Raw genomic sequence first — 51,591 nt, 5'->3', positions numbered from 1 at the left:
CGATGACCTGGCCGTTGCGATCGGCGAGGAAGGCGTGGCCGATGCCGCCGAAGTCTACCGAGTTGATGATCTTCACCAAGGTATCCAGGGTCAGGTCACCACCGACCACCCCGAGCAGGGCGCCGTCGGCGCGGCTTTTGACGGGCGAGGCAATGGTGACCATCAGGCCACCGACAGCGCCTTGGTAGGGGGCTGTGATCACCGTATGGCCGGCGCTGGTTGCCGCGTTGTACCACGGCCGTTGGCGCGGGTCGTAGCCGTCGGGCATCTGCGTGTCCGGACGCTGGGTGAACACGCCAGTGGCATGGCCCAGGTAGGTGAAGAGGAAGTTGCTGGTGTAGGACGGTTGTTCGATCAACCCGACCAGGTTCTCGCCGGCGCCCTGCTGGGCGATGTCCTGGGCCAGGTTTTCCAGGATCAGGATGCGTCCGGACATCCAGTTCTGCACGCTGCTGGCGGTCAGGTCGCCCGCCTGTTGCACGGACGACTCGATGTTCTGGCGGATGATGTTGCGCTGCAGGTAGTCGTTGTAGAGGGTAAACAAGGCAAACGCCAATACCACGATGCCACAGGCACTGAGCAGAATCTTATGGCGGAATTTCAGGTTCATGTTCAGAGACCTTGGTGATTTTTCTTTTTTTGAAGGTTGCACGCTCACCCCGCCGTCGCGGGGTTCTACTTATTAGCTATCGGCTGCCCGCGCTCGGTTCTTGAGTACCCCCTGGCGGATTTCCGACCTGCGGCACGCTATGCCTTCGCTCGTCCCCCTGCCTGGCAGATTTCACCCGCTTGCCTGCATCGTCGGGCCTGATCCACAAGATGCCGCACATCGGCCCGCTGGGCGCGGGGCGGTGGTCTTGTGCATCGTTTGGAGGCCATATCGTCATGGAAACCAAGTTCAGTCGGCGGTTGATGCTGTAGCCATCGGCTGGGGCCGATATCGCGCTCATTCAGGTCCAACGCACTGTATGGCCGGTTTCCTGCGGATCTGTCACTAACGCCCGGGATGGACCGGCACTAGCATCAGTCACTCCATCGGAGGGCAGCGCATGAATGAATTCCCCGGCGATATCGATTTCTCGGGCCTGACACCTCGCAGGCTGGAATTGGATGACCACGCGATGATCTGTGAACACCGCGAGCGGATGTTCCTGGAGGCCGGTGGCGATCCTTCGCAACTGCGTGTGATGACCGAACACTTTCGGCCCTGGTTGCTCCCGCGCCTGACCGATGGGCGCTACTACGGATTCGCCTTGATGGACGGGGCAATCAATGCAGCGGCGATCGGCCTGATGAGCATCGAGTGGCCGCCCCACCCTGCCCATCCGAACCAGGATCAACGCGGTTATGTGCTCAATGTATTCGTCGAACCTGCCTACCGGCGGCGGGGGTTGGCGTCGGCCTTGATGCAACTGGCCGAGGCTGAGTTCGTCGCGCGGGGGATCGGCTTTGGGGTATTGCACGCCACGGAAGTGGGTCGGCCGGTATATGAGGCACAGGGGTGGAAGGCCACTGCCGAGATGGCCAAGTCCCTGGCTTAGATAAGGGTACTTTTAGTTTCAGTGACCTGACCGCAATTAATATCATAACGCCATTACTTGTTAGGCTCGGGCAATAAAAAACCCCCTGCTCCATTAAGAGAGGGGGTTCTGATTACACCCAATCGAGGTGTAATCCGTACACCCAAAATTACTGCTGTTGTGGCAGCTTGTCGATCGGGCCGCAACCGCCGATAACTTTGGAAATGGAAACCGATGGGTGGAACAGGTAGTCGTACGAGCAGTTCTTTGGCTGGTTGTAGACTTGGCCGGTGCAGCCGGAGAGCAGGGCGACGCCCGAGATGACAGCAACAGCGGCGGTAGCTTTGATCAGCTTTTTCATTACTAAATCCTTTAATTTATAATTCACCATCGTACTGATGGCGGCGCGATATTAACCACTTCGTCAAAAAAAATAAACGCCGTTTTCATTACGTCAAAGCAAGAAGCGGGAACTTCCGCAGTGCGCCTCGCGCACAGTTATCCAATTGGATTGTTTTCAAATAGCGGACCATGCAAACAGCCACGCAAGTGACGCTCGATTAAAACAAATGTTCGAACGTTACTTGCGCATTGCAACCAGAGCCTCATTGCATTCACGTAAAGCGTGAGACCCACTTCACAACAAGCGACGAATATCCTCAACGACCTGTCGGTTCACCCAGACACCTTCGACCAATGAGCGCTTGCGGGCACTGAAGCGCCGCTGGGAAGGCAAGCGTGCGCCCTGGTCTGTGATGGCGGCGAACAGATGCTCTGCCCGCTGCAACCCGGCCTCGATGTCCTCGCCGAGAAACGCCTTGGGGTCAAACGCCAGCAGCAGTTCGCCATGGCACGGTGTGGCACCGGCGCCGCCATCGAAGGTCATGGACTCAAGGCTGGTCATGTCGCCAATCAGTGCGCCGGCCAGCAGCTCGATCATGGCCGCCAGGGCCGATCCCTTGTGTCCACCGAAAGTCTGCATCGCACCGGCCAGCGCAGCGCTGGCGTCGTTGGTCGGCTGGCCCTCGCTGTCCAGCGCCCAGCCATCGGGGATCGCCTTGCCCTCCCGGGCATGCAGCTCGATATCCCCCCGGGCGATGGCACTGGTGGCAAAGTCGAAGACGAACGGCTCGCCATTCGGACGTGGCCAGGCGAACGCCAACGGGTTGGTGCCGAACACGCCCCGCTTGCCCCCCGCCGGCGCTACCCAACTGTGGCTCGGAGTCATCGCCATGCCGACCAGGCCATGGGCGGCGATGGCCTCGACCTCCGGCCACAATGCAGAGAAGTGGAAGCAGTTGCGAATCACCAGGGCAGCAATGCCCTGCCGGCGGGCCTTTTCCACCAGCACGGGAAGGCCGGTCTGAAAGGCCAGCAATGAGTAGCCCTGGTGGGCATCGACCTTGACGATCGAAGGCCCGTCGTCATGCACCGTCGGCAGCACCGATGGATCGACCTTGCCGGATCGCAGCGAGCGCACGCACACCAGCACCCGGTAAAGGCCATGGGAATGGCACTCGTCGCGTTGACCTTGGGTGATCACCTCGGCTATGGCCTGGGCATGGGCGGTGGACATGCCGTTGGCCAACAGCGCGCTGACGGCCAGTGCGTGGACCTCTTCGAGCGTCATGTGGACCCTGTCATTCATTTGCGGTTACTCCCTGAATGCGACCGCGGCAGCCCTAGGCTGCCGCGGTGCGTGCGTGAAAATGCCAGGCGTGGCGGAGTCAACCTGCGACTCAGCGTGCGTGGGCGGTGGTGAATCCTTTGGCGCTTGGCTGGACGTTCGGTTGTTCTTCCTCTTCATCGGCATCCAGACGCAGCAGGTGTGCCGGCACGCCGGTGCGTGCGCCCCAGTAGTAGATGCCCAGGGAGCACAGGCCAACGACGACGTTGTCCAGCGGATGGGCGAGCACGCCGATGCCACCGAAACTGCCGAGTTTGGAGAACACGATGATCATCGCGTAGAAGCCCACCAGCCACAGCGACGAGTGCACTTGCTGCTTGAGCGACAGGTGTTCGGTGGGCACGAAACGGCCGGCCAACAGATAGACGACGAACATCAGGATCTGCAGGCTCAGCAGCCAGGACACCGTGCTCCAGCCCGACCAGTAGACGATCAACGAAGCGATGATGAACGACACCGGCCCCAGCACGCCCATGGCTTTGACGCGGAACGGGCGCTCCAGGTCGGGTGCGCTGCGGCGCAAGGCGGCGACCGAGACCGGGGCGACCGCGTAGCTCAGCACCAGGGCTGCCGATACCACGTTGATCAGCGCTTCCCAGGATGGGAACGGCAGGGTCCAGAAGATCGACAGGCCGAAGGTCAGCCACAGCGCCGGGCGCGGGATACCGGATTTCTCGTCGATGCGGGTGAACACCTTGAAGAAGGTGCCGGTCCGCGCCCAGCCGTAGATGACCCGTGGCGTGGCGTTCATGTAGATGTTGCCGCAGCCGCTCGGCGAGATCACCGCGTCGGCGACCACCAGATACGCCAGCCAGCCCACGCCCAAGGCGACGGCGATGTCGCGGTAAGGCAGCGAGAATTCCTTGTTGATCAGGCCCCAGCCATTGACCAGCATCTCGGTCGGCACACTGCCCAGGAACGCCACTTGCAACAGCACATAGATGGCCGTGGACAACAGCACCGAGAGAATCAGCGCGATAGGAATGGTCCGTTGCGGATTACGCACTTCGCTGGCCACCGAGATGATTGGCGTCAACCCCAGGTACGCGAAGATGATGCCACCGCCGGAGACGGCCATTTCGATGCCGGACATGCCGAACGGCGCGAAGCCTTGGACCTCGAGGTTTTCCGGACGGAAGAAGCTGTAGAGCACCACGATGACCAGCAGCGGCACGATGAACTTGAACGTGCTGATCAGGTTGTTGGCCTTGGCGAAGGTCTTGACGCTGCGATAGTTGACCACGAAGAACAGGCACAAAAGGGCGAACTGCACCAGCCAGCCGGCCAGGGTCGCGTCATTGGTGCCCGGATGGGTCAGTTGCGGAAACCAGGCTGCGGCGTACTGACGCGAGGCGACCACTTCGATCGCCACCAGGCTCGAGAACGCGATGATGGTGATGAAACCCATCAGATAGCCCAGCAAGGGCCCGTGGGAAAACACCGGGTAGCGCACCACGCCACCGGCGCGCGGCAAGGCGGCGCCCAGTTCGCAGTAGACGATGCCCAGCAGCAGCACGGCGAAACCGCCGATCAACCAGGAGATGATGCCTGCCGGGCCTGCGATGGCCGACACATGGCTGGCGGCGAACAGCCAACCGGAGCCGAAAATGGCCCCCAGGCCGATGAACGTCAAGTCCATCAGCGACAGTTGTTTCTTGAATTTACCTTGGCCTGACATAGCTAAGCCCTTTTTTGTGGATTATTGAAATAGGCAGAAACTGTGTTGCAGATCAGTGTGCTTGGGCGGTGAAGTTGCGGCCTCTCGATTCGAGAATGCGCGCTCAGCGGGTGTCCGGTGAGTGGCGCTCTGTTTTCAGCGATGGGTGACCGAACCCCGTCCCAGAGAGGCGGGTGGTCTATGGCCGCCTGTGGATCGAAGGGTCCGACGAGGTGCCTGGCACGCTCTGTCTTTTTTAGGTTGAACTCATCGCGGCAACGATTGCTTGATGGTTTTCACCAGCCCTGATGACGAATTCTGCACAATTTGCATTCCCGACTTGACGCGGGGGCCAGGCACCGCGGCATCCTGAATGGCAATCACAGCCCCTGTCGAAAGCGCCCCAGGCCGCCTTCGCCCACCCAGGACATGCACCATGCCCGAGCAGCATTTCTCCACCTTCAGCGAAGGCCTCACCGCCCACCGGCCGAAAAACATGAAGGAGCTGATGGCCTGCATCTCGCTGATGCAGCCCATGCTCGACGCCATTCCCAATGCGGTGATCTTCGTCAAAGACGCCCAGGCCCGTTACCTGATGGCCAACCGCACGCTGGTCGAGCGCTGTGGCCTCAAGTCCCTCGCCCCCCTGCTCGGACGCACCAGCGCGCAAGTCTTTCCCGCGCAGCTCGGACCGGGCTACACGGAGCAGGATCGGCGGGTGCTGGAGGGCGCACTGGTGCTGCAGGACCAACTGGAGGTGCACCTGTACGGCAGCCAGGAGCCGGGTTGGTGCCTGACCCACAAGCGGCCGATTCTCAACCGCCGCGGCGAGGTGATGGGGCTGATCGGCATTTCCGTCGACCTGCAGTCGGCGGCCCAGGCTCACCCGGCCTACCAGCGGCTGTCGGCGGTGGACACCTACATCCGCGAGCACTATCACCGCCCGATCACCCTCGACGACCTGACCGAAGTCGCCGGCCTCTCGGTGGCGCAACTGGAGCGGTACTGCAAGCGCATCTTCCACCTCACGCCCCGGCAGATGATCCACAAGGCACGCCTCGAGCAAGCGCACCTGCTGCTGCGCACCGACCTGCCGATCACCGAGATCGCCCTGCGTTGCGGCTACACCGACCACAGCGCGTTCTCCCGCCAGTTCAAGACCATGACTGGCTTCACCCCACGCCAGTACCGCCAGGCAACCCATAGCTGATCATCTCGCAAGACACCTGACAGCACGTCTCTGCGAGAGCCGGTTCACCCCACGAATACGGGGCTGAACCCACCGCCGCACTCACGGGCGAACCCGCTTCCACAGGTATCGATAACCGCCAGGGGAATGCATGAGGGGGTTGATTGTATAAAATCTACATTGTATAAAATCTGCAATCCGCCCATCCCAGCCCTCCGGCTGATGCGTTCAGAGGATTTACAATTTCAATGAAAAGCATCCACGTCATCGACTCCCACACCGGCGGCGAACCCACCCGCCTGGTCATGAGCGGCTTCCCAGCCGTCGCCGGCCAGACCATGAGCCAGAAACGCGACGCGCTGCGTAACGAACATGACCAATGGCGCCGGGCAACCCTGCTCGAACCACGCGGCAATGATGTGCTGGTCGGCGCCCTTTACTGCGAACCCGTCTCGCCGGACGCCACCTGCGGTGTGATCTTCTTCAACAACACCGGCTATCTGGGCATGTGTGGCCACGGCACCATCGGCCTGGTCGCCTCGCTGCATCACCTGGGGATGATCGAACCAGGCGAGCACAAGATCGACACCCCCGTCGGCCCGGTCAACGCCACCCTGCACGCCGATGGCGCCGTCACCGTGCGCAACGTGCCTGCCTACCGCTACCGCCATGATGTGCCGGTCCAGGTGCCTGGCTATGGCGAAGTGCGCGGCGACATCGCCTGGGGCGGCAACTGGTTCTTCCTGGTGTCCGACCACGGCCAGGTACTGGAACTGGCCAACGTCGAAGCGCTGACCGCCTACACCTGGGCGATCCTCCAGGCACTGGAGGCCAGCGGCATCTTCGGCGAGGACGGTGGCGTGATCGATCACGTCGAACTGTTTGCCGCCGACCCGCAGGCCGACAGCCGCAACTTCGTCATGTGCCCCGGCAAGGCCTATGACCGTTCTCCCTGCGGCACCGGCACCAGCGCCAAGCTCGCGTGCCTGGCCGCCGACGGCAAGCTCGCCCCCGGCCAGACCTGGGTCCAGGCCAGCATTACCGGCAGCCGATTCGAAGGCCGTTATGAACAGGAAGGCGAGCGCATCCGCCCTTCCATCACCGGCCGCGCCCATGTCACCGCCGACAGCCAACTGCTGATCGACGAGCAGGACCCCTTCGCCTGGGGTATCTGCCAGTAACCCGCACGCGCGTCGCCTGCGATGCGCGCCTCCTTCACGACCGACCTGAATGAATGCTTCAAGGAGCCCACAATGACTGACAACATCTTCACTGGCTGCATTCCTGCCCTGATGACCCCCTGCACCCCGGACCGCAAGCCAGACTTCGACGCGCTGGTGAAAAAGGGCCGCGAGCTGATCGATATCGGCATGAGCGCCGTGGTGTACTGCGGCTCGATGGGTGACTGGCCGCTGCTGACCGAAGCCGAGCGCCAGGAAGGCGTGGCCCGCCTGGTCGCCGCCGGTATCCCGACCATCGTCGGCACCGGCGCGGTCAACTCCCGTGAAGCCGTCTCCCATGCCGCTCACGCCGCCAAGGTCGGCGCCCACGGCCTGATGGTCATCCCACGCGTGCTGTCCCGTGGCTCGTCCATCCCGGCCCAGAAGGAACACTTCAAGGCCATCCTGAACGCGGCGCCGAACCTGCCGGCGGTGATCTACAACAGCCCCCACTACGGCTTCGCCACCCGCGCCGACCTGTTCTTCGAACTGCGCCGCGAACACCCGAACCTGATCGGCTTCAAAGAGTTCGGTGGCGCGGCCGCCATGAGCTATGCCGCCGAATTCATCACCTCCAAGGATGAAGAAGTCACCCTGATGGCAGGCGTCGACACCCAGGTCTTCCACGGCTTCGTCAAGTGCAACGCCACCGGCGCCATCACCGGCATCGGCAACGCCCTGCCACGTGAAGTACTGCTGCTGATCAAGCTGTGCAAGGAAGCGGCCATCGGTGATGCCAAGGCTCGTCGCCTGGCCCTGGAGCTCGAAGGCGCGCTGGCGATCCTGTCGTCCTTCGACGAAGGCGTCGACCTGGTGCTGTACTACAAGCACCTGATGGTCCTGAACGGCGACAAGGAATACACCCTGCACTTCAACGCCACCGATGTGCTGAGCGACAGCCAGCGCCGCTACGCGGAAAACCAGTACGCCCAGTTCCGCCGCTGGTACGCCAGCTGGTCGGTCGAAAACAACCTGGTCTGATCCCGCCCCGCTTGACCTCCCCGAGGCGGCGCGACCCTTTGGCGCGCCGTCCTCTTCTTCCCGCCCGGCGCGGGAATCCGTCTTTCCCGACCTCAGGAGAGCCCCATGAGTCTTTCAGGTAACCTGCTGATCGGCCAACGCGCCATCGCCGGTACGCAAGCCCCGGTCTTCGCCATCAACCCCGCCACCAACGCGCAGCTCGAACCAGCCTATCCAGGCGGCAGCCGTGAGCATGTCGAGCTCGCGTGCAGCCTGGCCTGGGAAGCCTTCGACCGTTATCGCGAAACCTCGCTGCAGGCGCGTGCCGCCTTCCTCGAGCGCATCGCCCAGAACATCGAAGCCCTCGGCGACACGCTGGTCCAGCGCGCCGTGGCTGAAAGCGGGCTGCCGCAAGCACGCATCCAGGGCGAAATCGGTCGCACCTGCTTCCAACTGCGTACCTTCGCCCGCACCGTCCGTGCCGGCGAATGGCTCGACGTGCGTGTGGACGAAGCGCTGCCTGAGCGCCAGCCACTGCCGCGTCCGGACTTGCGCCAGCGTCATGTCGCCCTAGGCCCTGTGGCGGTGTTCGGCGCCAGCAACTTCCCCCTGGCCTTCTCGGTGGCCGGTGGTGATACCGCCTCGGCCTTCGCCGCCGGCTGCCCGGTGATCGTCAAGGCCCACAGTGCCCACCCGGGCACCAGCGAACTGGTTGGCCGCGCCATCCAGCAGGCCGTTCAGGATTGCGAACTGCCCGAAGGGGTGTTCTCGCTGCTGTATGGCTCCGGTACCGAAATCGGCATTGGCCTGGTCAATGACCCACGCATCAAGGCCGTCGGCTTCACCGGCTCGCGCAGCGGTGGCGTTGCCCTGACACTGGCCGCCCAGGCACGCCGCGAGCCCATCCCGGTGTATGCCGAAATGAGCTCGATCAACCCGGTGTTCCTGTTCGAGTCGGCACTGGTCAACCGTGGCACCGCGCTGGCCGAAGGCTTCGTCGCCTCCCTCAACCAGGGCGCCGGCCAGTTCTGCACCAATCCGGGCCTGGTGATCGCGGTGAAGAGTCCTGCCCTGGACGACTTCATCGCCACCGCCAGCACTGCCATCGCCAAGAGCCCAACCCAGACCATGCTCACGCCCGGCATCTACAAGGCCTACAGCACAGGCGTCCAAGCCCTGGCAGCCAATGCCAATGCACGCCTGCAAGCCAAAGGCGCCGAGAGCGAAGGCCACAACCAGTGCCAATCGCACCTGTTCGTGACCACTGCCCACGACTTCATGCGTGACCACACGCTGCAGGCCGAGGTGTTCGGCTCGTCTTCGCTGATCGTCGAGTGCGACGAGCTGGCCCAAGCCAAGCAAGTGGCCGAGCAACTCGAAGGCCAGCTTACGGCCACCGTGCACATGGACGATGCCGATACCGACGCGGTTGCCACGCTACTGCCAACCCTGGAGCGCAAGGCCGGACGCATCCTGATCAATGGCTGGCCGACGGGTGTTGAAGTGTGCGATGCGATGGTCCACGGCGGCCCGTTCCCGGCCACCTCCGATGCCCGCAGCACCTCGGTGGGCACCGCGGCGATCCTGCGTTTCCTGCGTCCGGTGTGCTACCAGAACTTCCCCGACAGCCTTCTGCCAACGGCGATCAAGCAGGGTAACCCGCTGAACCTCAGCCGCTTGGTCAACGGCCAGCGGGTAAGCTGACCGGCAATGGCGCATCCACCTACAGCACGTCGGTGGATGCGGTTTTGCCCTTTGCATACAATATGCAAATTCCAATCGGGTTCTCGAACAGTACTATGGCTAGCTTCAAGACACGTGCCCAGCACGTTGCGGACGATCTTCGCAAACGCATCCTCAGCGGTGAGTTCAAAGGCGCCACCCAATTGCGCCAGGACGCGCTCGCACGGGACTACGACGTCAGCCGGATCCCCGTGCGCGAGGCGCTGTTGACCCTCGAGGCCGAAGGGCTGGTGCAGTTCCATCCGCATCGGGGTGCATTCACCACCGAACTCTCCACCGCCACCATCCGCGAACTCTTCGACCTGCGCGTATTGCTCGAATGCCGGGCCCTGGCGCAGGCCATCCCGAAACTGACTCCAAGCGAACTCGACCGGGCCGAGCGCCTGCTGGACCAATACGACGCCGCACTGGATTCAGGCAGCGACATCGACAACTGGAGCGAGCTGAACTTCGCCTTCCACACCGCCTTGTACTCGCCAGCCCAGCTGCCGGAAACCCTGGCGATGATTACGCACCTCAATACCAAGTGCGATCGCTATATCCGCATGCAATTGCTCTACACGCGGGAAATCCAGAAAGCCGAAAAAGAACACCGCGAACTGCTGGAACATGCCCGCAACAAAGACATCGAGGCGGCCTGCCGCCTGTTGGACCGCCACATCCGCGAAGCCTGCGAGGGCATCGTCGCGGTCCTGGAAAACAGCCTGAATCACTGACCCCCTGCCCTGAGCTTCTTCGCCAGGGCGCGGTCTGAATACAACAATTGTATAAAATCTACGATCACCGAGGTTTGAGCAGATGCTTCCAGACGAACTTCACCGCAACGGTCACGAGGTCTATGACATCGCCGTGGTCGGCGCCGGCATCGTAGGCGTGGCCTGCGCCCTGGCCTTGTCACGCCAGGGCCATCGGGTGCTGGTGCTCGACCGGGATGAGCCGGGCCAGGGGGCATCCTTTGGCAATGCCGGTCATCTGGCCACCGAACAGGTCTTCCCCATCGCTGACGTGTCCATCCTCAAGCGCTTGCCGGCCATGCTGCTGGACCCGATGGGCCCGCTGCGCCTGGACTGGCGTTATCTGCCCAAGGCCCTGCCTTGGTTCACCCGCCTGCTGCTGAACCTGCGCCAACGCCCCTACCGCAACAGCGTCGCCGCCCTGCGCGCACTCAACGAGGCGAGCCTGGATGCCTGGCGCCGCCTGCTGGCCTCCACCGGCAACACGCAGTTGCTCAAGGAAGACGGCTCCCTGCTGGTCTTTGAACGCCCTGAATCGCGCACGGCGATCGACGCGCTCAAGCAGAAGATGCAGGCTCAGGGCGTGCCCGTCGATTTCTGGGACGCCAACGCCGTGCGAAATGTGGCGCCGCAGTTGTCCGAATCGATCCAGGGTGCACTGTTTTTCCCCGCGACCGGTCATTTCATCGACCCTCACCAAGTGGTGAAGGCGCTGGTGCAAGCGGCTCAGGACAATGGCGTTCACTTCGCCCGCCAGCGCGTCGAGGGTGGCCGGGTGCACGCCGATGGCGTTGTGCTGCGCACCGACAAGGGCGAGGTCAACGCCCGAAAAGCATTGATTGCCTGCGGTGCCCACTCCGCCAAGCTGACCCAGAAACTTACCGGCAAGGCCGTTCCGCTGGACACCGAACGCGGCTACCACCTGATGCTGCCCAACGAGCATGATCGCTTGCCCTTGGCAGTCACTTCCCTGGAGCGCCGCTTCATCATGACGCCCATGCAAGGCGGCCTGCGCCTGGCCGGCACCGTGGAATTCGCAGGGCTGGAGCGAGCGCCGAACATGCGGCGTGCTTGGCAGCTGCATCGGCTGACCGAGGGGCTGTTCAAGAACGCGCTGAACATAGAAGCGGCGAGCACCTGGATGGGCTTTCGTCCGTCCCTGCCGGACTCGCTGCCGGTGATCGACCAAGCCTGCGACGGCAAGGTTTTGCTCGCCTTCGGTCACCAGCACCTGGGGCTCACCCAGGCGGCGACCACTGCCGAACTGGTTGCCTCCATGACGGGATCGGTGCCCGCTGGTGCTGGGCAGTTGCCTGCGCTTGCACCTTACCGTTTGGATCGGTTCTGAAGTCGGGGGCTGCTTTGCAGCCCCCAGCGTCTCAGCGCTTGGCCAACTCCTCGTCCACCGCCCGCAACGACTTTCCCCGGGTCTCGCGGGTCGCAGCCACCGCGACGATCGAGATCAGCGCAGCCCCCACCAGATACCAAGCAATCGGCGTCGAGCTGTTGTACTCCTTGAGCAAGGTCACCGCGATCAGCGGCGCCAGCGAACCCGCCAGGATCGGTGCGACCTGGTAGCACAGCGAAAGCGCCGTGTAGCGGACATGGGTCGGGAACAACTCCGCCATCAGCGCTGAGTAAGGCGCGTAAGTCATGGACTCGATGGCCAGGCCCAAGGTGATCGCGGCCATGATCAGCCACTCATTGCCAGTGTCCATCATCGGGAAGCCGACAAAGCCCCAGAACCCGGTCAGCACCGCCCCGACCAGGTACACCGGCTTGCGCCCGATGATGTCCGACAGGTACCCCATGGCCGGAATCATGAAGAAATGCAGCAGGTGCGCGCCGAACATCAGCAGCAAAATCTGCGAGGTGTCCTTGTGCACCACGAGCTTGAGGTAGGTAATGGAGAAGGTCACCACGGTGTAATAAAGAATGTTCTCGGCAAACCGCGCGCCGATGCCGATCAGCACCGCACGCCAGTGCTTGGACAACACCTCCACCACGCCCAATTGCGTCTGCGCCACTTTCTGTTGGCGCGCCTGCGCCTCCTTGAAGATCGGCGCATCATCCACCCGCTTGCGGATCCAATAGCCGATCAGAACCACGACCGCGGAGAACCAGAACGCCACGCGCCAGCCCCAATCGAGGAACTGCGCCTCCGAGAGGCTCGAAGACAGGATCAGCAGGATGACCGTGGCAATCAGGTTACCGGCCGGAACCCCCGCCTGGGGCCAACTGGCCCAATACCCCCGACGGTTGTCCGGGCTGTGCTCGGACACCAACAGCACCGCGCCTCCCCACTCGCCCCCGAAGGCAAAGCCCTGGATCAGTCGCAGCAACACCAACAGCACCGGGGCGGCATAGCCGATCTTTTCGAAGGTGGGCAGGCAGCCCATCAGGAAGGTCGTGATGCCCACCACCACCAAGCTGATCTGCAGCAGGTGCTTGCGTCCCAGCTTGTCGCCATAGTGGCCGAACACCAATCCACCCAAAGGCCGCGCCAGAAAGCCCACGGCATACAGTGCGAAGGCCGCGATGATGCCATCCATCGCGCTGCCGGTCTGACGGAAGAACAACTGCCCAAAGACCAGAGCCGAGGCCGTGCCATAAAGGAAGAATTCGTACCACTCCGCCACAGCGCCGGCCATGGCGGCAGCCACCACTCGTTTGATACCGGCGGGCGCATGGTCCGCCGTACGGTCAAGCGTTTTGGATGCCACAGAGGTCGTAGAGGTCATCGATGTTCCGCTCCGTTGATCGTTCGTCCTCGGCGTCCGGCCCCAATGTCCGGGGGATGGATCGCCCGCTTTTGTTATATCGTATTTCGTATACGATTTTATCCGAGCAAGAATGGGGCCAGCACTTCGCCCGGCTTCAGGCAAAGCGGCGCAGGGCGCGCTGCTACAGGGCTATCGGGTAAAACGGGACATGGCGCACAGGGCCGGGCGGCCCCGAGGGACTGTTACGGGAGGAAGCAATATGGCAGGCGATGCCACAGAAGGGATCACCCTCACCGCCGGTCGCTCAGCGATGGGGCAAGTGCTCGTAAAGGCTCTGGCAGACGCCGTTGATGTGCGCCTCGATCAGCTGTGCGGCCAGGTCGGCATCGCGGTTTCGGCAGGCGGCGACGATGTCCCGGTGTTCGTGATCGGCGCGCTCCTTGCCGGCTGACAAGCTCATCTGCATGCGCAGGTAGCGCTCGACCTTGTCGTGAATCGAGCGGATCAAGCCCACCAAAAATGGCCTTTGCGCGGGCTCATAAAGACATGCATGCAGCGCCCAGTTCAGTTCGGCCCAGCGGCCAATGTCATCCTCGCCAATGAACTCGGCGCAAATCCCTTCCGCTTTCTGGAACGTCTCTTCGGTCATATTCGGCACCGCCAGGCGGATGGCCTTGACCTCCAGCAGCACACGCACTTCGAACATCTGGGCCAGTTCAGGCTCGGAAATTTTGGTCACCAGGGCGCCACGGTTGCGGTGAAAATCCACCAACCCTTCCGCTTCAAGGCGCTTGAGCGCTTCACGCACCGGGATCTTGCTCACGTTGAACGCCTGGGCGATGTCGTCCTGACGCACCGGCTCGCCTTCGGCCAGATGCCCGGAAATGATCGCTTCACGCAGGTGCTCGGCGATGATTTCAGAGGTCGAGGGTGTGACACCCAGATTGGGGGCTTTGCGGGGCAGGATCGGCACGGCGGCATCCAGAGGCAATACGGTGTGGATATCTTATACGATACGCGGCACGACCGGCGCCAACCCAGTGCCGCCGCCACCTCCATTTGATGCAAAGCCCCTGAGGCACGCGCTTCAGGGGCTTGATCCAACGACGGCGAACGCCGATTCACCCACAGGTCAAAGCTTGAATTTGCCCACCAGCAGCTGCAGTTCACCGCCCAACTGCGCCAGCTTGACGCTGGAAGCGGCGGTTTCCTCGCTGGCCGCGGCAGTCTGCTCGGACACCTCGCGCACATTGAGCACGCTGCGGTTGATTTCCTCGGCCACAGCGCTCTGCTGCTCCGAAGCCGTCGCGATCTGCAGGTTCATCGATTCGATGGTCGCCACCGAACGGCTGATGTTCAGCAGCGAAGTGCCGGCACGACGGGTCAGTTCGACACTGTTGCTGGTCAGTGCGCGGCTGCGCTCGAGGATATCGCCGACCTGCTGCGTACCACGGTGCAGACCACTGATCAACTCTTCGATCTCTTCGGTGGAGCTCTGGGTCCGCTGTGCCAGGCTGCGCACCTCATCGGCCACCACCGCGAAGCCGCGACCGGCCTCCCCCGCCCGCGCCGCCTCGATGGCAGCGTTCAACGCCAGCAAGTTGGTCTGCTGGGCGACCGACTTGATCACGTCCAGCACCGTGCCGATCTTGTCGCTTTCGCGCTTGAGCCCGGCCATCGCCTCGGTCGAATGCCCCACCTCGACGTCCAGGTGCGTGATCTGCTCGATGGCCTGATTCACCACCGTATCGCTTTCCCGCGCCTCATGGCCGGCATTGACCGCCGCAGTGGAGGCCTCCTCGGCACTGCGCGCGACATCCTGCACGGTCGAGGCCATCTGGTTCATGGCGGTGGCGACCTGGTCCGTCTCGACCTTCTGGCTGCTCACCCCCGTGCTGGTCTGCTCAGTGACCGCCGACAGCTCTTCGGCGGCGCTGGCGATCTGCACCACGCCGTCACGCAGCCCGCCGATCAGATCGCGCAGGTTCACTGTCATGCGCTGCATGCTGGCCTGCAGTTCGCCCAGCTCATCACGTCTGGACACCGGAACGTCCTGGCTCAAATCACCATTGGCCACCCGCTCGGCGCTTTGCAGCGCTTCTTTCAACGGCAGCACGATCAAACGCGTGTCGCCGGACAGCGACTGGTCCTTGAACCCCCGAATCGAAGCCAGGCCCCCCAGGCTGATACGTTGCGAGCTGAACAGCACATCCTCGCTGCGCTGGCCGTTGGCCAGGCTACTGAAGCTCAGGCGCTCGCCAAGGAGCTCGAAGCCTTGGATGAAGCTGAGGGTCGCGCTGTATTTGCGATAACGCGCCACTGGCTCGCCGGGCCGCGGATGACCATTCTCCTGGGCATCGAAAACACCGATGCCCTGCTGAATACCAAGATCGAGGTTGACGAAAGCCCTACCCAGGCGGCGGCCATGGTTGATGCCGAACTGCGCCTCGCTGAGGCGATTGCTGCTAGCGTCCAGACGGGTATCTTCGATGTAGTTGTTGGTACGCAGGTGGGCGATCCCGACGTTCAAAGCGGTCTTGCTGACTGCGTCGCGGTGCACCACGCGCTCGGCGCGCAGTTGGTGGTTCTGGTTGTCACCGGTCTGCTTGAAGGCAAAGCTGTTGGCCCGTGCTGTTGAGCGATATTCGTTTTCGCTGTAGCTGTAGCTGAAGTTCCACCACCCCCACGGCAGGTTGTAGTACAGCACGCGGTTGTTCGAACCTTGCGTGTGATCGCTGACCACATCATGGCCCCCACGCAACACCAATTGGTCAGCCAGCCCCAGCGGGCTGTCCCATTCAAACCCCACATTGACTTGCTGCTCGCCCGTGCTGCGCTGGCCTTCGTTGTTGCGCGACAGCGAGGCACGCCAAGGCTTTTGCGGTGTATTGCGTACCAACACGCGACTACCACCGACCGCCTCGCCTGGGGAGAGCTCCATCTGCGCCTGGTTCGACGGCAAACGATTGAGCTGGTCGACCATCTGCTCGATCTCACGCAGATTAAGCAACTGGCCCGCCGAACCGGGAAAGGCCATGGCCACCTCACGCTCGGACAGGCCACTATTGTCGTCGGGGCGAAAACTTTCCAGACGCCCTTCCACGACCATCACCTGCAAATGGCCTGACGAAAGATCCTGTTGCGGCAAGTACGCACGACTGGTGACCAAGCCACGCGCCAAGTACAGGTCGGTGATAGCTTTGAGCAAAGCGTTTAGCTGGGACACGCCCAGGCATTGGCCGATGAAAGGCTTGAGCAGTGCCTGACGGTCACTGGCCGACAGGCTGTCGGCGCCTTTGAGTTCGATGGTACGGATGTCGAAACAGCGCACGTCTTCCGGCCGCTGAGAGGGTACGGGCTGAGCGGCACCACCGGGCAAAGAACGCAGCTCCTCGAGTCGACGCTGTTGTTCTTCGAGGAGGCGGTTCTGCCGTTCACGAATCAAATCCTGGTCGCCCGGCGAAGCCCACACGGAGCTGACGACACTGCCAAACACGACGCACAAGACAAACCCTTGCGCGGTAAGCTGACCGCACTTCATTGACGCTTCCCTGAGTCATAGAAAATCGGGGAGCGATGTTATTTAGGCGTCACATTAGCGTCAATTTAACACCGCCCTTTTGGCGGTAAGACGGTTCTGAAATTCGGATAAGCGGCTACAACGCACCAAGAGCTGGTAGGGATAGATACGGAGCTGCATCCTCACAGCTTCGAAGCAGAGCCATGCCAAGCACTCGACCGCGAATGCAAAAAGCCCCTGAAACTCTCGTTTCAGGGGCTTTTCATGTATGGCGGAGAGATAGGGATTTGAACCCTAGGTACCCGCGAAGGTACAACGGATTTCGAATCCGTCCCGTTCGACCACTCCGGCATCTCTCCAGTGGCGCGCATCATACCAGCGATTTCGCGAAAGGCAAACCCTTCTTTGAAAAAAATCCGCGTGGTATCAGGCGCTTGCGTGAACGTGTCGCTTAGAGCGGCACGCCCAGACGCTTGGCTACTTCCTCATAGGCTTCGATGACATCACCGAGGCCCTGACGGAAGCGGTCCTTATCCATTTTCTTGCGGGTTTCCTTGTCCCACAGGCGGCAGCCGTCCGGGCTGAACTCGTCGCCCAAGACGATCTGGCCGTGGAAGACACCGAACTCCAGCTTGAAGTCCACCAGCAGCAGGCCAGCGTCATCGAACAGCTTGCTCAGCACTTCGTTGACCTTCAGCGACAGCTGCTTCATGGTCGCCAGCTGCTCGGCGGTGCCCCAGCCGAAGGCGACGACGTGGGATTCGTTGATGAAGGGGTCGCCCTTCTCGTCGTTCTTCAGGAACAGTTCGAAAGTCGACGGCTCCAGCTTGATGCCTTCCTCCACGCCCAGGCGCTTGACCAGGCTACCGGCGGCATAGTTACGCACCACGCATTCGACCGGGATCATGTCCAGCTTCTTGACCAGGCACTCGTTGTCGCCGAGCAGCTTGTCGAACTGGGTCGGAATGCCGGCTTCTTCCAGCTTCTGCATGATGAAGGCGTTGAACTTGTTGTTCACCATGCCTTTACGATCGAGCTGTTCGATACGCTTGCCGTCGAACGCCGAAGTGTCGTTACGGAATAGCAGGATCAAGCGGTCGGCATCGTCGGTCTTGTAAACCGATTTGGCCTTGCCGCGGTAGAGTTCTTCGCGTTTTTCCATGATGGGCTCCGCTTGCTTGAGTGGGTGGGCTAGGCGATTTCGCGCCAGTCGAGCCCATGTTCCTGATTCGCCACCTGGAGCCAGTCTGGGTCGCACCCTAAGGTGTCGACGAAGCACTGGCGGGCCAGTTGTGGCCGGTTATTCTTGCTGCTGAGGTGGGCCAGCACCAGGTGCTGCAGGTGTTTCCAGCCCAGCTCGGCCACCAGGCTCGCGGCCTGGTGGTTGTTCAAATGTCCCTGGCTGCCGCCGACCCTGAGCTTCAGGAAGTGCGGGTAGTGCCCGCGCGCCAACATGTCACGACAGTGGTTGGCTTCGATCAGCAGGGCGTCCAGGCCTTGGTAGCGCTCCAACAGATGCATGTCGTAGGAACCAAGGTCCGTGAGCATGCCGAAACGTCGACGCCCATCACTGACCACATACTGCAACGGCTCGAGCGCGTCATGTTCGACCCGCGCCGCGCTCACTTCCAAAGCGCCGATACGCAGGCTGTCGCCACACCGGAGCAGACCACTGGCCTCCACCGGCTTACGCATGCCACGCAGGGTCCCCTCGCTGAGATAGACCGGTACATTGTAGCGCCGAGCCAACAACCCCACCCCATGCACATGGTCGGCATGTTCGTGGGTCACCAGCACGGCGCTCAGTTGTGCCGCGGACACCCCGAGCAACGCCAGGCGCCGCTCGGTCTCTCGCAGAGAAAAGCCGCAGTCGACCAGGATGAATGTGTTACCACTGGCGATCAGCGTGCCGTTTCCCTGGCTACCGCTTCCAAGTACCGCGAAACGCACTTAGCCCAGGTGGTCCTGAATCATGCTCAGCACGCGGCGAGCCACATCGGCCGGTGCCACAGTGTTGATGTTCTTCTCGACAGTGACCTGCACGCTTTCGCCGACCTTGCTCAGACGGACCTGATAACGCTCGGCGCGGGCCTCACGCTCTTCCTTGCTCGGCTCGCTGCCGAACAGGCGACCGAAGAAGCCAGGCTGGTCTTGCTTGTCGTCGGGTTTCTCGGACAGGTTGATGTAGTACAGACCCAGGCTGCGGTTGATGTCCTCGACACGCCATTCGCCCTGCTCCAGGGCGCGGCCCACGCTGGACCAGGCGCGATCCAGGTCGGCACCCAGATAAAGTACCGGGTTGCCGCTGCCGTCTTCGGCCAGGCTGACGCGGCTTGGCGCGTCGAAGTCGCGGGCGGCGAGCAGCGAGACCGAACCGCCCTTCTCGGCGCTACGGTTCATACTGGCTAGCATTTCGTCGACCAACAGGGCGTCAGCGCCGGTGTTGGTGGAGCTGGACGGGAAATCAGGCTCGGCGGTGCTGCCGGCCGGACGCTCGACGCTGACGACGTACACCTCGGAGGTGTTGCGCTGCACGCCTGGCTCCATACGCACACGGACACGCACTTCGCTATCCGGACTGCTGGCAGAGCTGGCAAGACGTTGCCCCAGGGACGCGGAGAGTTCGTCGAAACGCTGCCAGGTGGTGTTGAACTCACCAGTCTGCGGACGCTCCTCGGCAATGCGGAAACCGTTGTCCTCGAAGAACTGACGCGCGACCGGCCAGACTTCCGCCGGGGAACGCTGGGCCAGCACCCAACGGCTGCTGCCGCTGCGCTGCAGGGAGAAATCGCTTGCCTCGGCCGTAGCGGTCAGCGGCTGTGGACGGGGCACCTCGAACTCGCCCGTGGCACGGTCGTCGGCGACGTTACGTGGGATCGGCAGCAGCGGATCCAGGCGCTTGGGGTTGCTGGCGTCCGGCGGCAACTGCATCGGCGCAGTCGGGTGCGCCTGCAGGTAATCGCTGCCGCGGTCGCGGAAATAGCCATCCTCGCCCCACAGCCAGCCGCAACCGCTGGTGCTGGAAATGATCAGGGCAAGGGTGGAGAGACCAGCCAGTCGCTTCATGCGGGGTACTTCCTCGATTAAACCAGTACGCCGGACTGGCGCAGGGCCGCACGGACTTTTTCGTGGCAGCCTTCGCTCAGCCAAGTGAGCGGCAGGCGGATGCCTTTTTGCATCAGGCCCATTTCCACCAGTGCCCACTTCACCGGAATCGGGTTGGCTTCGCAGAACAGGTCCTTGTGCAGCGGCATGAGTTTTTCGTTGATTGCGCGGGCCTTCTCGGCGTTGCCCTCAAGGGCGGCCTCGCACAGATCGGCCATTTCGCGCGGGGCGACGTTGGCAGTGACGGAGATGTTGCCCTTGCCGCCCATCAGGATCAGCTCGACGGCGGTCGGATCGTCGCCGGACAGGACGATGAAGTCCTTGTCGACGCCGTCGAGGATGGCCTTGGCGCGCACCAGGTCGCCGGTGGCTTCCTTGATGCCGATGATGTTCTTGACCTTCGACAGGCGGATGACGGTCTCGGCCTGCATGTCGCAGGAGGTGCGGCCGGGTACGTTGTAGAGGATCTGCGGGATGTCGACGGCTTCGGCGATGTGCTTGAAGTGCTGGTACAGGCCTTCCTGGGTCGGCTTGTTGTAGTACGGCACGACGAGCAGGCAGGCGTCGGCGCCTGCGTTTTTCGCGTTCTGGGTCAGGTGGACGGCTTCGGCAGTGGAGTTGGCGCCGGTACCGGCAATGACCGGGATACGGTGGTTGCTGCGCTTGACGCGCTCGACCACGTGCTTGATGACCAGGATGTGCTCTTCGACATCCAGCGTGGCGGACTCACCGGTGGTGCCGACGGCGACGATCGCGTGAGTGCCTTTTTCCAGGTGGAAGTCTACAAGTTTGTCGAGGCTGTCCCAATCAAGACGCCCTTGTGCATCCATGGGAGTGACCAATGCCACCATACTGCCCGCAATCATGTAACTGCTCCTGCCGGAAAAAGAGAGCGGTAATGGTACTGGCGCCATCGGCCTTGCACAAGCGAAGCAGGCGGGTGGAGCATTCCCCTTCGCGCTGCTTTTCGCTACCCTTCTCCCTTTGATCGGCGCAGCGTGGCCCGCCGGGCCGTCGACAATGCTCCGCGCCAGCGTCCACGACCTCGAATGCGAGCCCGGGGCCCTGCCGACAGGAGGCTTATGCCTGTCCTGTGCCGACCGCTCATCGCTTTAGGAATGCTGCATGTCCACCCCCACTGTCCGCGAACAATTCCTTGTCATCAGTGCCTTGGGTCCCAACCCCATGGAGCTGGCCAACGTTCTCAGCCGCGCCGCCTTCGACAATCGCTGCGCGGTGATCACTTCGCGCCTGACCCGCCATGGCGAGACCAGTGCCCTGGTCCTGCAGGTCGGTGGCAGTTGGGATGCCCTGGCGCGCCTGGAGGCGGTACTGCCAGGTCTGGGCAAGAAGCACGGCCTGACCCTCGACGTGGTGCGCAGCGCCGATCAGGAAGTACGTCCCCAGGCCCTGCCCTACGTGGCCTATGTCAGCGCCGCCTATCGCCCGGATATCGTCAGCGAGCTGTGCCAGTTCTTCCTCGACCACCGTGTCGAGCTCGAGAGCATGACCTGCGACACCTACCTGGCCCCGCAGACCGGCAGCAGCATGCTCAACGCCCAGTTCACCGTGATCCTGCCGGCCGGCACCCAGATCAGCTGGTTGCGCGACCAGTTCCTGGACTTTGCCGACGCCCTGAACCTGGATGCGCTGATCGAACCCTGGCGCCCACAGAACCCCATGTAAGGAAGCCCCCATGGCCGTAGCACTCGACCAATCCGTCGCCGACTTCCAGGCCCAGGCCACCAGCGGCCAGTCCGTGAGCCTTGCCGGTCTCAAGGGCCAGCAGGTGGTGCTGTACTTCTACCCCAAGGACAGCACCCCGGGCTGCACCACCGAAGGCCAGGGTTTCCGCGACCAGCACGAAGCCTTCCGCGCCGCCAACACGGTGGTGTTCGGCGTCTCCCGCGATGGCATCAAGTCCCACGAGAACTTCAAGGCCAAGCAGGGCTTTCCGTTCGAGCTGATCAGCGACAAGGACGAGGCCCTGTGCCAACTGTTCGACGTGATCAAGCTCAAGAAGCTGTACGGCAAGGAATACATGGGTGTGGACCGCAGCACCTTCCTGATCGACAAAGACGGTGTGCTACGCCAGGAATGGCGCGGCGTGAAGGTGCCCGGACATGTGGATGCCGTACTGGCAGCCGCCCAGGCGCTGAACAAGGCCTGATATCGACACTGACCTCTTCGCGGGTGACCCCGCGAAGAGGCACGCTCCTACAGCATTGGCGCCACTGAAGGCTCCTGCCTTGGCCACGCATCGAGCACGGCCTTGAACAGTGTTGCCAGTGGGATCGCGAAGAAGATCCCCCAGAACCCCCACAGCCCGCCAAACAACAGTACCGCGCAGATGATCGCCACCGGGTGCAGGCTGACCGCCTCGGAGAACAGCAGCGGCACCAGCACGTTGCCATCGAGCGCCTGGATGATCGCGTACACTGCCATCAGGTAGATGAACTGGTCGCCCCAGCCCCACTGGAACAGCGCGATCAAGGTCACAGGCACGGTCACCACCACCGCTCCCACATAAGGCACCACCACCGACAGCCCCACCAGCAAGGCCAGCAGCGCCGCATAGTTGAGTCCCAGGCTGATGAAGGCGATATACGTGGCAATGCCGCAGATCAGGATCTCGATACCTTTGCCGCGGATGTAATTGGCGATCTGCCGGTTCATTTCATCGCCCACACGATTGAGCAGCGTACGCTGACGCGGCAAGTAGCCACCAACCCAACGGGCGATCAGCTCACGATCCTTGAGGAAGAAGAACACCAGGATCGGCACCAGCACCAGGTAGATCATGGCATTGACCAGCAGCGGCAGGCTGGACAGGGAGAACGTCAGCGCCCACTGGCCGAACTTGCCGATCTCGCCACGGACCGACTCGATGGCGCGCAGCACTTGCTCATCGGAGACCAGGTGCGGATAACGCTCCGGCAGCAACAGCAGCAGCGACTGCCACTTGCCCAGCATGCCCGGCAATTCGTTGAACAGCGTGATCAACTGGTGCCAGAGCAGCGGTACCAGCACCAGCAGGAATACCGCCAGCGCCCCCATGAACAGCGCGAACACCAGCCACACCGCCAGCCGGGTGGGAACATGCAAACGCTCCAAGGCATTGACCAGGCCCTGCATGAGAAACGCCAGGACCATGCCGGCCAGCACCGGTGCGAGCATGCCACCCAGGGTCAGCACTGCAGTGAAAGCCAGGAACAGCAGCACTGCCAACACCACCGCCTCCTCATCGGAGAAGTAGCGCTGCATCCAGTCACGAAGCACTTTGAACATTAATGATCCTTGGGATAAGACTCAGGCCTTGCGCAGCCAGTAGGTGTAGACACCGGCCTCGGCAGTTTCACGAAGCAGCGTATGACCGGCGAGCTGGGCAAAAGTGCGGAAGTCACGCTGGGAGCCGGCGTCGGTGGCAATTACCTTGAGTACCGCGCCACTGGCCAGCCGATTGAGCTCCATCTTTGCCTTGAGCAACGGCAAGGGGCAATTGAGCCCACTGGCATCGAGTTCGGCATCGCAAGTGGGGGTGTCGATCATCCGGGCATCTCCTGGCAGGGCATCAGCATTGCAGACAAGTTCGCTAGGATAACGCCACTGGTCGCCAACGTGTGAGCCAGCTACAGTAAGGCTCTTTGATCGACGCGAGCTTCATGCATGAATCTACTGCGCCCTACCCTGTTGACGCTGGCCTGCCTGATGGCCCTTCCCGGTCATGCCGACGACCTGCCGTCACTGGGCGACGCCAGTTCCGCGATCGTCTCGCCGCAGCAAGAGCACCAACTGGGCCGGGCCTGGCTGAGCCTGCTGCGCGGCCAGGTCAACCAGTTGAACGATCCGCAACTCAAAGACTACGTCGAGACCAGCGTCTACAAGCTGGCCGAAACCAGCCAACTGCAGGACCGGCGCCTGGAGTTCATCCTCATTGACAGCCGTGAGCTCAACGCCTTCGCCGCCCCCGGCGGGATCGTCGGGGTCAACGGCGGCCTGTTCCTCAACGCCCAGACCGAAGGCGAGTACGCCTCGGTCCTGGCCCACGAACTGGCGCACTTGTCCCAGCGCCACTTCGCCCGGGGCGTCGAGGCTCAACAGCGCATGCAACTGCCCATGATGGCCGCGCTGCTGGCTGGTATCGTGCTGGCGGCCGGTGGCGGCGGCGATGCCGGCATCGGCGTGATCGCCGGCACCCAGGCCGCAGCGATCCAGGAGCAGCGCCGCTTCTCCCGACAGAACGAACAGGAAGCCGACCGCATCGGTATCCTCAACCTGGAAAAAGCCGGTTACGACCCACGCAACATGCCCAGCATGTTCGAACGCCTGGCCCGCCAGTATCGATATGACGCCAAGCCACCGGAGTTCCTGCTGACCCACCCGGTTACCGAATCGCGTATCGCCGACACCCGCAACCGCGCCGAACAAGCGCCCAAGGGCGGCGTCGAGGACAGCGCGCGCTACCAACTGATCCGCGCCCGCGTGGCGCTGATCTACGAAGGCACGCCAGGCCTGGCGGCCAAGCGCTTCCGTGCCCAGCTAGACGAAGACCCCACCCTCGATGCCGCACGCTATGGCCTGGCCATCGCCCAGATCAAGGGCGGCCAGCTCAACGAAGCGCGGGCCAACCTGCAGCCACTGCTGGCCAAGGCGCCCAACGACATCACCTACAACCTGGCGCAGATCGACCTGGACATCACCAACAATCGCCTGGCCGACGCCCAGCAGCGGGCCGAGCGCCTGCGCGCGCTGTACCCGAGCAGCTACCCATTGCAACAGATACGGGCCGACCTTCTGATCAAGCAGAATCGCCCTGCCGAGGCGGAAAAAGTCCTGGATGACCTGATCAAACGCCGACCGGACGATCCGGATGTCTGGTACGACGTCGCCGAGGTGCGCGGGTTGTCAGGCAACACCATTGGCCTGCACCGGGCACGCGCCGAGTATTTCACCCTGGTCGGCGACTTCGACCAAGCCATCCAGCAACTGGACTACGCCAAGCGCCGCGCAGGCAGCAATTTCCCACTGGCCTCGCAGATCGATCAGCGCCAGCGGGAGATCATGGAACAGCAGCGGATGGTCAAGGAGATGATGGGCCGCTAAGGCCCGAGGGGCGCTTTGCGCCCCTGGGCAATGCGGGTCAGGCGTTACCGGAAAGTTTCAAGCGCGCCGCCTGGGTGAAATCGAGCATGCGATTGAGCGGCTTGATCGCCTTGGGCACTAGAGCAGGATCCACGAAGATCTCGTTGCTGCCCTTGCGCAGGCAGTCGAGGGTGCGCTCCAGGGTGTTCATGGCCATCCACGGGCAGTGGGCACAGCTACGGCAGGCCGCACCGTTACCCGCTGTAGGCGCTTCGACGAATTCCTTGTCCGGACACAGCTGCTGCATCTTGTAGAAGATGCCGCGGTCGGTGGCGACGATGAATGTCTTGTTCGGCAGCGTCTGGGCCGCCTTGATCAGCTGGCTGGTGGAGCCCACCGCGTCGGCCAGTTCGATCACCGCCTCCGGCGATTCCGGATGGACCAGGATCGCCGCGCCCGGATACAGCGCCTTCATGTCGGCCAACTGGCGCGACTTGAACTCCTCATGCACGATGCAGGCGCCATCCCACAGCAGCATGTCGGCGCCTGTTTGCTTCTGGATGTAGCGCCCCAGATGCTGGTCCGGGCCCCAGATGATCGTCTCGCCGTTGTCCATCAGGCTCTCGACGATCTCCAGCGCGCAGCTGGAAGTCACCACCCAGTCCGCCCGCGCTTTCACGGCCGCCGAGGTATTGGCGTAGACAACCACGGTGCGCTCCGGGTGCTGGTCGCAGAAGGCCGAGAACTCCTCCACCGGGCATCCCAGGTCAAGGGAGCAGGTCGCTTCCAGGGTCGGCATCAGCACGCGTTTCTCGGGGGTGAGGATCTTGGCGGTCTCGCCCATGAAACGCACGCCTGCCACCACCACGGTACTGGCGGGGTGGTTCTTGCCGAAGCGAGCCATTTCCAGGGAGTCGGACACACAGCCGCCCGTCTCCTCGGCCAGCGCCTGGATTACCGGGTCGCAATAGTAATGGGCCACCAGCACGGCGTTCTGGGCCTTGAGCTCGGCAGCGATGGCCGCACGGTAATCGGCCTCCTGCTCGGGCGTCAGCGGGTTGGGCTGCTTGGCATCAAGATGGGCTTGAACCAACAGGCGTTCGGAAATCTGGGTCATGATCGCTGAACCTGCAGGCGCATGTGCGCGTCAGTCGAGTGTATCACCCGGCCCTGGCAGATCGGCTAAAGGGTGCCGGATGGCCAAGCGACCATCGCGACCCATCTGCGGGCGCGGACTATTATCGGAGGCCGAAGGCTACAGACAATCGCGCTAATTCAAAAGCCTTTTTTACGCCCCCAGGCCAGTGCCGACGGGGTGTCAACACTGGTCTGGGCGAACGCATCTCACCCCTGTGAAGACAGCGCCGCCAGATGGGCGCCCACCAACACACCGAACTCCTCGAGCGTCATCTTCTTGCCGTTGAAGTCGACGATACCATCGGCATAATTCAAGCTTGAGACCACGTCATCGCCCTGCACGGTTCCCATGCCGCTCTGCAATGCCATCATGCCGACCATCTCACCCGCCTGGCGCGATTGCATCGCGATGGCCTGGGCATCAGTCTGGCCGTCCAGCAAAGCCTGCAGGGTCGCCAGATCACCGAGCATCGGCTTGGAGACGGACAGCTTGCTTTGCAGACGGCTGACCATCTGCTCGCCTACCTGGGTCGGCGTCAGATCGAACGAGGGCGGATTGGCCAGGTCCACCGCCAGGCTGAAACGACTCTCGCCGTTGGCCGTCTTGAATGACAACTCCTCCAGTGCGACCTGAGGCTTGGCTGCAAGCATCTTTTGCAAGTCTGCCTGGACCTTCGCCCGCTCTTCAGGCGTCATCTCGAACGATGGCTGCGCCTCACCCCGGGCCGCGCTCTGCTGCACTTGCGGCATGCGGGTCTGGTACCAAGCGATCAACCCCTGCATTGCCGGGATGTCGATAGACTTCATGCTCCAGATCATCCGACCGCTGCCCACCGCGCGCCCGGCGTAGGTGATGTCGGCGACCTTGTACTCAAGGCGCCCAGAAAGCTTGTCTTCACCCTCGGCGTCATAACGATTGTTCTGCTCCAGCCCCTTGAGCACCAGGACTTCCTGTTTGTCGCCCAAGGTCACCTGGGTTTCGGCCAATCCCATGTCCAGATAGCCGACATAGATCATGTCATGGCCGGTGCCCTTGAGGTCGCCGGCGACCTTGAAGCTGTTGAGCAGCACTTTGACCGGAGGCTGGTCGTCACCGACCAGATTCAGCGCCAGTCGCTCAGCCTTGCCGTCGATCCGCACCGACTGGCCATCACGATCACCCCGTAATAGCAGGCGCATGCCGGAGAAATCGAGGCTGCTGCCGTCATCTTCGCTGAACTTGACTGGAGCCAGGCGGATGTCGCTGGACAAGCTGCCGTCATAACCCAGGCTGACCTGGCTGGTGATCGGCGACTGCTCGCCGGCGGCGGCGTACCACGACGCGGTGGCATCGTCCTTGTCCAGTTGGCTGTTGCTGGTGGCCAGGACCGGCGCCAGATTCAGGGACTTGACCCGCGACCAGGGGAACGGGCCATGTTCGATTCGGTCGGTCACGCCCAGGTCGAAGCTCAGCGGCTCACCCTCACCGAGCCAGAGGTCTTTGGCCTTGATCCGGTAGTGCGCGGTACTGGTGAAGAAGTGCTGATCCAGCGAGACCAGTTCGAGGGTCATGCTGCCCCCGGTACCGGCGACCGCTTTCTTCAGCTGTTCGTTGCCCTTGGCGACGGAACGCTCCAGCTCTGCGGGCAGTTGCTTGCCGGTGTACCAGGCGCCGCCGGCGGTGACGGCGGCGATGACGACGGCCAGGCCGCAGAGAATGCCTACTGATTTCTTCATGAATAAGACCGATTGCTGTCCATAGGAGGCTGATACGCGGCACCCAGCGCCACGCGGGAGGCCAAGATTATCACTGCCGGCAAAGGGACGCCCGAGCGCCCGATCTTTGCATCGCTGCAATGTAAAATTTTACGAACACAATAATCGACATAGCGACGATAACATTCCGAAAAACGACCACTCATCTGAATAAACCGTCGATAAACCTTCATCAAAGTTACATCTTGTCACGTTTCACTTGACACCATCCCGTCCTTCGATTTTTATTTTCACCACCCGCCCAGCGCCCCACAAACGAAGAAGAACAGCGCCGCCATCATGACCTCAGTCCGCCCGCCGCCTTCGACGTTTTAGGCCCTGCCAGCACGACACAGGCGCCCCTCGCGCCCATATCCGCTCCGACAAAAAAGGTGAACAACATGGAGCCCACCCGCTCGCTCTTGCCGTGCCTGTCACACACCGTGCCCGCCTCCCAGCCCCAGGAGCGTCGCCCGCATGCAGCCTGACCACAGCACTCACGGCACCGCCCAACTGAGAAAGTCCCTGCGTCTCTGGCATGTGGTCATCATCGGCCTGGCCTACCTGACGCCGATGACCGTGTTCGACACCTTCGGCATCGTCTCCGGCCTCACCGCCGGGCATGTTCCAAGCGCCTACATCCTGGCGCTGGCCGGCATCCTGTTCACCGCATTGAGCTACGGCACGCTGGTACGCCGCTTCCCGCAATCCGGCTCGGCCTACACCTACACCCAACGCGCCATCAACAAGCACGTGGGCTTCCTGGTGGGCTGGGCCTCGCTGCTGGACTACCTGCTGCTGCCGATGATCAACGCCTTGCTGGCCAAGCTGTACCTCTCGGCGATGTTCCCGGAAGTCCCGGCGTGGGTATGGGTCGTGGGCTTCGTCACCCTGATCAGCCTGATCAACATGCGCAGCATCAACCTGGTGGCAAGCTTCAACACCCTGTTCGTTGGCGTACAGATCGTGATCATGACGGTGTTCGCCTACCTCTGCGTGCGCGGCCTGAGCCAGGGTGAAGGGATGGGTACCGCCTGGACCCTGCAACCGTTCGCCGACGACCAGACCCATCTCAACGCCCTGGTCGCGGGCGCAACCATCCTGTGCTTCTCGTTCCTGGGGTTCGACGCGGTCTCCACCCTGTCGGAGGAAACCCGCAATCCCGAGAAGGTCATCCCGCGTGCGATCTTCCTCGTGGCCCTGATCGGCGGCTTGATGTTCATCCTCATGTCGTTCTTCATCCAGGCGTTCTTCCCAACCATGGAGCGTTTCCACGACCAGGAAGCGGCCTTGCCGGAAATCGCGCTCTACGTCGGCGGCATGCTGTTCCAGTCGATCTTCATCGTCTGCACCGTGATCAACACCATCGCCTCGGGCCTGGCATCGCAGACCAGCGTCTCGCGCCTGCTGTATGTGATGGGCCGCGACAAAGTCATCCCCCAGGGGCTGTTCGCCCGTCTGCACCCACGCTACAAGACTCCGGTGCTGAACATCGCCGTGGTCGGTCTGATCTCCCTGTCGGCGATCTTCTTCGACCTGGTGACGGCCACCTCGATCATCAACTTCGGTGCGCTGGTGGCCTTCAGCTTCGTCAACCTCTCGGTGATCATCCACTGCTACCTGCGCGAAGGCCTCAACAAGGGGCTGGCGAACAAACTGAAATACCTGGTGTTGCCGACCATCGGTTTCTGCATCATCGCCATGCTCTGGCTGAACCTGAACGTGGACTCGCTGCTGTTCGGCGGCGTCTGGGCCGCGTGTGGCGTGCTATATCTTGCCTGGTTGACCAAGGCATTCAGGGTCGCGCCGCCGACCTACATCGCCGAATGAGACTGCCTGTCGACGACGCCCGCGCTTGATCGCGGGCGTTGTCCTTGATGAGAAGGAAAGCTCCCATGTTCCTGCGCCGCCTCTCCATTCAGTGGAAGATCACCCTCCTTGCCGGCTTGTGCCTGTTGACCATCGTCGTGTTGCTGGTGGCCACCTCGCTGTTCCAAGCCAAGCGCAGCGCGGTGCAGGTCTTCCAGGCCAACACCGAACTGCTCGACCAAAGCGCGCGCCTGCGCCTGCAGGCCCATGCCGAAAGCCAAGCCTTGCGCGTGCAACGCTATTTCATGGATGCCTACCAGTACGGCAACGGCTTCGCCCGCCTGGTGCAGGCGCTTCGGGAGCGCGGCGGTGAAGACCTGCGCGCCGAGCTCGTCAAGCAGGCCCGTCAGGCGCTGGCCGGCAACCCGGACCTGATCGGCCTGTACCTGGTGTTCCAACCCAACGCCCTGGATCAACAGGACGCCCGCTTCGTCGGCCAGGACGCCAGCGGCAGCAACGATATCGGCCGCTACTCGTTCTACTGGTCCCAACCGAGCCCCGGCACCCTCGAATCCGAGGTCATGCCCGAGTCCATGCTGGCCGACACCAGCACCGCTGCCAACGGCTCCCCCTACAACCGCTGGCTGACCTGCCCACTGGAGACCGCCAAAGCCTGCGTACTCGACCCTTACTTCGACGAAGTCAGCGGTCGCCAGGTCCTGATGACCAGCATTGCCCTGCCCTTGCTGGAAAACGGCAAGGTGATCGGCGTGGTCGGCCTGGACATCGGCTTGGACAACCTGCAGCAATTGAGCCTGGCCGGGCGCCAGGAGCTGTTCGACGGCCAAGGCCAGGTCAGCATCGTCAGCCCCGCCGGCCTGTTGGCCGGACACAGCCAGGACAGCGCCCAGCTGAGCAAGACACTGGAGCAGGCCTTTGGAGATCAAGCCGGCGAACTCGCCGGACCGATGCGTGCCGGCCAGGCCGTCGAGCGCCTCGATCATGGCTTGATGCGCATCTCACGCCCCTTTGCGCCGATTCCGCAGGCCGAATCCTGGCAGGTGCTGCTGGAATTGCCGGAGGCTGTTCTGCAGGCACCTGCGGTCGCCCTCAACCAGCGCCTGGACGCACACAACCAGACCGCCAACCTTACCAGCCTGCTGGTTGGCCTGGCCGCCGCCGTACTGGGCCTGTTGCTGGTGTGGCTGACAGCCCGTGGCGTGACCCGGCCGATCCTTGCCGTGGCCGAGCGCCTGCGTGATATCGCCAGCGGCGAAGGCGACCTGACCCGACGCCTGGACTACACCCGCGAGGATGAACTGGGCCAGTTGAGCGGTTGGTTCAACCGCTTCCTCGACAAGCTCCAGCCGGTGATCGCCCAGGTCAAAGGCTCGTTGCAGGACGCCCGCGGCACCGCCGACCAGTCCGCAGCCATCGCCAGCCAGACCAGCGGCGGCATGCAGCAGCAGCAACGGGAAATCGAACAGGTGGCCACTGCCGCCAACGAAATGAGCGCCACCGCCCAGGGCGTTGCCCGTAATGCCTCCCAGGCGGCCCAGGCCGCGCGCGGCGCCGACCAGGCCACCCACGAAGGCCTGGAGCTGGTGGCCGTCACCCGCCAGGCCATCGACCAACTGGTGAGCGACATGGACAACGCCATGAATCAAGCACGCGCGCTGGCCGGGCGTAGCGAGCAGATCGGCTCGGTGCTCGAGGTGATTCGCTCGATTGCCGAACAGACCAACCTGCTGGCGCTCAATGCCGCCATCGAAGCCGCGCGCGCTGGCGAAGCCGGGCGCGGCTTCGCGGTGGTCGCCGACGAAGTGCGCAGCCTGGCCCAGCGTACCCAGGTCTCGGTGCAGGAGATTCGCCAGGTCATCGAGGGGCTGCAAGAAGGCACCCACGATGTGGTCGGCGCGATGCACGAGGGCCAGCGCCAGGCCCAGGACAGCGCCACACGCATGGAGCAGGCGCTGCCCGCCCTGCAAAGGATCGGCGAGGCAGTGGCGGTGATCAGCGACATGAACCTGCAGATCGCCTCGGCCGCCGAAGAGCAGAGCGCCGTGGCTGAGGAGGTCAATCGCAACGTGGCCGGCATCCGCGACGTGACCGAGTCGCTGTCCGGACAGGCCGACGAATCGGCACGCATCAGCCAGGCACTGAATCGTCTGGCCAATCAGCAACAGGCCTTGATGGAGCAGTTCAAGGTCTGAAGCCCCACGACGGGGACGACACGACAAAGGACGGCCGCCGTTGGGCGGCCTTGATGGAGCCCCACGATGGGAAAACCGTTTTTCGACCTGACCAGCGAACAAGGCGTGCTACGCCTGTCCATCGCGGTCACCCTGTTCATCGCCTTGATCGGCATCGCCTTCGGCCTGGCGTCAGGCTCGTTCTCGATTGTCTTCGATGGTGTCTACTCGCTGGTCGATGCCAGCATGAGCGGGCTGTCCCTGGTGGTGGTCAAGCTGATCACCTCCCACGCCCGGGCCGAGCGCATGTCACGCAAGCTGCGCGAACGCTTCACCATGGGCTTCTGGCACCTCGAACCCATGGTTCTGGCGCTCAACGGCATCCTGCTGACTGGCGTTGCGCTCTATGCCTTGATCAACGCCGCCAGCAGCCTGCTCGAGGGCGGGCGGGACCTGGAGTTCGGCGTGGCACTGGTGTACGCCGTGGTGACTGTTTGCGCGTGCCTGGCGATCGCCATCGCCGAGGCCCGTGCCAACCGCAAGATCGGCTCGGACTTCGTGCGCATGGACGTGAAAGGTTGGGTGATGTCAGCCAGCATCACGGCGGCGCTGCTGGTGGCCTTTTGCGTCGGCTATCTGGTGCAGGGCACCCAATGGGCCTGGATCTCGCCGTACATTGACCCGGCGGTGCTGGCGCTGGTCTGCCTGGTCATCATCCCGCTGCCGATGTCGGTAGTCCGCCAGGCGCTTTCGGAGATGTTTCTGGTGACCCCGAGCGACCTGAAGCAACACGTGGACGATGTCGCCAAGGCCTTCGTCGCCCAACACGGTCTGCAGTCGTATCGGGCCTACGTGGCCAAGGTCGGCCGCTCGCGGGAAATCGAACTCTACTTCATCGTACCGGCCACCATGGCTGCCAGGACCATCGCCGAATGGGATGCCCTGCGCGACCAGATCGGCAACGCCATCGGCGGCGAAGGCCCGGACCGCTGGCTCACGGTAGTGTTCACGGGCGATCCGGAATGGGCTGAATAGCATCAGCCCTTCGTCGCCACGATAGGCAGGCCCTTCAGGAGACGGAAACGCCTTGACGAGGCCTTCCTGCTGGCTTTCAAGGCCTGGGCGGGCGTAGCCCTGGTGCTGCGCTCGATGGACCAGGCCTTGTCCAGGTGAATCTGCTCCGGCGTGACCGACACCGGGTCGGCGATTCCGAAACGGGTAGCGCTTCATACACAGCCACTGGTTCAGGACACCATAGGCGTCCTCGACGATCAGGCCGTACTGTTAATGCCCAGTTCGCAATACAACTGTTCAATACCCATTCTTCTTTCATGGATATGCGTTGACGTTATTTTCACGCTCCTTCCGCTAGCGTCGCAGCCTTTCCGGCAGCCGGTCCCTATGGCTGCCATCGAGGTTCAACGAGGCACACGTGGCAAGCACTACATCCCCAACGATTCGCAAAGGCATGGACTGGGCCGGACTGGGCTGGCTCCTGCTGTTCTTCTGGTACTTCTCCGGCGTCACCCAGGCGCTGCTCATGTTCAGCGGCACAACCGGCTTCTCCGGGTTTCGTGATGCACTGTTTCTGAGCACCTTGTGGCTTGCTCCGGTCCTGCTGCTGCCCCGCCACACTCGCCTCATCAGTGCACTGGTCGGCCTGGTGCTGTGGGCGGCTTCGCTGGTGGGCCTGAGCTACTTCGGGATCTACCGCCAGGAATTTTCCCAAAGCGTCATCTTCGTGATGTTCGAATCCAATACCGCCGAAGCCGGTGAGTACTTCAGCCAGTATTTCAGCCTCTGGCTGTGCCTGGGCCTGGTGCTGTACACACTGGTCGCGGTGGCCCTGTTCAAACGTGTCCGGCCGGTCACTCTTTCGCTGCGTAGCCGGATCCCATTGGTCATCCTGCTGCTGGCGGCCAATCTGGTCTTCCCCTTCTACAAGCAACTGGTGACCCAGCAACGTACGTTCGCCGAGGCGATGGAAAAGGTTCAGCAGCGCATGGAGCCGGCAGTGCCCTGGCAACTGGTGGTCGGCTACAAGCAATACCGTCAGCAACTGAACAACATGCAGAAGCTGCTGGAGCAGAACGCAGCCCTGCCGCCGCTGAAAGACCTCAAGGACAGTAGCGGCGACGCACCGCGCACCCTGGTCCTGGTACTGGGCGAGTCCACCACCCGTGAACACATGCATCTGTACGGTTATGGCCGAGATACCACACCGGAACTCGACGCTCTGGCCGCCAACGACAAGAACCTGAGCGTGTTCCGCGATGTGGTGTCGCCACGCCCGTACACCATCGAGGTGATGCAGCAGATCCTGACCTTCGGCGACCAGAAGAACCCTGACCGCTTCCTCACCGACCCGTCGCTGATCAACCTGATGAAACAGGCCGGTTACAAGACCTTCTGGATCACCAACCAGCAGACGATGACCAAGCGCAACACCATGCTGACCACCTTCTCCCAGCAAACGGATGTGCCGGTCTACCTGAACAATCAGCGCAACCAGAACGCCAGCCAGTACGACGAAGTGGTGCTCGCGCCCTTCGAAAAAGCGCTGCAAGACCCAGCCGAGAAGAAGTTCATCATCGTCCACCTGCTCGGCACGCACATGGACTACCGCTATCGCTATCCGGATGCCTACGAGCACTTCAAGGACAACCAGGGCGTGCCTGGGGTGCTGACGCCGGACCAGGTGCAGACCTACAACTTCTATGACAATGCCGTGCGCTACAACGACTACGTGGTCTCGAGCCTGATCAAACAGTACTCGGCCACCACCCCCAACGGCTTCTTGCTGTACCTCTCCGACCATGGCGAGGACGTCTACAGCTCCGGCAATCACGACCGCCTGGGGCGCAACGAAGGCGCACCGACCCGGCCGATGTACACGATTCCGTTCCTGCTCTGGACCTCGCCAAGCTGGCAGGCCGCACACCCGCGCGATCTGCAGGCCATGACCGACCGGGCCTACAGCAGCTCTCACCTGATCCATACCTTGTCCGACCTGGCGGGCCTGAGCTATGACCGCTATGAGCCCGGCAAGAGCCTGGTAAGTCCAAAGTTCGTCGTAGCGCCCCGCTGGATCGGCGACCCTTACAGCAAGAACGGCCTGCGTGAGTTCGACGCCTTGCCTACGGACAAGACCGACAAGGCACAGCAGACCGTGACCAGCGCCAAGGTGCAGCCGGACAAGACCTGAATCACGCCCCTCCCCCCCCAAAAAAGCCGGTGCCTGGATCGTCCAGGTACCGGCTTTTTGTTTTTGGGGCCGTACGTATGCGTCGTTAAAGTTTATGAGTTTTTTTCCGTCAATTTGCAAAGCATGACCGACTAGTCATACAAAGTGACGATAAAAATCGTCTTTTTACTCCTATTAAAGCCACGACTTAGAGCCTCATACCGCAATTTGTCGAGTTTCAAGCGCAAACGTTGGCTTACATTATGACAGGTTAAAAAACAATCAATCATTCCAAAATAGAATGATGTCTTGCCTAAAGGTCGTTTGTTCGAACGTCATTTCCAGACCGATACTGATCTCGATCAATGAAAAACCCGCGATTGCACAGGAGACACCGCACGGTTGAAGACCGGCTCAACGCGCATTGGGCCTTGCTGCCTGGCCACCCTCGATCACAGGCACCGCCAGGAAAACAACAACAAATCCAAAAATGTACGCAGGTCAAAAGGTTGCCCATGACCCATTCCAATAAAAACGCGAGTTCGGCTACCACCAGCAACACCTCCGGCCACCTGAAGAGAACCCTGAACAGCCGCCACCTGAACATGATTGCCATTGGCGGCTCCATCGGCACCGGGCTCTTCGTTTCCTCAGGCGCCACCATTGCGCAATCCGGCCCCGGCGGCGCACTGCTCTCCTTCGCGATCATCGGCTTGATGGTCTACTTCCTGATGACCAGCCTGGGCGAGCTCGCCGCCTGCATGCCGGTCAGCGGCTCGTTCGCGACCTATGCCTCGCGATACGTCGACGAAAGCTTCGGTTTTGCCCTGGGCTGGAACTACTGGTACTCCTGGGCCGTGACCATTGCGGTCGACTTGGTGGCCGTGCAGATCATCATGTCCTACTGGTTCCCCGACACGCCCGGGGTGATCTGGAGCGCCCTGTTCCTGGGCCTGCTCTTTGCCTTGAACGTCGCCTCCGTACGCTTTTTCGGCGAGACGGAATTCTGGTTCGCCCTGATCAAGGTCGTCACGATCATCGCCTTCATCATCACCGGCGTGCTAATGCTGCTGGGCATCCTCGATGGTGGCCAGGACGGCGGCGCGCACCTGTGGCAGATCGGCGATGGCCCGATCGCCGGCGGCCTGCCTGCACTGATCGGCGTGGCCATGATCGTCGGCTTCTCGTTCCAGGGGACTGAGTTCGTCGGCATCGCAGCCGGGGAAACCGAAAACCCTGGGCGCAACATTCCCAAGGCCGTCCGCCAGATCTTCTGGCGCATCCTGCTGTTCTACGTCTGCACCATTATCGTGATCGGCCTGCTGATCCCCTACACCGATCCGCGCCTGCTCAAAGACGGACTGTCGGACATCACCATCAGCCCGTTCACCTTGATCTTCGAAAAAGCCGACATGCTGGCTGCTGCCGCCCTCATGAATGCCGTCATCCTCACATCCGTGCTGTCGGCCGGCAACTCGGGGATGTACGCCTCGTCGCGCATGCTCTACAGCCTGGCTGTCGAGCGCAAGGCTCCGGCACTGTTCGCCAAGCTCACCCGCTCGGGCACACCGGTATGGGCGTTGCTCGCCACCACTGTGGTGGCCGGACTGTGCCTGCTGAGCTTCCTGTTCAGCCCCGGCAAGCTCTACCTATGGCTGCTGAACACCTCCGGGATGCTCGGGTTCATTGCCTGGCTGGGCATCGCCATCAGCCACTACCGCTTCCGACGCGGCTACAAGCTGCTGGGCAACAGCCTCGACAAGCTGCCGTACGTTTCGAAGTTCTTCCCGTTCGGGCCTTTCTTTGCCTTCGCCCTGTGCATGGTCGTCATGCTGGGCCAGAACTACCAGGCCTTCATCGGCGATCGCATCGACTGGGTAGGTGCGGCGGCAACCTACATTGGCTTGGTGTTGTTCGTGGTGATGTGGTACGGCCACAAGCTGATCACCCGATCGCGCATTGTCCGCTACCGGGAAATGGATTTCAGCGTGATCGAAACCAGACGCAAGCACGACGAACGAAAAGCCCAGAGCAACCCGGATGGCGTTGCGCTAGGCCAACAGGTCTCGGCCTGAACCACCAAGGCGCCGAGCACTTGCCCGGCGCCCTGCTGCCTTGAGCGAATGCCCACTACCGCGTAGGACCACCGATGAGCACCGATTTCAGCAAATCCTTCTACGAAGCCTCCGTCGCACGCGCTTCGTACCCCGTCCACTCGGGCCGCACCGATACCCGGGTGTGCATCCTCGGCGGCGGCCTTGCCGGCCTTTCCACCGCCCTGGGGCTTGCCGAACGCGGCGTCACTGACGTGGTGGTGCTGGAGTCGCAGCAGGTAGGGCACGGCGCCTCAGGGCGCAACGGGGGGTTTGTATTCGGCGGCTACAGCCTGGGCAACGCGGACCTGCTGTCCACCTTGGGCGCCACCGAAGCACGCAGGCTGTACCAGCTGACAGTCAACGCCGTCGACCTGATCCGCACGCGTGCCCGCCAATACGCCATCAACTGCGACCTGGTCGACAAAGGCGTGATCCTCGCCAACTGGTTCAACGATCCGGCCCGCCTGGAAAAACCGCGCCAATTGATGAAGCAGGCCTACGGGGTTGAATGGGAATGCATTTCCGCCGGCAAACTCAAGGAAATGCTCAACACCGACCGCTATTACGGTGGTCTGCTGGAGCGCAACGCGTTCCACTTTCACCCTCTGAAGTATGTGTGCGGCGTGGCACGCACCATCACCGACCTCGGCGCGCGCCTGTTCGAACACTCCCCCGTGCTCGGCATTGAAAAGCGCTCAGGCAAGTACGTGGTGCGGACCGCAGGCGGTGAAGTGCATGCAGAAGAAGTCGTGTTCTCAGGCGGCGGCTACGCACGAGGCGTCTATCGCCCCGTCGAACGCGCGGTACTGCCGATTGCCACCTACGTGGTTGCCACCCAACCCCTGGGGGCGCGACTGAAGGACGCCATTGCCTGCGAATCGGCTGTCTATGACACCCGCTTTGCATTCGATTACTACCGCCCCCTGCAAGACACCCGCATCCTGTGGGGCGGGCGCATCTCCATCCTCGATCGCGGGCCCGAGGCCATCGCCAAGCTGCTCAAGGCGGACCTGGTCACGGTCTACCCTCAGCTCGAGGATGTGGAGATCGAATATTCCTGGGGCGGCCTGATGAGCTATGGACGCCACCAGATGGCCCAGATCGGCCAGGATGACAATGGCATCTGGCACGCGGTCGGCTTCGGTGGCCACGGCATGGCGCCAACGACGGTTGCCGGCGAAGTACTCGCCGACGCCATTGCACGCAGGCTGCCTGTGCCGGAGGGCTTCGGGCAGTTCGGCCTGACCCGCACCTTCGGCCTCGCTGGCCTCGTGGCCGCCCAGGCGACCTATACCACATACCAGGCCATCGACGCCTTCGATGCCCGACGCCTGAACAAATGAAACCGAGCGCGTTTCGCCAGCTGACTAACGCGTTCTTCTGAGCAGGGTTGCCTTGAACCTGCGCAGATTGTTCATCACCGGACGCAAGAGCCGACTTCTATCCAGGAAGGACAGCTCATGCAGATCGGTGCGCGAAGGTCGTTGATAGCCAAGGTTCCGGGTGAAGTAGAACGCCCGCAGGTCCTTGTTTGTATGGATCAGCGTGTTAAGGGCTGCGTCGTAATGCATAGGCCCGCCGTCGGGGTGACCCGGCGGCCGCTGCAGGATCTGGGACAAAAAGTCCCTCAACCGCTCGATGCACTGGCCGTTCACTGCATAGAAGTGAGACAGGTGGATGGGACGATCGACCACCTGCCAGCCCGGCACATTGGCTTCCCCCTCGAACGGATGCCCAAAGTAGACGATGTCCCACTCCATCCCCTGCAGGGACTCGATCGCTTGTTTGCCGTACTGGGCAATGCGCCTGGAAAACTGGATATCGTCCTCCAGGATGAGGATGTTGTTCACTTTTGATCGGATGGCGTCTTCCAGTATTCCCAGGTGACTCAGAAAGCACCCCCTCGCCCCGGCACTTGGGAAACCCTCCCCCTCGCTGGGTGTAACCGCGTCGAAAAAGCCTATTTTTTCAAAATCCATGCTGAAACCGTGACGGGCGAACTCTTGCACGGTTTCCATGCGGCGATCATTTCGAGAAGGGATGTTGATGATTCGGGCGCGATCAAAGTAGTCGATCACATTCATCCAGAGGCCCTCGGCGCAGGGGGGCGGAGCGATTGGATCTGAGTATAGGAGACTTCGATCGAACCACCACGGGGCGGCGAGGTGTGTACGGCTACCGCAAAATTCACGATGACCTGCGTGAGCTGGGAGAGACATGCGGGCGAAATCGAGTCGGTCGATTGATACAGGCAGAGGGGGTACGTTCGCAAACGGGCTATCGCCGTCGTCCTGGGTTTTATGGCGGAAAGCCAACAGTGGCATCTCCCAACCACCTTGCGCGGCAGTTCAAGGTCAGCGAGCCGAACAAGGTCTGGGTGACAGATATCACTTACATCCGCACCTATGAAGGATGGCTTTATCTGGCGGTAGTGCTGGATCTGTTTTCCCGCCAAGTCATTGGTTGGTCAATGAAGCCAAGGATGTGCAGCGACCTTGCTATCGACGCGATGTTGATGGCCGTTTGGCGACGCAAGCCATAGCAGCAAGTGATGATTCACTCAGACAGTAAGAATGTACTGGCCAGTGTTTCCATATGGTCCAAGGCAGTCAGTTCAGTAGCTCCGATTGGCAAAGCTTCCTTAAGGCCAACAATGTGATTAACAGCATGAGCCGACGGGGAAACTGCCACGACAATGCCGTAGCCGAGAGCTTTTTCCAGCTTTTGAAGCGGGAGCGAATCCGACGAAAGATCTACGCAACGCGTGACGAAGCCCGAAGTGATATTTTCGATTACATCGAGATGCTCTATAACCCTAAACGCCGACACAGCAGTGCTATGCAGCTGTCGCCAGTAGAGTATAAGAAACGCTATTTTCTGAGCTTGGAGAGTGTCTAGGAAACCAGGGGCGATTCAGGAGCCCCCTGAGTCCCGATAAGTATACGGCCCTGCACAGCTACAGCTACAGCTACAGCTACAGCTACAGCTACAATGCTGCCTTGATCCTATCCAAGAAGAAGGTCCCAAAGTTTTTTGCCAGCACTTCAGACTCATCAATATTTTTTTCTTCTGATGCACCTGGCCACCAGACAATTACCGGCCATTCATTATCTTCCGTAGCTCGTCCAGAGTCTAAGGCGTAATATGCACCGTCCCCTTGAGCCCCTACAATAATTAGACGAGATGGAAGCTTGGACTCTACTCGCTCACGAAGCGTCAACCAGATGGCATCCGGAATTCCAGAATTAATAAAATCGGAACCTATAATCCCATAAAACTCCTGACCTGCCGCATCTCCGCACCCAAGAGAGAGCAAAAACTCTCTATAACTCGGAGGAAAAATAATTCCAAGAGATTTTTCTGCCGCCTCAACTAGACTTGCCGGCTTTTTCCCTTCAAAGTCAACTTGGCACCCGTGCCCAACCGCCAACTCTAAACCTTTCAAAACATCATTCAAAGCCATATATCACCTTAAATAAGGTCTTTGGCGCGCGCCTTCCAATAGGAGCTGCGCCACTTATCAATCTCCACCCGATTTATGCCCGACGGAATGGCTGAAGGATTAATATGAATAGTCTTATGATTGTCTTTATGGAAAGTTTCCGTCATCTCCGCAATCGGCCCATTCTGCATTTGAGTTGTATGATGCAAATTCATCGACTTACCATCTGGACCTATAGGCGCAAGACCTTTTTGCATACGCTCTAGGTTAGTTCGCCCCCTAGCGTCAACAAGGTCAACATTAATAAGGTCATCCCTCTGATATACTTTATTTCCACTGAATTGAACTGAATCTTTAGACCAGAGTTTACGATTTTGACTAAAAATCGAGCCTGCATCAATTGTAGTTCTTTTTACCCCTCCCGCCAGCAAATCCGCACCAAAGTACCGCCACCTGGTTGGTCACCGAGGCCTACAGCTGGCTGGTGGTAAAAACAGGGATGCTCAGCTGGGTCCAGGGCATGGAAAATGTGGCTAATGCAAGCCCCCGGGGCGAGCTGGATGTGCGCTATCTGGCGGCGCAGAGTGTGACGACCATCCAGAACTACGCCCTGGCGGCCCTGTTCACCGTTCTGATTTTCTGCGTGCGCCTGGTAGTCCTTGCCTTGACCATTCCGCTGTTCGCCCTGGCCGCGTTCACTGGCTTGGTCGATGGCCTGGTTCGCCGTGACCTGCGGAGGTTCGGAGCGGGTCGGGAATCCAGCTACCTCTACCACAAGGCACGCGGAACCATCATACCGTTGGCCATCTTTCCCTGGACGTTCTACCTGGCCCTCCCGATCAGCATCAGCCCGATGCTGGTTCTGCTCCCCTGCGCGGCCCTATTGGGCATCGCGGTGAGCATCACTGCCGGCACCTTCAAGAAATACCTGTGAGGAAGCGTCATGCAATGGACCCAAGAGCAACTCCCCATTATTCGTTCAAATGCTGAGAAGCTGCTGATCCAGGCCGGGGCTGGCAGCGGTAAAACCACCACGCTGGTGGGATACGCGCAACAACACTCGAACCTCAGGATCCTCTACCTCTGCTACAACAAATCGGTTGAGATCGCAGCCAAAGGCCGCTTTCCCAGGAATGTGGTGAACAAGACTGCTCATGGATTGGCTTACGCCGTGTATGGCACGCAATTCAGTCATAAGCAGACGGAGAACCTGCGCTTGACGGACGTTGCCCGTGCACTCAATTCTCAGGACTGGGAACTGGTCAGGGATGTGGTCAGCACTGTCAACAACTACATGGCCAGTGCAGACGATCACATTGGACGAAATCATTTCCCAAGATTCCGTGATCGCCCCTGGCTGACGACTGCTCAGGAGCAGTATCTAAAGCGTGGACTTGCTGACGCGCAGCACATTTGGAACCGCATGACCGACCTGCAGGACTCGGCTGTGCAGATCACCCACGACGGCTATCTGAAACTGTACCAGCTGAGCAAACCCGACCTGAGCCAACGCTTCGACTGCGTGCTGCTGGACGAAGCCCAGGATGTAAACCCCGTCATTGCTGACATCGTGTCCATTCAACGCATTCGAAAGGTTGCTGTCGGTGACTGCCACCAGCAGATCTACCGTTTCCGCGGTGCTGAAGACGCGCTTAGCGCGCCTTGGATGGCAGATGCCGAGGCTCACTACCTGACACAAAGCTTCCGATTTGGCCCTGCGGTTGCTCATGTGGCGAACATCATCCTGTCCTTCAAAGGCGAGACTCGCAAGCTCCAGGGCCTGGGAGAAGTGACACAGGTCAAAAAGGCTCTGCCAGAAGGCCTCCCCCATCGGACCTACATTCACCGAACCGTGATCGGCGTGATCGAAAATGCACTGAGCCTGGTGGCTGAAAAGCCAAAAATCTATTGGGTAGGCGGCATCAACAGCTATTCGCTTCGCGCCCTCGAGGACTTGTTCTACTTCAGTCGAGAGCGCCAGGACCTGGTGCAGAACAAAAAACTGCTTCGCGATTATCGCAATTACAGCCAATACGTCGAAATTGCCGAGGTCAGCCAAGACAGCGAGATGCTCCGATCGATCAAGATCATCACGGCCTACCCAGACCTTCCACAACGGGTCCTTGCGTTGCGATCCTGTACGTCAGAGAAAGAGCTCGACGCCACCATCACGCTCACCTCGGCGCATAAATCGAAGGGCCTGGAGTGGGACTTCGTTTCACTCTATGAAGACTTCACCGCCGATCTACTTGCCCCGGATATCGATATCTCTCGGCGCGATGACGAGCTGAACCTGCTCTATGTGTCGGTCACTCGGGCCATGAGGATCCTGGTCATCAACAGCTTGGTGCTTTCGCTGATGGAGCACTATGTCGCCGCCTTGCGCAAAGACACCGGGGCTCCAAAGACGACCACACCCTCCTCCGGAGGCTCCAGATGAACAAGCGTTATGAACATCGCATTGAACACGTGGCCATCCCCTTCAAGAGCAACCGGAAGGGTGCCGGTTTTTTCGGGGCGGACGACCCGATTCTAGAACCGGACTTAACCGCTCTACTCGAGGGCAACCTGATCCAGGGCGTTATGGCTCCGTTGGGCGCAGATGGCTGGACTTTAGTCAGCGTACAACCCGTATGCCGAGCTGAGATCAAGATCGGCAACCACAACGTCCAGGGCTGGGCCTATGGTTTCCCGATGCCCACAGGATATCTCCTGTTCCTACAACGAGAGCGACTATTAAGCTATTTATGAGTCATAACCTGTCGCTTTTGCACCGAGTTAGTCCGGAATCTCTTCCACAAATGGCTCACGGACAGAGTCCAAGAATTTTTTGTCGACAGCACCGATCGTAACGAAATTAATTCTGGCCTGCTCAAGGCTGACGGAATTCGCCCCCCCATCGTAAGTCGGATCACGGAATTGTGCATCGTCATCTTCCCACCCACAAACAGGGCAAATCTCAAAAGTTCCTGGAGGACTCTCATCAAACGTCAAAAATTCACAACAAGGGCAAGGGTATCTCACTGCTTAATCTCCTATTGCCGATTCCAGTAGTTAATTCCATCAGTAGGACGAAACATCGTTCTAGGCGCACCATCTTGCCCTAAAACACCAAATGTATTTGTACCAGGGTCATATCTAAGGGTGTCCCCTCGCGCATTGGTCTTTGTCAGAGTTCCCTGAGGTGGATTTGTTAAGAAGCTCTTAGCTTTCTCTGCATATTGCTTTGCATTTTGAATTTCTGGAAATTCACTTTTGTGTTTATTCCAATGTCCCAGAGCATTTTCAACTGCCGACTTGCTTTTAGTCGACGACCAAATCGCCTCACTGGATGAAGCCGTACTGGACGCGCCTTTTGCACCTCCCGCCAGCAAATCAGCACCAAATTTAGCCTCGAGTGCTTCGAGAGCCTCTCCGGAAATCTTATCAGCAATACGCCTAACTGCGGCAGTTTTAGCTGAAGGTAATGGGAACAACAGATCAATCGCCAGTGCAGCGTATTGCTCCCAGCCCTCTGGCTCGAACAGTGTATCCCTCAAGCCTGCCGGTGAGAATTCTGCATTGAGGAACTGCACAACTCGCGGGTCGAGCTCTGCCGAGCTGGAAAGATTGCCGTCGGCAATCTTGCGCAGGTCTGCCAGGACTGTATCAGCGTCAAGATCAAGGTATTTTCCTTGCTCCTGAAGTACTTCGAGTCCACGCTCCAGACGCTCCTTTGCCTGACGATGAACCTGCTGGTTGTAAGCCGTCGCATATTTGGCGATTTCAGAGCCTTTCAGGTGTTCCAACAGCGGTCGGATGCACAGCACCGGGGCATTGTCGCCACCCCCACCCTGGAGATCACTGACACCCTCACAGGACACTCTATGCGCCTGGAGGGAGCAGTGGATGAGGTGACGCTACTGTCCGCAATGGATGGCCTGGCCGCCCAGGCCGGATCTCAGGGGGAGCCAGTGCAGTGAACGAAGCGTTTGAATGCGCGTTATCAGCACGACTGCATTGGATGGAAAAACGCTACTTGGAAACCCTAGGGTTCCTCACCCAAGCCCAAGCCGCCCATGAGCAATCGCTAGCCCTAGTTTGTCAATTGGCTGGGAACGAGGCCCACACTGTTGAGTCCTCACAACACTATGGCGCAACCATTCCAATGATTCTTTCTGACGTGCCCGAACTCGCACAGGAATACCGAGAAACCTACGATTATTGGATGGCCGAGTTTGAAGAGTGGGAAGCTGAAGAAGCAGCTCGGCGAAAACAGAAAGAGCGCGAGCTACAGGCGCAGGATTGTATTGCTCGTGAAGCGTGGGAGGAGATGGGTCTTCCGACACCTGGAGAATTGGCCGCACATCTTTTGACTGGAGAGTCGATCAGGATCGAGGGTCACTTTCTGCAATATGACCGATCTGACGGGTACACCTGGATGGACAATCCCTATGGCGTACCTGGTGCACTCGGTGGTCGACCTACCCCCGAACTAGCTCGTGAGTTTCTCGTTACCGTTGCGACTGGGGGAATGTATGGGCCCGAACCGTAGGAGACAAAAAAGCCCGTCATTCTGACGGGCTTTTGATATCACTGGAGCCAAGACGCAACGGCATCGACACCGTATTGATCTCTCCATTCTTTGAGACCTTTGTGATTACCGCCTTTGGTTTCAATGACCTCACCAGTGTGTGGATTTTTGAAGACCTTGACCGCACGGGGTCTACGGCTAGCCGCTGGCAGGGCAACAGGGCGGACTGGAGCTGTAGGATCCAGAATACCGATCACTTGCCTCAGCCCAACCCCATATTCGTCCAGGAGCGCTCGGAGCTTCTGCTCGAACTCAATCTCGCGCTTCAGCCCTGCATCATTCTTCAGCGACTCCAGCTCTGCCAACTGTGCAGCTAGCTGCTGCTCTAGCTGACGAAATTCTGCTAAACGAGACATAAGACACTCCCTTAATGAGGCGAGAAAACAACAACCTATCCCACTTTATCAGCTGCCGAACACCGGGGAAACAAAAAGTTAACTACTAGTACCGGTATAGCTCAATAGGATGAAACCAGCTACTCTAAAGGTTGCGCATTGGCATCAACAGTATGAACGGCTATTTATCAACAACAGGAAGCTATTACCTATGCGTTATGGAAACTCTATCATGACCACCTACTATGATGATTACCGCGGTCACGAGGAGCAATCGTGCATCGTGATATTTCGTGATAACGCTGTAGTGGTCGAATATGTCCGAGATGGAAAACCACAGACTTACAAAGGAAATCTTGTTGGTGAGGAGTACCAACTTGGCTACTGGCCCGAGGTAAATGCATTCAACGGTATAGCAACCCTTAGCAAGCCTGAAGAAGGGCTCATGGATGGTAAATGGGTAGAGACCTACCCTGAGTGCACCTGTACGGGACAATGGGAAATTGAGCTTCGCGAATAGTCGCTCCGAGCACCATCCCAACCATTTCAAATCACATACCGGCCTGCCTGTGTAATTGCATGAACTTGACCAGTCGTTTGCATCGGGTTGATCAGAACATCGGGCCTCTTTGACCGGCAGAGATCGACCCATTGCAGCCGTTCAGCACTGCCAGAATTCGCCCCATAACGGACGGTGGAGGTGTGTAACCTTCCGTATGCTTGACGCCTAATCAATATCCATCGCTCACTTGACGGACATCACCACTTTTGACTAGCAGTCGAACTAGGTTTTTATGTGCTCAGGGAGCCGAAATTTATCAGTACGAAAATATTTCACTAACCCCAGTAACTACTTTTCACCTAAAATCAGCCATGCTACTGACAAGTTGATAGCTACTTGAGTTTAATATGTTTCCCATTATAGAACCGCCAACCCTGTCATGCATTCAGTGGTTACTGTAATCGCCTCTTAAAGGAGTGAGCGATGAAAATCAACATGTATCGAGAGCTTGAGGTTTTTCGTGCCGTAATGCTTACCGGAAGCACAAGCATGGCTTCAAAAATGCTGGAGATTACCCAGCCTGCTGTAAGTCAGCAGATCAAGAAACTGGAAAGTAAATACGACGTTGTATTGTTTGAGCGTAATCGCGGGCGCTTGGTTCCTACACGTGAAGCACATGCCTTGATGGAAGAGGTTGAGACTTTTTTCAACGGTTTGGCGATGCTTGATCACAAGCTTCGGTCGCTGAAAAGCAGTGTGAAGTCGAGTTTGCGACTTGCAGTGCATCCCGCGTATGGAAATTTCCTGGCTCCAATGGCCATTGCACGCTTTCGTCAGAAGTTTGATGTGCCGGTGTTCTTTGAGGTATGCAGCTCAGCCAGCGCTTACCAACGGGTACACTCTGGTGAGATTGACTTCGGCATAATTGCAAACGAAATCGAAACTAAAGATTGTGAGCAGTACAACTTCTGCAGTGCTAGAGGATTAATTGTTTCACCACCTGGCCTTATAGGTGGACACGTTAAGGAGCTAACGACATCTGATTTGCTAAAGTACCCATTTGTGGCCATGAACGCTGAGGATCACACGCGCATAGAGCTTGAAGCACACATGGGCGCTGCGGCAAAGCAATTGGATATCGCCGTACAAACCCCCTATGCCCTGACGGTTTGTGAACTGGTGGCTCAAGGCGTTGGCGTCGGCCTGGCGCATCCTATTGTGGCGTCTAGCTACCTACCCGACAAACTAGAAGCAAGGTTGCTTGATAAAGAAGTGCGGTTTACGTCAAAGTTGATTTTCCGGAAAGATTCGAGGCTATCTTTGGAAGCAAAGGAGCTGATACGACTACTGAGGATTCAATTGGAAGGTGATATCAAGCGCTTGGATAATCTACTTGGATTCAGCGTCTTGGATTGAAAAGGAAGTCCGTTTCCTTTTGCTGGGTTTAGTGCAGTAGGTATTTGATGATATTCTGTACGCCGTTGAACAGACACAGCAGGCCGATGGTCAGTACGAAGTAGTTAACCAGTCCGCCTCGCAGGTGTTGGAGTTTTGGCGACTTGTAAAACGCATACTGTGGTAGGAAGTACACCACAAATACGCTGACCGGCACCATGAAGTATTTGATCAACATGATGATGTCGAGGTTTGGAATGGCGGGGATCACGGTGATCGCGAAGACCAGCGTCAGGATAATGGCCTTCATCATCCCACCGTCGACAAACTCGGTGCTGCTGCCGAAGTAGTTTTTCGCAATGCCCTTCAGGCTTTCTCGGGTAGCCAGGTACTGAGCCAGATACGCCTTCAAGGCTGCGAAGAAGATGATGATCTGGGAGCTGATCGCCAGCCACGGGTTATCGAATTTTCTCGCCATGTAGGACAAGGCTGTCAGGTTCTCGCTGCGAGCTGCCTGAAGCTCCTGTGGCGAGAGGGCGAAAATGCAGCTCCATGCAAAGAACACCACAGTCACCACGACCACAACGATTGCGATCAGCAAGGTACGTCCGATTCGCTGCTGAGCTTCAGAGCCGTACTGCTTCTTGTAGTGCGCAACGAAGCTCGAGACGATTGGCGTGAAGCTGAATGCGTAGATCACCATCGGCAACGACGACCACACCGAGCCCATGATGCCGCTCACTCCACCGTAGTCATGCGCCGTGGCCATGAACGAAGTGTTCCAGTGAGGAATCCCCATCAGGCCAAAGAAGATGAGGGAGAAAATGAACGGGAATACGATGAGCCCGATGGCTTTTACAACGAAGGTTGTTTTGCCTTGAGCGATCAGAAGCGCCGTTAAGGTGACTCCGATTACGACCAACGGGCGGTTCAACCCAGGGATACCGAGCTGAGTATTGAAGAAGTCGATGAAGGTGTTCGACATGGTGATTGCGTAGACGACAAGTGATGGGAAAATCATCATGAAGTACGCAATGCTCAGCACTCTAACGGCGCGATCCCCAAGCAATTCCCTCGTAGTGTCGACGATATTGCTGGTGGATTCGGCTGTTACGGTGCCACTTGAAATATACTGGCAAAGCACTCGATAGCTGTAGTAGGTAATCGGGAATGCGATCAGCGTCAGAATTAGCATTGCCCAAAAGCCCGACAGCCCAAGGCTGATAGGCCAGAACAACGAACCTCCTCCGACGGCGCAGCCATAGATTCCGAGAACCCAAAGAAAATCATCTTTCGTGAAGCTTTTCTTACGGATTTCAGGTTTTACCGCCTGCATCGTAATTTCGGTCATTTTATGTCGTCTCTTGTTCTTTTTGTGGTCACATGATCAACGATTTTTGGTGAAGCTTACTGAGCTTGATTGAGTGCCTTTTCCAAATCCTCCAGGAGCACATCTACTGGTTCCAGGCCGATAGATAGCCGGATCAATGAGGTGTTGATTTTGTTGTGCTGCCGGCCAGCCATAACTTGCTGTGGGTAATATGCAGCGAGACTGTGCGTGCCGCCCCAACTTGCGCCAATTGCAAAGGTGCTAAGGGCATCAAAGAAGTTGCCAATACGCTCGTCTGACTTGAGCGAGAAGGAAAACAGCGAGCCTGGCCCGTTGAAGAGTTTTTTGTACAAATGGTGATCTTCAGCACTCTCCAATGCCGGGTAGTAGACCTTTTCAACCAGCGGGTGGGACTCCAGCCAGTTGGCGATAGCGACTGTGCTCGTGCCCTGACGCTCGAGCCTCAGTGGATAAGTCTCCAGGCCCCGCAGGGTCAGGTAGCAATCATCCGGACTCACGTACATGCCCAGTAGGTCTTGCTGCAGACGCATGCGCTTGTAGAGCTCTGTGTCGCTGGTCGTGACGCTTCCCATCAGGAGGTCGGAGTGCCCACTGATCACCTTCGATAGCGCCTCGACAACCAGGTCGACCCCATGCGCAATGGGCTGGAAGTTCAGGGGGCTCGCCCAGGAGTTATCGATCAGCGTGAGGATGGAATGCTTCTTCGCAGTCCGCACGATGTCTTGGACGTCCTGCATCTCCATGGTGATCGATCCAGGAGACTCCACGAGGATCAGCTTGGTGTTGGGTTTGACGAAGTCCTCGATGGCCTGTGGCGATCCATCTGGGAGGAACGTGACCTCGATACCGAACGACCGGATGTTGTTGGCGAGGAACTCGCGAGTGGGCCCATAGCAGTTGTCTGGTGCGATCACGTGATCGCCGGCCTTCAGGAAGCTCAACAGGACGAGTACCAGGGCGGCCTGCCCAGATGGCAATGCCACGGTATGTGCTGCGCCATGCAGCTTCGAGATTGCCTGCTCAAGCTCGCGGTTCGTCGGGGTTCCGGTCAGGCCGTAGCTGAAGCCATCAGGCTGACGCTCGCGACGGTTTGCAAAGTCGGCAAAGTTATCAAAGACGACGGTGGACGCTCGCTGAATGGCGGGCACGAGGCTTTTAAACGGTTGGGTTTTCATTGTTTTTTCATTCGTTTCGAAGGGGTGGGCAGAGGCTATTCCCCGACCTAGAACGAATCAATATCCTGTGCTTATAGGGTGATAAGCGTGGATTATTGATGGGCAATGTTTTTGAATGAAGTCACAAGGTAAAGTTATCCACCTGAACACTCAGGTACTACCTATGCTTCTTTACATATATTTAATGGCGATCACCGCAGAAGCGATGACAGGGGCGTTGTCTGCTGGACGAAGAGGCATGGATTGGTTTGGCGTAATACTGGTGGCTTGTGTAACAGCGTTAGGCGGCGGGTCGGTACGGGATATCTTATTAGGTCATTATCCGCTTACTTGGGTAAAGCACCCCGAATATCTAGTCCTCACCAGTATTGCAGCACTTTTCACGGTCATGATCGCACCATTAATGAGGCACTTGAGATCTCTATTTCTGGTTCTGGATGCAGTTGGCCTTATCGCCTTTACTTTGATCGGATGCCAGACCGCGCTCGATATGGGGCACGGGTTATTAATTGCTTCCTTGAGTAGCGTTGTGACAGGTGTTTTTGGTGGCGTACTTCGCGATATCTTTTGCAATGATATTCCGTTGGTGTTTAGGCGCGAGCTCTATGCAGGTGTTGCATTCGTTGCTTCTTGGTTCTACTTCGCCTGTGACTACTTAGGGCTTTCACATAATCAAGCGATTCTCCTAACCTTCCTAGGAGGTTTTGCTTTCAGGCTTTTGGCTATTCGCTTTCACTGGGAAATGCCAAAGTTTCAATATAACGATGAAAGATAGTAAATATGTCCAATCTGAGGGTTTTATGCTAAAGCATTTAGTGTCAGTAAACGCACCTAGAGCAGTCGGCGCATATTCTCATGCCGTCAAGGCCGGTGACATGCTGTACCTCTCTGGTCAGCTGCCTTTGGATGCCAGCACCATGCAGCTGGTTTCGGGTATCGAAGCGCAGATCCGCCAAGCTTTCAAGAATGCCGAGACGCTGATTTTGGAGTCGGACGCCGAAATGAAAGACGTAATTAAAGTGAACGTTTTTTTAACTGATCTTTCATGTTTTGCGCTGGTAAACTCGGTTATGGCTGAGTTTTTCGCCGTGCCGTATCCTGCTCGTACTGCAATAGGTGTCGCAGCTCTGCCCCTGGGGGCTGAAGTAGAAATCGAAATGATCGCGCTGGTCAGGAGTTAACATTGTGCCCTAGTTAATCCATGCATTAGGCGTAGCCACGAATCTACGCCTTTATGCCATGCTATATGCGCATCGGTGACTAATCTCAAATTTTAGAGTCTGGCGCTTTTCGATACAAGTCGTATAACGGAAGCACAGATGAGCGTTGGCCTTCATTCCCTGCATGGCTTCAACAAAGTCTGCATAGACTGCGGGTAGAAATGAAGTTTCGCTGTGTCATATTTTTACCCTTTGCTGCCCTCAGCGAAAGGCAGCTTAGGGTCGATAGCGGTCTGTGGTGAATGGCTGCAATCGACCCAGGCTGTGTGAAAACACCTGCGATTGTCTAACCTTCTGATCGTCGAG

Annotated in this window: 45 protein-coding genes, 1 tRNA gene and 5 pseudogenes; 26 read left to right on the top strand and 25 right to left on the bottom strand. The window is 59.7% G+C overall.

Going from position 1 to position 51,591, the window contains the following annotated elements; all coding sequences use genetic code 11:
- Positions 1-610 (bottom strand): cache domain-containing protein (locus ABOA88_RS22755; RefSeq protein WP_440127989.1); only part of this gene is annotated, 610 nt, incomplete at its 3' end.
- 439 nt (positions 611-1,049) lie between these two features.
- Here ABOA88_RS22755 and ABOA88_RS22750 point away from each other — a divergent pair.
- The gene (locus ABOA88_RS22750) at positions 1,050-1,541 is read left to right on the top strand and encodes a GNAT family N-acetyltransferase (protein ID WP_367852158.1); all 492 of its coding nucleotides are present in this window, start codon (positions 1,050-1,052) and stop codon (positions 1,539-1,541) included.
- Between the two features lie 148 nt (positions 1,542-1,689).
- On the opposite strand, the gene ABOA88_RS22745 is transcribed toward ABOA88_RS22750, so the two are convergent.
- The 3 genes from ABOA88_RS22745 to ABOA88_RS22735 form a co-directional block, all read right to left on the bottom strand.
- Positions 1,690-1,881 (bottom strand): YhfL family protein, encoded by a 192-nt coding sequence (locus ABOA88_RS22745; RefSeq protein WP_043214725.1) that lies wholly within the window; start codon positions 1,879-1,881, stop codon positions 1,690-1,692.
- Between the two features lie 276 nt (positions 1,882-2,157).
- A complete protein-coding gene (locus tag ABOA88_RS22740) occupies positions 2,158-3,168 on the bottom strand; it encodes an Ldh family oxidoreductase (RefSeq protein WP_367852157.1) in 1,011 nt (336 codons plus the stop codon).
- 91 nt (positions 3,169-3,259) lie between these two features.
- Entirely contained in the window at positions 3,260-4,885 is a 1,626-nt protein-coding gene (locus ABOA88_RS22735; protein ID WP_367852156.1) for an APC family permease, read from the bottom strand.
- A 475-nt stretch (positions 4,886-5,360) separates the two neighbouring features.
- On the opposite strand from ABOA88_RS22735, the gene ABOA88_RS22730 reads away from it, so the two are divergent.
- The 6 genes from ABOA88_RS22730 to ABOA88_RS22705 all read left to right on the top strand — a co-directional run bounded on the left by ABOA88_RS22730 (position 5,361) and on the right by ABOA88_RS22705 (position 12,058).
- The gene (locus tag ABOA88_RS22730) at positions 5,361-6,074 is read left to right on the top strand and encodes an AraC family transcriptional regulator (RefSeq protein ID WP_419183365.1); all 714 of its coding nucleotides are present in this window, start codon (positions 5,361-5,363) and stop codon (positions 6,072-6,074) included.
- A 227-nt stretch (positions 6,075-6,301) separates the two neighbouring features.
- Positions 6,302-7,234 carry a 4-hydroxyproline epimerase gene (locus ABOA88_RS22725; RefSeq protein WP_196167443.1) on the top strand — a complete coding sequence of 311 codons (933 nt, stop codon included), beginning with the start codon at positions 6,302-6,304 and terminating at the stop codon, positions 7,232-7,234.
- 72 nt (positions 7,235-7,306) lie between these two features.
- Positions 7,307-8,254, top strand: a complete 948-nt coding sequence (locus tag ABOA88_RS22720) for a dihydrodipicolinate synthase family protein (RefSeq protein ID WP_367852155.1) — start codon at positions 7,307-7,309, stop codon at positions 8,252-8,254.
- Between the two features lie 105 nt (positions 8,255-8,359).
- Positions 8,360-9,937, top strand: a complete 1,578-nt coding sequence (locus ABOA88_RS22715; protein ID WP_367852154.1) for an aldehyde dehydrogenase (NADP(+)) — start codon at positions 8,360-8,362, stop codon at positions 9,935-9,937.
- A gap of 95 nt (positions 9,938-10,032) precedes the next feature.
- Positions 10,033-10,692: a GntR family transcriptional regulator gene (locus tag ABOA88_RS22710; RefSeq protein ID WP_043214709.1), complete on the top strand. Its 660-nt coding sequence runs from the start codon at positions 10,033-10,035 to the stop codon at positions 10,690-10,692.
- 82 nt (positions 10,693-10,774) lie between these two features.
- A complete protein-coding gene (locus tag ABOA88_RS22705) occupies positions 10,775-12,058 on the top strand; it encodes an NAD(P)/FAD-dependent oxidoreductase (RefSeq protein WP_367852153.1) in 1,284 nt (427 codons plus the stop codon).
- 31 nt (positions 12,059-12,089) lie between these two features.
- On the opposite strand, the gene abaF is transcribed toward ABOA88_RS22705, so the two are convergent.
- The 9 genes and pseudogenes from abaF to dapA form a co-directional block, all read right to left on the bottom strand.
- Positions 12,090-13,451, bottom strand: coding sequence for a fosfomycin efflux MFS transporter AbaF (gene abaF / locus ABOA88_RS22700; RefSeq protein WP_328324845.1), 1,362 nt, complete (start codon positions 13,449-13,451; stop codon positions 12,090-12,092).
- A 286-nt stretch (positions 13,452-13,737) separates the two neighbouring features.
- Positions 13,738-14,397 carry a GntR family transcriptional regulator gene (locus ABOA88_RS22695; RefSeq protein WP_070094388.1) on the bottom strand — a complete coding sequence of 220 codons (660 nt, stop codon included), beginning with the start codon at positions 14,395-14,397 and terminating at the stop codon, positions 13,738-13,740.
- 168 nt (positions 14,398-14,565) lie between these two features.
- Positions 14,566-15,561 (bottom strand): annotated as a pseudogene (locus ABOA88_RS22690) (methyl-accepting chemotaxis protein); the annotation flags it as partial.
- 57 nt (positions 15,562-15,618) lie between these two features.
- Positions 15,619-16,974 (bottom strand): annotated as a pseudogene (locus tag ABOA88_RS22685) (ShlB/FhaC/HecB family hemolysin secretion/activation protein); the annotation flags it as partial.
- Positions 16,975-17,222: 248 nt separating this feature from the next.
- Positions 17,223-17,312, bottom strand: a tRNA-Ser gene (locus ABOA88_RS22680).
- 92 nt (positions 17,313-17,404) lie between these two features.
- Complete coding sequence (purC, locus tag ABOA88_RS22675) at positions 17,405-18,115, bottom strand: phosphoribosylaminoimidazolesuccinocarboxamide synthase (protein WP_043213139.1); 711 nt, start codon at positions 18,113-18,115, stop codon at positions 17,405-17,407.
- Positions 18,116-18,144: 29 nt separating this feature from the next.
- Positions 18,145-18,903: an MBL fold metallo-hydrolase gene (locus ABOA88_RS22670; protein ID WP_367852151.1), complete on the bottom strand. Its 759-nt coding sequence runs from the start codon at positions 18,901-18,903 to the stop codon at positions 18,145-18,147.
- On the bottom strand, positions 18,904-20,019 hold the full coding sequence (gene bamC, locus ABOA88_RS22665; RefSeq protein WP_196167503.1) for an outer membrane protein assembly factor BamC: 1,116 nt from the start codon (positions 20,017-20,019) through the stop codon (positions 18,904-18,906).
- Positions 20,020-20,036: 17 nt separating this feature from the next.
- Positions 20,037-20,924: a 4-hydroxy-tetrahydrodipicolinate synthase gene (gene dapA / locus ABOA88_RS22660; RefSeq protein ID WP_043213132.1), complete on the bottom strand. Its 888-nt coding sequence runs from the start codon at positions 20,922-20,924 to the stop codon at positions 20,037-20,039.
- Between the two features lie 259 nt (positions 20,925-21,183).
- Here dapA and ABOA88_RS22655 point away from each other — a divergent pair, with 259 nt between their 5' ends.
- Together ABOA88_RS22655 and ABOA88_RS22650 are read left to right on the top strand one after the other, a co-directional pair.
- Positions 21,184-21,744 carry a glycine cleavage system protein R gene (locus ABOA88_RS22655; protein ID WP_043213129.1) on the top strand — a complete coding sequence of 187 codons (561 nt, stop codon included), beginning with the start codon at positions 21,184-21,186 and terminating at the stop codon, positions 21,742-21,744.
- A gap of 10 nt (positions 21,745-21,754) precedes the next feature.
- Positions 21,755-22,228 carry a peroxiredoxin gene (locus tag ABOA88_RS22650; protein ID WP_196167504.1) on the top strand — a complete coding sequence of 158 codons (474 nt, stop codon included), beginning with the start codon at positions 21,755-21,757 and terminating at the stop codon, positions 22,226-22,228.
- A 47-nt stretch (positions 22,229-22,275) separates the two neighbouring features.
- On the opposite strand, the gene ABOA88_RS22645 is transcribed toward ABOA88_RS22650, so the two are convergent.
- Both ABOA88_RS22645 and ABOA88_RS22640 read right to left on the bottom strand, forming a co-directional pair.
- The gene (locus ABOA88_RS22645) at positions 22,276-23,346 is read right to left on the bottom strand and encodes an AI-2E family transporter (protein WP_196167505.1); all 1,071 of its coding nucleotides are present in this window, start codon (positions 23,344-23,346) and stop codon (positions 22,276-22,278) included.
- A 21-nt stretch (positions 23,347-23,367) separates the two neighbouring features.
- The gene (locus tag ABOA88_RS22640) at positions 23,368-23,607 is read right to left on the bottom strand and encodes a sulfurtransferase TusA family protein (protein ID WP_043213126.1); all 240 of its coding nucleotides are present in this window, start codon (positions 23,605-23,607) and stop codon (positions 23,368-23,370) included.
- A 117-nt stretch (positions 23,608-23,724) separates the two neighbouring features.
- Between ABOA88_RS22640 and ABOA88_RS22635 the strand changes: the two genes are divergently transcribed.
- On the top strand, positions 23,725-25,161 hold the full coding sequence (locus tag ABOA88_RS22635; RefSeq protein WP_043213125.1) for a M48 family metalloprotease: 1,437 nt from the start codon (positions 23,725-23,727) through the stop codon (positions 25,159-25,161).
- 37 nt (positions 25,162-25,198) lie between these two features.
- Here the strand turns inward: ABOA88_RS22635 and nadA are convergent, their stop codons facing one another.
- The gene (nadA, locus tag ABOA88_RS22630; protein ID WP_367852150.1) at positions 25,199-26,257 is read right to left on the bottom strand and encodes a quinolinate synthase NadA; all 1,059 of its coding nucleotides are present in this window, start codon (positions 26,255-26,257) and stop codon (positions 25,199-25,201) included.
- Between the two features lie 227 nt (positions 26,258-26,484).
- A complete protein-coding gene (locus ABOA88_RS22625) occupies positions 26,485-27,993 on the bottom strand; it encodes a YdgA family protein (protein WP_196167506.1) in 1,509 nt (502 codons plus the stop codon).
- Positions 27,994-28,488: 495 nt separating this feature from the next.
- On the opposite strand from ABOA88_RS22625, the gene ABOA88_RS22620 reads away from it, so the two are divergent.
- The 7 genes and pseudogenes from ABOA88_RS22620 (at position 28,489) to ABOA88_RS22590 (ending at position 38,635) form a co-directional block, all read left to right on the top strand.
- A complete protein-coding gene (locus tag ABOA88_RS22620) occupies positions 28,489-29,841 on the top strand; it encodes an APC family permease (protein WP_196167507.1) in 1,353 nt (450 codons plus the stop codon).
- A gap of 47 nt (positions 29,842-29,888) precedes the next feature.
- Positions 29,889-31,175, top strand: a pseudogene (locus tag ABOA88_RS22615) (PDC sensor domain-containing protein); the annotation flags it as partial.
- Positions 31,176-31,277: 102 nt separating this feature from the next.
- On the top strand, positions 31,278-32,033 hold the full coding sequence (locus tag ABOA88_RS22610) for a methyl-accepting chemotaxis protein (protein ID WP_437437110.1): 756 nt from the start codon (positions 31,278-31,280) through the stop codon (positions 32,031-32,033).
- Between the two features lie 66 nt (positions 32,034-32,099).
- The gene (locus ABOA88_RS22605; protein WP_196167509.1) at positions 32,100-33,047 is read left to right on the top strand and encodes a cation diffusion facilitator family transporter; all 948 of its coding nucleotides are present in this window, start codon (positions 32,100-32,102) and stop codon (positions 33,045-33,047) included.
- 397 nt (positions 33,048-33,444) lie between these two features.
- Complete coding sequence (locus ABOA88_RS22600; RefSeq protein WP_367852148.1) at positions 33,445-35,217, top strand: phosphoethanolamine transferase CptA; 1,773 nt, start codon at positions 33,445-33,447, stop codon at positions 35,215-35,217.
- Between the two features lie 494 nt (positions 35,218-35,711).
- Positions 35,712-37,271 (top strand): amino acid permease, encoded by a 1,560-nt coding sequence (locus ABOA88_RS22595; RefSeq protein ID WP_367852147.1) that lies wholly within the window; start codon positions 35,712-35,714, stop codon positions 37,269-37,271.
- A gap of 74 nt (positions 37,272-37,345) precedes the next feature.
- On the top strand, positions 37,346-38,635 hold the full coding sequence (locus ABOA88_RS22590) for an NAD(P)/FAD-dependent oxidoreductase (protein ID WP_367852146.1): 1,290 nt from the start codon (positions 37,346-37,348) through the stop codon (positions 38,633-38,635).
- 24 nt (positions 38,636-38,659) lie between these two features.
- Here the strand turns inward: ABOA88_RS22590 and ABOA88_RS22585 are convergent, their stop codons facing one another.
- On the bottom strand, positions 38,660-39,376 hold the full coding sequence (locus ABOA88_RS22585) for a glycosyltransferase family 25 protein (RefSeq protein ID WP_196167518.1): 717 nt from the start codon (positions 39,374-39,376) through the stop codon (positions 38,660-38,662).
- 80 nt (positions 39,377-39,456) lie between these two features.
- Here ABOA88_RS22585 and ABOA88_RS22580 point away from each other — a divergent pair.
- A pseudogene (locus ABOA88_RS22580) lies at positions 39,457-40,190 on the top strand (IS3 family transposase); the annotation flags it as partial.
- Between the two features lie 88 nt (positions 40,191-40,278).
- On the opposite strand, the gene ABOA88_RS22575 reads toward ABOA88_RS22580, so the two are convergent.
- Both ABOA88_RS22575 and ABOA88_RS22570 read right to left on the bottom strand, forming a co-directional pair.
- Positions 40,279-40,755, bottom strand: coding sequence for an SMI1/KNR4 family protein (locus ABOA88_RS22575; protein ID WP_367852145.1), 477 nt, complete (start codon positions 40,753-40,755; stop codon positions 40,279-40,281).
- 8 nt (positions 40,756-40,763) lie between these two features.
- Complete coding sequence (locus ABOA88_RS22570) at positions 40,764-41,165, bottom strand: HNH/ENDO VII family nuclease (RefSeq protein WP_367852144.1); 402 nt, start codon at positions 41,163-41,165, stop codon at positions 40,764-40,766.
- Between the two features lie 14 nt (positions 41,166-41,179).
- Here ABOA88_RS22570 and ABOA88_RS22565 point away from each other — a divergent pair.
- The 3 genes and pseudogenes from ABOA88_RS22565 to ABOA88_RS22555 form a co-directional block, all read left to right on the top strand.
- Positions 41,180-41,668 (top strand): annotated as a pseudogene (locus tag ABOA88_RS22565) (TIGR03747 family integrating conjugative element membrane protein); the annotation flags it as partial.
- Between the two features lie 9 nt (positions 41,669-41,677).
- On the top strand, positions 41,678-43,174 hold the full coding sequence (locus ABOA88_RS22560; protein WP_367852143.1) for a UvrD-helicase domain-containing protein: 1,497 nt from the start codon (positions 41,678-41,680) through the stop codon (positions 43,172-43,174).
- Entirely contained in the window at positions 43,171-43,485 is a 315-nt protein-coding gene (locus ABOA88_RS22555) for a hypothetical protein (protein WP_367852142.1), read from the top strand. The genes ABOA88_RS22560 and ABOA88_RS22555 overlap by 4 nt, the downstream gene beginning before the upstream one ends.
- A gap of 27 nt (positions 43,486-43,512) precedes the next feature.
- On the opposite strand, the gene ABOA88_RS22550 is transcribed toward ABOA88_RS22555, so the two are convergent.
- The gene (locus ABOA88_RS22550) at positions 43,513-43,758 is read right to left on the bottom strand and encodes a CPCC family cysteine-rich protein (RefSeq protein WP_367852141.1); all 246 of its coding nucleotides are present in this window, start codon (positions 43,756-43,758) and stop codon (positions 43,513-43,515) included.
- An 11-nt stretch (positions 43,759-43,769) separates the two neighbouring features.
- A complete protein-coding gene (locus ABOA88_RS22545; RefSeq protein WP_367852140.1) occupies positions 43,770-44,522 on the bottom strand; it encodes a hypothetical protein in 753 nt (250 codons plus the stop codon).
- 170 nt (positions 44,523-44,692) lie between these two features.
- Between ABOA88_RS22545 and ABOA88_RS22540 the strand changes: the two genes are divergently transcribed.
- A complete protein-coding gene (locus ABOA88_RS22540) occupies positions 44,693-45,268 on the top strand; it encodes a hypothetical protein (protein WP_367852139.1) in 576 nt (191 codons plus the stop codon).
- Positions 45,269-45,306: 38 nt separating this feature from the next.
- Here ABOA88_RS22540 and ABOA88_RS22535 read toward each other — a convergent pair whose 3' ends face one another.
- A complete protein-coding gene (locus tag ABOA88_RS22535; RefSeq protein ID WP_367852138.1) occupies positions 45,307-45,663 on the bottom strand; it encodes a histone-like nucleoid-structuring protein, MvaT/MvaU family in 357 nt (118 codons plus the stop codon).
- Positions 45,664-45,874: 211 nt separating this feature from the next.
- Between ABOA88_RS22535 and ABOA88_RS22530 the strand changes: the two genes are divergently transcribed.
- A complete protein-coding gene (locus tag ABOA88_RS22530; protein ID WP_367852137.1) occupies positions 45,875-46,162 on the top strand; it encodes a hypothetical protein in 288 nt (95 codons plus the stop codon).
- A 465-nt stretch (positions 46,163-46,627) separates the two neighbouring features.
- Positions 46,628-47,560: a LysR family transcriptional regulator gene (locus ABOA88_RS22525; protein ID WP_367852136.1), complete on the top strand. Its 933-nt coding sequence runs from the start codon at positions 46,628-46,630 to the stop codon at positions 47,558-47,560.
- 28 nt (positions 47,561-47,588) lie between these two features.
- Here ABOA88_RS22525 and ABOA88_RS22520 read toward each other — a convergent pair whose 3' ends face one another.
- Entirely contained in the window at positions 47,589-48,890 is a 1,302-nt protein-coding gene (locus tag ABOA88_RS22520) for a hypothetical protein (protein WP_367852135.1), read from the bottom strand.
- A gap of 56 nt (positions 48,891-48,946) precedes the next feature.
- On the bottom strand, positions 48,947-50,065 hold the full coding sequence (locus ABOA88_RS22515) for a trans-sulfuration enzyme family protein (RefSeq protein ID WP_367852134.1): 1,119 nt from the start codon (positions 50,063-50,065) through the stop codon (positions 48,947-48,949).
- Positions 50,066-50,228: 163 nt separating this feature from the next.
- On the opposite strand from ABOA88_RS22515, the gene ABOA88_RS22510 reads away from it, so the two are divergent.
- Positions 50,229-50,840, top strand: coding sequence for a trimeric intracellular cation channel family protein (locus ABOA88_RS22510; RefSeq protein WP_367852161.1), 612 nt, complete (start codon positions 50,229-50,231; stop codon positions 50,838-50,840).
- A 25-nt stretch (positions 50,841-50,865) separates the two neighbouring features.
- A complete protein-coding gene (locus ABOA88_RS22505; protein WP_367852160.1) occupies positions 50,866-51,246 on the top strand; it encodes a RidA family protein in 381 nt (126 codons plus the stop codon).
- Positions 51,247-51,591: the final 345 nt, after the last annotated feature.

It is taken from the genome of Pseudomonas sp. PKS, from assembly GCF_051913525.1.
In the GTDB taxonomy this organism is placed as follows: Bacteria; Pseudomonadota; Gammaproteobacteria; order Pseudomonadales; family Pseudomonadaceae; genus Aquipseudomonas; species Aquipseudomonas guariconensis_D.
This window is presented reverse-complemented; position numbering and strand designations above follow the sequence as displayed.

Bases quoted from the DNA above. Each gene is read 5' to 3' on its own strand.
- ABOA88_RS22750 (WP_367852158.1), top strand. From the start codon at position 1,050: ATGAATGAATTCCCCGGCGATATCGATTTCTCGGGCCTGACACCTCGC.
- ABOA88_RS22745 (WP_043214725.1), bottom strand. From the start codon at position 1,881: ATGAAAAAGCTGATCAAAGCTACCGCCGCTGTTGCTGTCATCTCGGGC.
- ABOA88_RS22740 (WP_367852157.1), bottom strand. From the start codon at position 3,168: ATGAATGACAGGGTCCACATGACGCTCGAAGAGGTCCACGCACTGGCC.
- ABOA88_RS22735 (WP_367852156.1), bottom strand. From the start codon at position 4,885: ATGTCAGGCCAAGGTAAATTCAAGAAACAACTGTCGCTGATGGACTTG.
- ABOA88_RS22730 (WP_419183365.1), top strand. From the start codon at position 5,361: ATGAAGGAGCTGATGGCCTGCATCTCGCTGATGCAGCCCATGCTCGAC.
- ABOA88_RS22725 (WP_196167443.1), top strand. From the start codon at position 6,302: ATGAAAAGCATCCACGTCATCGACTCCCACACCGGCGGCGAACCCACC.
- ABOA88_RS22720 (WP_367852155.1), top strand. From the start codon at position 7,307: ATGACTGACAACATCTTCACTGGCTGCATTCCTGCCCTGATGACCCCC.
- ABOA88_RS22715 (WP_367852154.1), top strand. From the start codon at position 8,360: ATGAGTCTTTCAGGTAACCTGCTGATCGGCCAACGCGCCATCGCCGGT.
- ABOA88_RS22710 (WP_043214709.1), top strand. From the start codon at position 10,033: ATGGCTAGCTTCAAGACACGTGCCCAGCACGTTGCGGACGATCTTCGC.
- ABOA88_RS22705 (WP_367852153.1), top strand. From the start codon at position 10,775: ATGCTTCCAGACGAACTTCACCGCAACGGTCACGAGGTCTATGACATC.
- abaF (WP_328324845.1), bottom strand. From the start codon at position 13,451: ATGACCTCTACGACCTCTGTGGCATCCAAAACGCTTGACCGTACGGCG.
- purC (WP_043213139.1), bottom strand. From the start codon at position 18,115: ATGGAAAAACGCGAAGAACTCTACCGCGGCAAGGCCAAATCGGTTTAC.
- bamC (WP_196167503.1), bottom strand. From the start codon at position 20,019: ATGAAGCGACTGGCTGGTCTCTCCACCCTTGCCCTGATCATTTCCAGC.
- dapA (WP_043213132.1), bottom strand. From the start codon at position 20,924: ATGATTGCGGGCAGTATGGTGGCATTGGTCACTCCCATGGATGCACAA.
- ABOA88_RS22655 (WP_043213129.1), top strand. From the start codon at position 21,184: ATGTCCACCCCCACTGTCCGCGAACAATTCCTTGTCATCAGTGCCTTG.
- ABOA88_RS22650 (WP_196167504.1), top strand. From the start codon at position 21,755: ATGGCCGTAGCACTCGACCAATCCGTCGCCGACTTCCAGGCCCAGGCC.
- ABOA88_RS22645 (WP_196167505.1), bottom strand. From the start codon at position 23,346: ATGTTCAAAGTGCTTCGTGACTGGATGCAGCGCTACTTCTCCGATGAG.
- ABOA88_RS22640 (WP_043213126.1), bottom strand. From the start codon at position 23,607: ATGATCGACACCCCCACTTGCGATGCCGAACTCGATGCCAGTGGGCTC.
- ABOA88_RS22635 (WP_043213125.1), top strand. From the start codon at position 23,725: ATGAATCTACTGCGCCCTACCCTGTTGACGCTGGCCTGCCTGATGGCC.
- nadA (WP_367852150.1), bottom strand. From the start codon at position 26,257: ATGACCCAGATTTCCGAACGCCTGTTGGTTCAAGCCCATCTTGATGCC.
- ABOA88_RS22625 (WP_196167506.1), bottom strand. From the start codon at position 27,993: ATGAAGAAATCAGTAGGCATTCTCTGCGGCCTGGCCGTCGTCATCGCC.
- ABOA88_RS22620 (WP_196167507.1), top strand. From the start codon at position 28,489: ATGCAGCCTGACCACAGCACTCACGGCACCGCCCAACTGAGAAAGTCC.
- ABOA88_RS22610 (WP_437437110.1), top strand. From the start codon at position 31,278: ATGCAGCAGCAGCAACGGGAAATCGAACAGGTGGCCACTGCCGCCAAC.
- ABOA88_RS22605 (WP_196167509.1), top strand. From the start codon at position 32,100: ATGGGAAAACCGTTTTTCGACCTGACCAGCGAACAAGGCGTGCTACGC.
- ABOA88_RS22595 (WP_367852147.1), top strand. From the start codon at position 35,712: ATGACCCATTCCAATAAAAACGCGAGTTCGGCTACCACCAGCAACACC.
- ABOA88_RS22590 (WP_367852146.1), top strand. From the start codon at position 37,346: ATGAGCACCGATTTCAGCAAATCCTTCTACGAAGCCTCCGTCGCACGC.
- ABOA88_RS22585 (WP_196167518.1), bottom strand. From the start codon at position 39,376: ATGAATGTGATCGACTACTTTGATCGCGCCCGAATCATCAACATCCCT.
- ABOA88_RS22575 (WP_367852145.1), bottom strand. From the start codon at position 40,755: ATGGCTTTGAATGATGTTTTGAAAGGTTTAGAGTTGGCGGTTGGGCAC.
- ABOA88_RS22560 (WP_367852143.1), top strand. From the start codon at position 41,678: ATGCAATGGACCCAAGAGCAACTCCCCATTATTCGTTCAAATGCTGAG.
- ABOA88_RS22555 (WP_367852142.1), top strand. From the start codon at position 43,171: ATGAACAAGCGTTATGAACATCGCATTGAACACGTGGCCATCCCCTTC.
- ABOA88_RS22535 (WP_367852138.1), bottom strand. From the start codon at position 45,663: ATGTCTCGTTTAGCAGAATTTCGTCAGCTAGAGCAGCAGCTAGCTGCA.
- ABOA88_RS22530 (WP_367852137.1), top strand. From the start codon at position 45,875: ATGACCACCTACTATGATGATTACCGCGGTCACGAGGAGCAATCGTGC.
- ABOA88_RS22525 (WP_367852136.1), top strand. From the start codon at position 46,628: ATGAAAATCAACATGTATCGAGAGCTTGAGGTTTTTCGTGCCGTAATG.
- ABOA88_RS22520 (WP_367852135.1), bottom strand. From the start codon at position 48,890: ATGACCGAAATTACGATGCAGGCGGTAAAACCTGAAATCCGTAAGAAA.
- ABOA88_RS22515 (WP_367852134.1), bottom strand. From the start codon at position 50,065: ATGAAAACCCAACCGTTTAAAAGCCTCGTGCCCGCCATTCAGCGAGCG.
- ABOA88_RS22510 (WP_367852161.1), top strand. From the start codon at position 50,229: ATGCTTCTTTACATATATTTAATGGCGATCACCGCAGAAGCGATGACA.
- ABOA88_RS22505 (WP_367852160.1), top strand. From the start codon at position 50,866: ATGCTAAAGCATTTAGTGTCAGTAAACGCACCTAGAGCAGTCGGCGCA.